Below are 56,274 nucleotides of genomic sequence, written 5' to 3' on the forward strand. Positions count from 1 at the left end.
GAAGATGCCGACGAGGAAGGCGATTCCGGCGAAGCCGAGCATCGCGTACTTCATGACGTCCAGGAAGGAGCCCATCGAGTCCTTGTTGGCGTCCGTGGCCTCCTGCTGGGTCTGGAGCTTGTACGCGGCCGAGCCGTCGAGGACGGTGGCGACGTTCTTCTTCAGCTGGGTGTCGCTGACGCCGTTCTCCGCGCTCACCAGGATCTGTGTGAAGACGTCGGGGGCGCCGAGCAGCTGCTTCTGGGCGGTGGCGGTGTCGAGGTAGACGACGGCCGCGCCCGGGTTGGTGACGGTGAAGGACGCGATGCCGCTGATCTTCGCGGTGATGTCGCCGGTGGCCGCGATGGTGCGCAGCTCGTCGCCGAGCTTGAGCTCGTGCTTCTTCGCGGTGTCGGCGTCGATCATCACCTCGGTGGGTCCGCGGGGTGCGTGCCCGGCGGTGATCTCCATCGAACGCAGGTCGTTCTCGGTCCAGTTGCCCGCGATGGTGGGGGCTCCGGTCTCGGAGCCCATGTTCTTGTTCTCGCTGTTGACGACGGTGACCGCCATCGAGAAGACGGCGCCCTCCGCCTTCTTCACGCCGTCGGCCTTCGCGACCTCCTGGACGGCGGAGGCGGGCAGCGAGGCGGGCTTGCCGTTGTCGGGCTGCTCGTCGTCCCCGCCGGACGTCTTCGGGCTGACGGTGACATCGGGCGAGGTCACCGCGAAAAGCTTGTCGAAGGTGGTGTTCATCGTGTCGGTGAAGACGAGCGTGCCGCTGACGAACGCCACGGACAGCAGGACCGCCACGGCGGAGAGGGCCATCCGGCCCTTGTGCGCGAGGAAGTTGCGCACCGAGGTCTTCCAGACGGTCATGACGTCCGCCCGCGGGCGTCGAAGTGCTTCATGCGGTCGAGGACCTGGTCGGCGGTGGGGTTGTACATCTCGTCGACGATGGAACCGTCGGCGAGGTACAGCACCCGGTCCGCGTAGGAGGCGGCGACGGGGTCGTGGGTGACCATGACGATGGTCTGGCCCAGCTCGTCGACCGACTTGCGGAGGAAGGACAGGACTTCGGCCCCGGCGCGGGAGTCCAGGTTCCCGGTGGGCTCGTCACCGAAGATGATCTCCGGCCGGGCGGCGAGCGCCCTGGCGACGGCGACACGCTGCTGCTGACCGCCCGAGAGCTGGGTGGGGCGGTGCTTGAGGCGCTCGGAGAGCCCGACCGTCTCCACGACCTGCTGGAGCCAGGCGGCGTCGGGCTTGCGGCCCGCGATGTCCATCGGCAGCGTGATGTTCTCGATCGCGTTGAGCGTCGGGAGGAGGTTGAACGCCTGGAAGATGAACCCGATCCGGTCGCGCCGGAGTTGGGTGAGCTTCTTGTCCTTGAGCTTGGTGATCTCGGTCTCGTCGAGGAAGATCTCGCCCGACGTGACCGTGTCCAGCCCGGCCAGGCAGTGCATCAGCGTCGACTTGCCGGAGCCGGACGGGCCCATGATCGCCGTGAACTGCCCGCGGGCGATGTCCACGTCGACAAGGTCGAGCGCGACGACCCGGGTCTCCCCGGTGCCGTAGGCCTTCACAACCTGCCGCGCTCGCGCCGCGACGGCCGTACGCCCTCCAGTGCCCCCGTGCCTGGGAATGGTCACAGCCGTTGTCACGGTATTTCTCCTATGTCGGTCGATGACTGGACGTCAGTGGGTACGGTCCGAGTCTGGGTTCTTGACGGTGTCCGGCGCGATGGTGCCCAGCGCAGTCTTCAGGTGGGGTTTTCCCCACCTGCCCCCCTGCGGCGGCCCGTAGCGGCGACGTAAGAAGAGGTTAAGGAAACGCCCCCCGCCGCCACGTCCTCCGCCGGGAGGAACGGGCCCTGGCCACTATGAGGGGGCGCCCCCTAGGGGAATCGCCCCCCAGGTGGAGGCGGGGTCAGGGACGGCGTTCACCCCGGCGGGACCGCGGTCGGGGCGGTCGCCGAACCGGAGCGGAGGGGTCCGCCGCCGACCGCGGCCCACCACGCCGCTTTCCCCCGCCGGACCCTCGGCCGTTTCCCTGGGCCCTGTCGTCACACGGCCGCCCGACCCCGCAGGGCCGCCGTTGGGGCGACGACGGCAGTGTGACGACAGGACCTCGCCCCTCCCCGCAGGGCGCTGCCGGATGAGACAGTGCCCCGGGGAGATACGTGCATAGGGAAGGAAACCCGGTGAGCGGCACGGACGACAGGAGCGGCGTGGGCGCGGACGGCACAGCGGCGGGGGCCGGCGGGGACCGGACGGGCGCGGAGCCCGGAGGCACCCCCGGCGCGGGCGCGGACTCCGCCGGTCACGTCGGAGGCGCGGACGCCGCACCAACCGCGGGCGCGAGCGCGGGCGCAGGCGTGGGCACCGCACCAACCCCCGGCGCGGACACGGGCTCCGGCGCGGAGGCGGGAGCGGGCTCCGGCGCGGACGGCGCGGGCGGGCCGTCCGCCCTCACCACCCCCCGGGGCCGCCGGCCCGTCGTGGCGGCGCTCATGCTCGGCATGGCGCTGGCGGCCATCGACGGCACCATCGTGTCCACCGCCGTCCCCCAGATCGTCGGGGACCTCGGCGGGTTCACCGTCTTCTCCTGGCTTTTCTCCGGCTACCTGCTGGCCGTGACCGTGACGCTCCCCCTGTACGGGAAGCTCTCCGACACCTTCGGCCGCAAGCCGGTCCTGGTCGCCGGGATCGTCCTGTTCCTGATCGGCTCGGTCCTCTGCGCGGCCGCCTGGAACATGGGCTCGCTCATCGCCTTCCGCATCGTCCAGGGCCTGGGCGGCGGCGCGCTCCAGGGCACGGTCCAGACCATCGCGGCCGACCTCTACCCGCTCAAGGAACGCCCGCGCATCCAGGCGAAACTGTCGACGGTCTGGGCCACCTCCGCGGTCGCCGGGCCGGTGGTCGGCGGGCTGCTCGCCGGGTACGCCGACTGGCGGTGGATCTTCCTCATCAACCTCCCGGTCGGGGCGATCGCCCTCTGGCTGGTGGTCCGCCACCTCCACGAACCCGCACGCCCCCGCCCCGCCGTCCGGCCCCGCGTCGACTGGGCGGGCGCGCTCGCCGTCTTCGCGACCGGAGCCCTGCTGCTCACCGCGCTCGTGCAGGGCGGGGTCGCCTGGCCCTGGCTCTCGGCGCCCTCCCTCGGCCTGTTCGGGGTCAGCGCGGTGCTGGCCGCGCTCACCGTCGTGATCGAGCGGCGGGCGGCGGAGCCGATCATCCCGGGCTGGGTGTGGCGCCGGCGCACCATCGCCTCGGTCAACCTGGCGCTCGGCGCGCTGGGCCTGCTGATGGTCGCGCCGACCGTCTTCCTGCCCACGTACGCCCAGTCGGTGCTGGGCCTCGGCCCGATAGCGGCCGGCTTCGTGCTCTCCGTGATGACGCTGAGCTGGCCCGTCACGGCGGCCCTGTCCGACCGGGTCTACAACCGCATCGGCTTCCGGCTCACCGCGATCATCGGCATCGGAGCCGCCCTGCTGATCCTGCTGGCCTTCCCCCTCCTCCCCTACCCCGGCGAGCCCTGGCACCCGGCCCTGCTCATGCTCCTGCTCGGCGCGGCCCTCGGCCTCTTCCAACTCCCGCTGATCGTGGGCGTCCAGTCCACGGTCGGCTGGGCGGAGCGCGGTACGACGACGGCGTCCGTCCTCTTCTGCCGCCAGGTGGGCCAGAGCGTCGGCGCGGCGGTCTTCGGGGCCGTCGCCAACGGCGTCCTCGCCGCCCGCCTCCTCGACGCCCCGGTGACCGGCCTCCCCGACGACCTGGACGCGGTGGCCCGCGCCCTGGAGGATCCGGGCGCCCTGTCGGCGGCGGCGACGGACTACCTGCGCCGGGCGGTCGACGCGGCGGTGGACCACGTCTACATCGGCGCGGCCGGCGCCGCGGCCCTCGCCCTGCTCGCCCTGGTCGTCCTCGCCCCGCGCCGCTTCCCGGTCATCACGGAGACGGCCGGCGCCCCCAGGGCCGCGGCGACGGCGGCGGACCGGCAGGACAGCCCCTCGTAGGACCTGTCTCGTCGGACCGCCGCCCGCCGGGCGTCCCCACGACGCTCACGGCGTCTTCCCGATCGTCAGCGCCCGCGCCCGCTCACCGCCGTTCTCCGGGCTGATCCGCTCGGCCAGGCAGCGCCGATGGCAGACGACGGTGTGGCTTCCGGGGCCGTCGTGGCTCCGCGAGTCCAGGACGAGGGCCTCCCCGCCGGGGCCCAGCGTGAGCGGCTCTCCGCAGAAGTCGCAGCGCCCGACCAGTGCTTCCAGGTCGTCGGGCCGCAAGCTGAGCCGCACCGATACCGGTGCGTGCCAGCGGGTTATCCACTCGATCACCGCGTCGACCCTCGAACCGACGGGGGGAAAGAGCGCGAGCAGCTCGTCATGGGTACGCGTGGACGAGGAGAACTGCGCGATCATGTCGATGGACGCCGACAGGCGCGCGTTCTCGTAGCCGTCGAGCGCGACGGTCACGCCCCACGGGTGATGGGCGAGGACCGTGGCACCGACCCGCTGGCCCGGCATCAGCGCCAGGCTCTCCGTCTCGAACCGTTCCATGAACCGCTCCCCTTCTCTTCCCGGCCGACAGGACGCCCGGCAGGAACGCCCGGCAGGTTGTCGTGACCACCTTGATAGGCAAGTCGTTACTTGCCTATGGTGGGGTCATGGCGGACGATGTCTTCAAGGCCCTGGCCGACCCCACCCGGCGGCGCATCCTCGACGAACTGGCCGACCGGAACGGCCAGACCCTGTTCGAGATATGCGCGCGGCTGACGACCCGACACGGCCTGGGCCTGTCCCGCCAGGCGGTCAGCCAGCACCTGGCCGTCCTGGAAGCGGCCGGCCTGGTCGTGTCGCGCCGCGAGGGCCGCTACAAGTTCCACGACCTGAGAACCGACCCGCTCAAGCACATCGTCAGCAGATGGCTCGGGCCGCAACCACCGGAGAGCACCCCATGAGGATCAACCTGACCAGTGTCTTCGTCGAGGACCAGGAGAAGGCCCTGCGGTTCTACACGGACGTCCTGGGCTTCGAGAAGAAGCACGACGTCCCGCTCGGCGGCGAGGACCGCTGGCTGACCGTGGTCTCCCCGGAGGACCCCGACGGCGTCGAGCTCCTCCTGGAGCCGAACAAGCACCCCGCCGTGATGCCGTACACGACGGCCCTCGTCGAGGACGGCATCCCGGCCACCGCCTTCGCCGTGGACGACGTACGGGCGGAGTTCGACCGGCTGAGCGAGCTCGGTGTGCGGTTCACCCAGGAGCCGACGGAGATGGGCTCCGTCACCACCGCGGTCCTGGACGACACCGTCGGCAACCTGATCCAGATCATGCACACCGGCTCCTGACACCGCGCCGGCGAGCTGCGAGGGCCGATATCGGATCGCGTGGCAGGGAACTTCGCCCGGCTCGGCCACCGACGCCTGGTCTACACGAACACCATGAGCGCGCTGCCGGAGACGACGGGCATGTTCGAGCGCGCCATGGGGGGCCGGAGTGGGGATCGCACGGGTCCTGCTCACCGCCTCCGACGCCACCACCCGCGAGCGACTCGAAGGACGGGAACTCGGGTCGGAGCTGGAGCAGGAGCTGGCAGCGAGTCTTCGCGAGGCGCGACTCCTCGACCTGCGGGCCCATGTGAACACCGTGCGCGTGGCCACGGACGGACGGCTCGTCACCGACATCGCGCGGGAGGTGATCGCCGCCACCGGCTGGACCGGGCTCCACCCCGCCGGCCGTGCGTGATCATCCGTGCTCCTCGCCCCCACCGTCAGGAAGGCCGGCGGCCACCTCCGCCCACACGATCTTCCCGATCGGGTTCCGGGGCTCCCACCCCCACTTCGTCGCCAGGCATTCCACCAGGAAGAGGCCACGCCCCGACTCCTCGTCCTCCGGGGCAAGCGTCGCCTGCTCGGGGGTCCGGCCGAGCACGGCGTCCGAGACCTCGATACGGAAGCGGCTCGCCGGGCCCTCGTAGTCCACCCGCACATGGAAGTTCCGCCCCCGCAACCGCCCGTGGCACACCGCGTTGGCGGCCAGCTCCGCCACCACCAGGGCCACCGAGCACGACGCGTCCGTCATCGGCCCGAACCCCCAGTACCCCAGCTGCCGCACCACCGTGCGACGGGCGAGCCGTGCTCCCCGGGGCGTCGAGGGGAACTGCCGCGACAGGCTCCCGTAGCCGTTGGCGGTCAGCCCGAAGCGGCGCGGGAGGGGCGGGGCCTCTTCCTGCCGGGCGGCCCCCGTCTCCGCAGGCGTCTTCTTGCCGGTCATGCCGACCATCCGTTCACTCGACTCCTCTCACGTCACCCACACGTGCGGGTTCCGTGACGTTCCGTACTCAAGAGTCGGCCGCGCGTCCTAGCCTCGGAAGGTGACAGCGCCTTACCCCGCGGGCCGTAAGAATCGGAAGTAGACCCATGGCCAGAGCAATCGACCCGCAGTCCTCCATGGCCGCCCTCTTCGGGTCGCGCCTGCGCAAGCTCCGCGTCGCGGCCGGACTCACCCAGGCCGAGGTGGGCTCGCTCGCGCACGTGGTCAGCAGCCGCATCGCCCAACTGGAGCGCGCGACCGGCGCGAAGCCCACACTGGAGCTGACCCGGGTCCTGGACAGGGAGCTGGTGGCGGACGAGTTACTGATCGACCTCTGGCCGTACGTGTACCGGGAGGCGTTCCCGGACTGGTCGCGCGCGTTCATCGCGTACTCCGCCCGCGCGGCGGTGATTCGCGAGTACGCCTCGCACGTTGTGCCCGGTCTGCTGCAAACCCCGGAATACGCACGGGCGTTGCTGAGCGTGGGCCACACGCTGCGGGACGCCGAACATCTGGAGGAACGTCTCGCGGCCCGGCTCGACCGCCAGGTGCGGCTGACCGGCTCGGACCGGCCGGATCTGTGGATCATCCTCGACGAGGCCGTGCTGCGCCGGCCGATCGGCGGATCCGCCGTGATGCGAGCCCAGTTGGAGAAGCTGCTCAGGATGTCTGAGGAGCCCGACATCACCATCCAGGTGCTGCCCTTCGACCAAGGTGCGCACGGCTCACTGGGCGGTTCGCTCACCGTGCTGGTGATGCCGGACGGCACCGAGGTCGCCTACACGGAAGGCGCGCACTACGGCCAGTTGACCGAGGAACCGGACGAGGTCGAACGGTTCGTTCTCACTTACGATCAGCTCAGGGCGATGGCACTGCCGCCGCTGATGTCACTCGCCATGATTCGATCCGTACTGGAGGCCGATCACCGTGCAGCGAGTGTCCCGTCCCGATCTGACCGCCGCCGCCTGGCGCAGCAGCAGCTACAGCAACCAGGAGGGCGGCAACTGCGTGCAGGTGGCGGACGGATTCCCCGGCGTCGTCCCGGTCCGTGACAGCAAGAACCCCACCGGCCCCGCCCTCGTCCTCCCCGCCGCAGCCTGGAGCGCGTTCATCGAAGCGGTCACCGCTCACTGAAGACGTGTCCGGAACCCGGAACCGGCAAGATGATGTGCGACGATGCGGAGCCGCGTACGGGCGACGGACCAGGGCCGGTGGACGGCACCGCACAGCGATGCACGAGGCGATCGAGAGGCGCGCGCCCTCCGCGTACGCCGTGCGGCACCCGCCGAGGCGGACCGGCCCGGCGGCGCGCGACCGTACGCGCCGCCCCGGTCCGGGTCCGCCACCATCCCACTGACTGGTGTCACCCCACATTTACCGGTGCCATTCCGGACGCATTGACGTCGAAACACCGACCGACGCGATCCGACGATACTTTCCAGATTGGCCGAAAAGGATTCCTCGAACTCCCCGGCATCACCGCTTCGCGGCTGAAGGGAAGTCGACCGACGCACCCGGCGCATATGCCCCGACCATTCTCCTGGGGCCCATTCCGTTCCGATGCCCGTCAGCGCGGTGCACATCCCAGCGCATACCACGACGGCCAGGCCCCGCTGGCCACTTCCCGACAAAATCACTCTGCCTACGGACTATGCCGCAGACCGGATCATCCGCCGCACAAGCATGTCTACGATGTGGTCAACCCCTGACAGGAAAGATCGCTTCCGCTTTTCTCCGATGCACCAAGGTGATCTGCACCTTCTCGGAGCGGCCGCATACCTTCTGCCCGGTAGAACCGAGGGACCGCATTCATGCCGAAACCCGCACCAGCCAGTCAGCATCGGCCGAGGAAAACGCCGAGGGCCGCGATAGCCCCGCTCGTGGCCGTGTTGTCGGCGAGTGCCGTCGCCGGAGCCGTGGCAGCGACTCTGGCTCCCTCGGAGGCCCGCGGCTGGGTTGTGGCGGTGGTGCTCACCGCCTGGGTGGCCCTGGCCGTCACGCTCATCACCGCCCACGGCGTCACCCGGCGGGCCCGGCGCGCGGCCTCGGACCGGGCCGCCGAGGTCGAACGGCTCCAGGCCTCGCTGGCCGCCCTCGAAACGGACACGGCGCACACCGCGGACGTGGCGCTGCCCGCGTTGATCCAGCTCGTACGCGGCGGAGTGGAGGCCTCCGACGCCCTCGGCCGGATCCCCCTGCCGCGCAGCCCGCGTCAGCGCAAGCTGCTGCACGTCCTCGCGACCACCGTCGAAGGGCTGACGCAGCAGACCGCCTCGCTGCGGACGGAGAGCACCCGGGTCCACGACGAGCTGGGGGCGGAGAACGCCCGGCTCCGGGACGAGTTGCGCGCGCTGACCTCCGAGGTGGACCGGTTCACGCGGGAGACGCTGCCGGGCGTGGTCACCAGGCTCCGTGAGGGCGAGTCCGGGTCCGCGGTGCAGTCCGAGGTGTACCTGCCGGAACAGCCGCTGCTGCGCGCGTCGATCGAGGCGGTGCTCCGGGAGCTCGCGCTCAGCGAGCGCCGTGCCCTCGCGGCGACGACCGCGTCGGCCAAGGCCCTCAGCCGGGTCCAGGCGAAGTCCGTCAGCATGCTCGCCGACCTGCGCGGCATGCAGGAACGTCACGGCGAAGAGGTGTTCGGGGATCTGCTGCGGCTGGACCACAGCACCTCGCAGCTCGGTCTGATGACGGACCGGCTGGCGCTGCTCATGGGCGGCCGGCCGAGCCGCGCCTGGAACAGGCCGATCGTCATGGAGAGCATCCTGCGCGGCGCGGTCGGCCGCATCGCCGCCTACCAGCGCGTGCGGCTGCACTGCTCGTCCGGCGTCTCCATCTCCGGCTTCGCCGCCGAAGGCGTCATGCACCTGCTCGCCGAACTGATGGACAACGCCGCCAACTTCTCGCCGCCCATCGACGAGGTGCACGTCTACGTCGAGGAACGCGGCACCGGCATCGTCGTCACCATCGAGGACAGCGGCCTGAAGATGGCCGACGCGGCGATGCGGCGGGCGGCGGACTCCGTCGCCGGCCGGATGACCGACCTCGCGGCCCTCCAGGGCACCCGGCTCGGCCTCGCGGTCGTGGGACGGCTCGCGCTCAAGCACCGGATCAGCGTCAACTACCGCCCGTCCTCGCGCGGCGGCACGGGCGTGGTCGTCCTGCTGCCCCGGCATCTGATCGCGCAGGAGCCCCGGGAGAACCACCACGCGCCGGCCCAGCGCGCGGTCGCCGCACCCGCCTACCCGGCACCGGCGCCCGCGTCGACCGCACCCGCGCCGACGCCGCCCGCGCCCGCCTACCCGGCACCGGCCGCACCGGCCTCCCCGGAGCCGTTGCCCGCACCCGTACCGCCGGCGCCGTCCGCCACGCCGCCGCCCGTCGCCGCCGCGCCCCTGCCGCCCGCCGTGCCGGAAGCGGTCGCGCCGGCCCCCGTGACGCCTCCGGCGCCCTCGACGGCGGACAACCGCTTCGTGGTCCGCCCGCGCGAGCACGGGCGGGGGACCGCAGGCCCGGCGGTGAACTCCACCCCCGGCGGCCTGCCCGTACGCACGCCCGGCCGCACCATGGCGGAGGCGGACCGGGAGCGCGGTCGCCACCGCGGCTCGCCCGCGCCCGCCTCCCCGCGGGACCCGCGCGGCAACACTCCAAGGACCTCCCCGCCACGCAGCGCGGGACAGCAGTTCGGCGCCTTCCGGCGCGGCACGAAGCCCGGCGGCAACCCCGGCGGCAATCCCGGTGACACCCTCGGCGGTGGTCCCGGACATCCCGAAGGCCGAGCCGGAGACCCCGACGGCAGAGCCGAAGGGCCCGACGGCGGGACCGTACCGCCGACCACCGCTCCGTAACCGGAACGCCCATCCGTTCGGTGTCCGGTCCACCGGACGCGCTCGCTCGAACACCCGAGATTGGAGGTACGGGCCCTCGCCGCTCCCCCGGCGCCACGGTCCCGTTCACTCATCATGCAGACCACAGACAACAGCCTCACCTGGCTCCTGCAGAGGCTCCTCGAGCAGACCCCCGGCACCCGGCACGCCCTGGCCCTGTCACGCGACGGGCTCAAGCTCTGCTGGACCGAGCACCTCACCCTCGACCAGGCCGACCAACTGGCGGCCATCTGCTCGGGCATGCAGGCCCTCGCCCAGGGCGCTTCCATCGAGTTCGGCGACAGCACCGGCGGCGTCCGGCACTCGATGACCGAGTTCCACGGCGGGCTGCTGTTCATCGTCGAGGCCGGTGAGGGCGCGCACCTGGCCGTCGTCGCCACGGAGGAGGCCGACCCCAGCGTGGTGGGCCACCAGATGACGGAGATGGTCGAGCAGATCGGCGAGCACCTGCGCGCCGCACCACGCGGCGAGGTGCCGAGGAGCACGTCATGACCCTTCGCCCCGTCGACACCGGCGCTCCCGACCGGCTCTACACGGTCACCGGCGGACGGAGCCGCTCCGCCGACTCCTTCGACCTGGTGACCCTCGTGGTCAGCGAGTGCCGGCCCACCGCCGGAATGCAGTCGGAGCACGCGTGGATCCTCGACCTGTGCCGCCACCCGACCGCCGTCGTCGAGATCGCCGCCGAACTCTCGCTGCCCGTCACCGTGGTGCGCATCCTGCTCGACGACCTCCACGACATGGGCCGCATCACCGCCCGCCACCCGCGTACGGCCGCCTCACCCAGCGCGCTGCCCGACTCCGACCTGCTGAAGGAGGTGCTCCATGGACTCCGGAAGCTATGAGCTCCCGGACCGGCGCACGCCGCTGGCCGACGCCGCGGAAACCGGCCTGAAGATAGTCGTCGTCGGAGGCTTCGGCGTCGGCAAGACCACGCTCGTCCACTCCGTGAGCGAGATCCGGCCGCTGAACACCGAAGAGGTCATGACGCAGGCGGGCGTCGGCGTCGACGAGACGGAAGGCGTCGACGCGAAGACGACCACCACGGTCGCCTTCGACTTCGGACGCATCAGCCTCAACGAGCGCATCGTGCTCTACCTGTTCGGCGCCCCGGGCCAGGAACGCTTCTGGTTCCTGTGGGACCGCCTGTTCTCCGGCACGCTGGGCGCCGTGGTCCTCGTGGACACCCGTCGGATGGACGACTCCTGGTACGCGATCGACCGGCTGGAACACCACGGCACACCGTTCGTGGTGGCGGTCAACCGCTTCGACGACGACCTCGCCCACTCCCTCGACGAGATCCGTCAGGCCCTGGCCCTGCCCGAGCACATCCCGATGATCGACTGCGACGCCCGGGTCCGGCGGTCCAGCAAGAACGTCCTGATCACGCTCGTCGACCATCTGCGCACGATGGCCATCGCCCGGGAGACGACACCATGAGCACCTCCAGCCCCTCCTTCGGTCCCCAGGCCCCCGCGAGCTGCCCGGTCGGCGCCGGCGCCGGTGCGGTGCGGCTGTCCGGAGCCTCCTACCAGCAGACGCCCACGCAGCTCTACCGTTCGCTGCGACGGGACCACGGGGCGGTGGCGCCGGTGCTGCTGGACGGTGACGTGCCGGCCTGGCTGGTACTCGGCTACGCCGAACTGTCCTACGTCCTCACGCACGACGAGCTGTTCGCGCGGGACTCGCGCCGCTGGAACCAGTGGGAGACCATCCCCCCGGACTGGCCGCTGATGCCGTTCGTCGGCTACCAGCCGTCGGTGCTGTTCACCGAGGGCGACGAGCACCGGCGCAGGGCCGGCGTCATCACCGAAGCCCTCGAAGGCATCGACCAGTTCGAGCTGGCCCGTGACTGCCGGCGCATCGCCGACCGCCTCATCGCGGACTTCGCCGGCAGCGGCCGTACGGAGCTGATGAGCAGTTACGTCCACGCCCTGCCGATGCGGGCCGTGGTCGAGATGTGCGGCATGCCGGTGTCGGGCTCCGACACCCAGCAGCTGGTGGACGACCTGCGCATCTCGCTCGACGCCGGCGAGGGCGACGACCCGGTGGCGGCCTACGGGCGCGTCGGCGACCGGCTGCGCCAACTGGTCGAGGACAAGCGGGCGGCACCCGGCGCCGACATCACCTCCCGCATGGTGACGCACGGGGCCGGTCTCACGGACGAGGAGATCGTCCAGGACCTGATCTCGGTGATCGCCGCCGCCCAGCAGCCCACCGCGAACTGGATCTGCAACACGCTGCGGCTCCTCCTGACGGACGAACGCTTCGCGCTGAACGTCTCCGGCGGCCGGCTCAGCGTCGGGGAGGCGCTCAACGAGGTGCTGTGGCTCGACACCCCGACGCAGAACTTCATCGGCCGCTGGGCCGTACGGGACACCCAGCTCGGCGGCCGGCACATCCGGGCGGGCGACTGCCTGGTCCTCGGACTCGCCGCGGCCAACACTGACCCGGAGATCTGGCCGGAGAGCTACGTCGGCGCCGAGAACTCCGCGCACCTGTCGTTCAGCGGCGGCGAACACCGCTGCCCCTACCCCGCCCCGCTGCTCGCCGACGTGATGGCCCGTACGGCGGTGGAGACGCTGCTGGAACAGCTGCCGGACCTGATGCTGGCGGTCGATCCGACGGAGCTCTCCTGGCGCCCGTCGATCTGGATGCGCGGACTGTCGACGCTGCCGGTCCAGTTCAGCCCGATGGCGCAGTAGCGGCCCGCGGCGAGGCCCGGCAGCGGCCTGCGCTGCGGCGCACGGTCGGAACGGCGCCTCGGCGGTACGCGGTCGGAGCAGCGCCTCGGCGGTGCGAGCGGCGTTCTCGGGGTGCGAGCGGCCGGATTCGTGATGGATCCGGCCGCTCGGCCCGACGTGGACGTCCCGGTCAGCCGGACACCGGCGTGAAGCGGACCGGAAGGCTCTGCGGTCCTCGGGTGAAGACACCGCGCTCGACCGGGTCGAAGCCGTCCGCCAGCCGCAGGTCCGGCATCGCGTCCAGCAACTGCCCCACCCCGATCTCCACCTCGGCCTTCGCCAGCAGAGCACCGACGCAGAAGTGCCGGCCGAGGGCGAAGGCGAGATGGTCGGCCGCCGCCGAGAAGGCGTTGGTGGCGGTCAGGTCCTCACGGAAGATGTCGAAGGAGTCCGGGTTCCGGTAGCGGTCCTCGTCACGGTTGGCCGCACCGATCAGGCAGGTGACCGTGACCCCCGCCGGTACGGTCCCGCCGCTGAGCTCCACCTCCGTCGCCGACTTGCGCATGATCATGTGCACCGGCGGTGTGTAGCGCAGCGTCTCGGCGAAGGCGCGGGGTATCAGACCGCGGTCGGCGCGGACCGCCTCCAGCTGCTCCGGATGGCGCAGCAGATTGGTGAAGATGCCGGCGATGGCCTTGTCGGTGGTCTCGCCCCCGGCGGCCAGCAGCAGACTGCAGAACGCCTTGATGTCCTCGTCGCCCATGCGGACGCCGTCGACCTCCGCGGTGCACAGCGTCGACAACAGGTCGTCGCCCGGCGCCTCCCGCCGCTTCCGGATGATCGGCAGCATGTACTCGGCGAACTCGACGCGCGTACGCTCACCCGCCCGCGCCACCTCCGCGTCACCGGAGAGATTGCCGAGGAACGCGATGACGGCCGTGTACCAGCCGTGGAATCGCTCGTAGTCGGACTTGTCGAGTCCGAGCATGTCGGCAATGACGTTGACGGGAAAGCGGGTGGCGTAGTCGGCGACCAGATCGGCGGAACCCGCGTCACGGAACCCGTCGATCAATTCGCGCGAATTGCGCTCGATGACCGGTAAAAACTTCTCCCGCAGATCGCTGCCCCGGAAGGCGGGGGCGACCAGGGCCCGCCGCACGGCGTGCTCACGCCCGCTGAGCTGGAGAATCGTCCGCCCGTGCACGGGTTCGATCTGCCAGTCGTAGTTCTCGGTGGTGAATTCGCCTTCTTTGTCCTTGAAGACGCGCTCGACGTCCTCGTAACGCGAGACGATGTAGCTGCCGGTGGCCTCGTGCCACATCAGGGGCGTGTCCTGACGCATCAGGCGATAAGCCCGATACGGATCTCTCTCGAACTCCGGTGACAAAATGTCCGGCGCTGGGACCGACATGAACACTCCCTGCTGAACGGGGAACGGAAACGTGTGAACTGAACGCTTCCATCACCTCCCGAGAACACGCGTTCGTCAAGAGTTGCCACCCGTTGCGACCTGCCGGGACCGCCGGAACCGCGGGGACCCGCTCAGTCCTCCGCCGCCACCCGCCCCGTCAGCGCCGCCAGCGAGCTGCGCACGTGCGCCATGTGCGCCTGGACCTCCTCGCGGCCCTCCTCGTGCTCCCGCAGGATCCGGTCCGTCTCCCGGACCACCCGCTCCTCCCGGACCCGGGCCTCGGCCAGCAGCTCCGCCGCCCGCGCCTCCGCGTCCTCCTGGCCGTGCCGGGCCGCCTCCTGCGTGGCGGCGAGGTCCCGGCCGGCCTCCGAGAGCAGCGCCTCGGCCCGCTCGGTCAGCCCCGCGAACCGGGCCTCCGAAGCCGCCTCCCGGTCGGCCAGTTCGGCCTCGGCCGCCTTGAGGCGCTCCGCGTGCTCCTGCTCCTGGTGGGCCAGCACGCTCGCCGTACGGTCACGGGTCGCCGCCATCGCGGAAGCCGCCGCCGACCGCACCTCCTCGGCGTCCTGCCGGGCCGCGGCGAGGAGGCCCTCCGCCTCCCGGACCGCCGCGGCCACCCGCTCGTCGGCCGCCCGGTCCGCCGCCGCACGCACCTCGCCGGCCGCCCCGCGCGCCGCGTCGCCGGCCGCCCGGCCCGCCGCCTCGGCCGCGTCCCGCAGCTCCTGGCCCGCCGCCACCGCCCCGGCGTCCAGCGCCTCCGCCTCGCTCACGGCCAGCGCCAGGATCCGCTGCGCCCGCTCCCCCAGCTCCGCGTAGTCCTGCGCGGGCAGCGTCGCCACGGTCTCGGCCAGTCGGGCGGACTCGGCGAGCAGCTCCTCCACCCGGCCCGTCAGCCGCCCGAGCTCGTCGAGCGCGGCGTCCCGCTCGGCGATCAGGGCGGCCGTCGCCCGGTCCACCTGATCCGGACGGTAGCCACGCCCCCGCACCCCGACCACGTCGTACGCGGACACCGGTCCAGCACTCATCCCTGAAACCTCTCTCCGACCAGCCGACACGCTCTGCCACGCTCCGACACCCGTGATAGGTCAAGGATGCGGCAATTGATGCCGGAAGTCGGAATCGATCAGCGGCATTCAGGCCGGAAGCGACCGGCATCACAGACCCGGGCGAACCGGTGATCATCGTCCGGGCGTCCCGGCACACGGCGAGGCGCCCGGACCCGTCCGGGTCCGGGCGCCTCGTACCCGCTCGCCGCTCAGCTCCGCGTACGGCTCAGATCAGGCCGTCCCACATCTGCTCCAGCAGCACCGACCACCAGCTCTCCGGCGACGCCAGCGCCGCCGGGTCCAGCGCCACCAGCTGTGCCTGGAAATCGACGGTCCAGCGGCCCGCCTGCTCCGGGTTCAGCCCGTACCGCAGCCGCCACATCCGGCCCAGCAACGCCATCGACCGCACGAACTCCGGCAGCCCGGTGTTGACGAACTGCGGCGGCACCGACTGCCCGCCGGGGCCCGCCTCCACCGGCACGGCCACGATGTTCGCCGTCCCGTACTGCACACAGATCGCCCGGCCGAAGTCCGTACCCATCACCAGGTACGACCCCGCGTCCGGCGCGGCCTGCACCTGACGCTGCGCCGCCAGCTCGCCCAGCGTCGGCACCACCGGCTGCCCCGGCTGCGCCCAGAAGAACGGCCCGAAATCGGCGGGCAGACCCGCCCACACCAGGGTGCGCGCGACGATCTCCGGCACCCCCTGGCGGGACACCGCCCGCTGGTCGAACCGCAGGATGCCCTGCGGACCGAACGCCTGGGCCAGCTCCTCGGCCACCGCCTCCGGCGGCAGCGCGGGCGCGGGCGGCATCTGCGGCAGCGGCGCCCGCACCGGGGCCGGCCGCGCGGGGCCGTCCGCGACCTGGTGCAGCTCACCCTGGTGCGTCAGCAGATGCTGCATGCCCTGCTGACGGCTGGCGTGGTCCGTGCCGTACGGGGCGACGCTGGTGATCCGCACCTGCGGCCAGGTCTCCCGGATCATCCGGGCGCAGTACCCGCCCGGCAGCTCGCAGGACTCCAGCTCGGTGTGCAGCTCGATGACCTGCTGCGGCGGCACGTTCATCGCCCGCAGCTCGTGCAGCATCTGCCACTCGGGGTGCGGGGTGCCCGGCGCCGAACGGCGGATCAGCTGCTGCTCGCTGCCGTCCGGGGCCCGGAACCGCAGCACGGCCTGGTAGCCGGGGCCCACGGTCGGCTGGCCGGTGGGCTGCTGCGGATAGCCGTACGCCGGGGGCTGCGGGGTGGGCCCACCGGGCGGCGGACCGGGCGGGCCCGGAGGCTGCGGTACGGGGCCGGGGGCACCGGCCGGCGAAGCCCCGGGGGGACCGGGAGGACCCGGAGGGCCGGGAGGACCGACCTGCCCCGGCCCCGCGAACATCGTCTCCGCGTGGTGCACCCCGCCACCGGGAGGCGGCGTGGCACCGGGCGGCGGGCCGGGCGGACCGGGCGGGCCGGGAGGCTGCGAAGCACCGGGCGGGCCGGGCGGCTGCGGAGCACCCGGAGCACCGGGCGGGCCGGGCGGGCCGGGCGGACCCGGCGGCCTGGGCGCACCCGCGACGCCCGCGCCGATGCTGCTCCCGTCGGCGAACATCGTCGCTGCATGGTGCATCCCCCCGCCCGGCGGCGGGGTGGCCCCGGGCGGACCAGGAGGACCAGGAGGACCGGGCGGCGGGGTGGCGCCCGGCGGCGGCCCCGGAGGCGGGGTGGCGCCGGGCGGGCCGAGCTGGGACACGAGCTGCGTCGGGACGTACCCGCCCGCCGGAGCACCGGGAGCACCCGGCCCGGACGGCGGCGGCGTCGCACCGGGCGGCGTCCCGGGAACCCCCGGGGCGCCGGGCGGCGGCGGGGTCGACGAACCGCCCCCGCGAGCCCCGCGCGGCGGCACGACCGCCTTGCTGGTGGCCGCGTCCGCGATGTCACCGGCCCCGCCCGGGGGGCCCTGGTCGGGCCGGAGCGCCTGCGCCACCTGCGTACGCGGCAGCCGGCTGCCCCCGGACATCAGGGCCGTGGGCGCCTCCGCGGGAACGACCGGCGGCGGGGTCCCCTCGTCGTCCGTGCCCGACAGCGGCGGCGCGAACACCGTCGCGGGCAGCGGAACGGCCCCGTCGTCGGAGTCCGAGTTGGTGTCCGTACCCGCCCACGGGGTCGCCCCGGCGGGCACTCCGTCGGAGGCCGTGGGCTCGTGGTCGTCGCCACCGCCCGCGGCGGGCCACACCGCGGCGGAACCCCCGGCGGAAGCGGGAGAGGAAGGCGGCGGCGCGTCCGCGCCGGCCGAGGACCCGGAGCCGGGGCCGGAAACGGGGGCGGGCACGGAATCGGCCACCGGAACGGGAGCGGCAGGCGCACCGCCCTCGGCACCGGCACCGCTCTCGGCCTCGGCCGCCTCCCGGCGCTCCGCCCGGTGATCGGGGATCCCCAGCTTGTCCGCCGCCTCCTGGAGCCACTCCGGAGGCGTCAACAGGAACGACGTCTGGTTCAGGTCCACCCGCTGCGGCGGCTCCGGAGCAGCGACCGGCGCACCCGCCGGAGTCCCGTACTCCTCCTCGTACCGCCGGATCACCTCACCCACCGGCAGCCCCGGCCACAGCGTCGCCTCACCGCTGTCCCGCGCGATCACCAGACGCTGACGGCCCCCGTCCGAGACGGGGCCCTCCGCCCGGTCCTCGGCCCACACCACGAATCCCCGTTCGAACTCACGGACCCGCACCTCACGGTGCTGGTACGCGGGCACGTCACCGTTGACCCACTCGTCCGCCCGCTCCTGCGCCTGCGCGAAAGTCACCACCGCGCTCACCCCTCCACCGGGACGGCACGCGCGAAGCCGCCGTCCACCATCAGGTTCGCCACGGTCTCCAACTCGGGCGGATTGCCCGCCAGCCGCTGGAGGAAGGCGTCGAAGTCCGCACCGCAGGGCAGCAGCAGCCGCTCCACACGCTCCTGGACACTCCAGCCGTCCTGGTCCCGGGCATCGTCGTACGGGCAGAACCACACCGAACCGGGGTCCTGGCCACGCACCTTGACGGCGACGATCCCGCCCTGGACGAACGCGACACCCAGGAAGTCCTTGGTGAAGTGGTCCCGCAGGCACTTGTTCACGTACACCAGGTCATTCATCGCGGCCTCGTCACGCACCGTGAAGAACGGCTGGTCCACCAGCAGCCCCAGCTCCGCGTCCAACGCCGCGCCCACCGGGGCCGAACCGCCCGCGGCCTTCAGGAACGAGCGGTACGCGCCGGGCAGTCGGTAGCCGAGGTCCTCCTCGACGCCCTGCACCTGCTGCTCGCTCACCGCGCTCGCGCCCCTGGGCAGCCGGAAGTGCGCCGGACGGGTCTCCTGCAACGGGCGGGTGCCACGCCGGTTCTGGTCCACGTCCGTGCCCGCCAGGCCGCCGTGATGACGCAGCAGCGCCTTCACCTCGACCGGCACCAGCTCCATCCGCCGGCCGCCCGGCACGTGGTGCCAGGTCCAGCCGTGCGGGGTCGCCACCGCGGGAATCGTGTCCCACAGGTCGTGACCGCTCGCCGCCAACGCCGCGTTCGCCGACACGTAGTCGGTGAGGCGCAGCTCATCGATGCCGAAGCCCGGAGGCGGATCGGCGATCTCGGCCGCTGCACGCGCGTACGGCGAGAGAACCGGGTGACCGCTCCCGTCCATCCGCACCCCTCTGGGGTGACGGGACGCCCGGACCGGGTCCGGGAAGTTCACGACCTGCCCGGCGTAGGCGGCGTTCGGTGGCGCGGCTTGCTGCCCGAGCCGACCTGTCGTCATGGCTGTTGCCCCCTGCTGCGTCCGGTGTTCCGCACAGCCTAAGCGGTGGGGCCTCAGGGGATCCCGCCCCGCCGGATCCATCACGAACGGTCACATCCGCGTGACGGTGAGGCGACGGAGTCGCACCTTCGGGCGACACGCGGACACGTTTCCCCGCCCCAGCTTCCCCACCACCTGGCACATTTGGCAGGCTGTCCCCGCAACTCGGGGGATTGCAGGGAGGGACGTCAACACGATGCATTCCACACAAACCGTTACATCAGGGGATCCGCGCCTCAGCTGGAGCAGCACCGAGACCAGCCGTACGCCCCGACTCATCCACCGCCGCGACGGGATTCTCCCCGCCGTGGCCGCGGCCCTGTCCGTACGGGGCGAGACGCTGACCTGCACCGCGGGCAAAGGGGACCAGCCGCCGGTGCTGCACCCGCTCGTCCAGGACTTCCTCGACACCCTCACCAGCGGCCAGCGCGAACGCTTCACCGGCCGCTGCCCGGAAGCCATACTGATCTCCCGCCAGCTCACCGCCGCCGAGAGCTCGCGCTCCAAGCGCGCCCAGCGAAAACCCCTCACCAACGGAGAGGCACGCCGCGCGCTCAAGCACTCCCGGCTCACCGCCCGCCGCATCCGCGAGGACGGCGACCCCCTCCACGGCAGCTACGCACCGCCCTGCCGGTCCTGCTCCGCGCTCCTGTCCCACTTCGGCGTACGCCCCGTCGACCTGACCTCCACCGGCGCCGCGACCACCGCCGAGAAGGGCTGACCGCCCACCCATGCACGACCGCCAGCACTCCTCCACCCGTTTCCCCGTCGCCGTCGACGCCGCCCTGCGCGAAGCGGGCTGGCAGCCCGGGCGCTGGGACATCCGCCAGGCCGAGGAATGGGCCGACGCCCTGCGCTCCCACGCCTCCCCGGCCGGCCACCAGCACGCGGTCTTCCCGGCCGCGGTCGAGGCCTGGGCGGAGTTCGGCGGCCTCCGCATCACCGCGTCCGCACCCGGCCGGCAGATCGCCCCCGCCGCGGTGCGCATCGACCCGCTGAGCGGCCTCCACCTGGCACGGACGCTCGGGGACCTCGGCCGCGCCCTGGAGACGGAGGTCAGCCCGCTCGGCGCGGAGGGCGAGGAGCAGGCGGTCCTGGCGATCGACACGGAGGGCCGGGTCTACAGCATCGACCACACGGGTGACTGGTTCCTGGGCCAGGACATCGACGAGGCCCTGGCCACGCTGGTCACCGGCGCGCAGCCGGCCCGCCTGACGTCGTCCTAGCCCCCTCCTCCAGCCCGTCCGGCGCGTGAGGGCGGCCCCTTCCGGCCCGTCCGGCGTCTGAGGACAAAACCGTCGCTCGGGACGAACCGGCACCATCGCTTCCCGGCCGGGAAAAGTGCCGCTACCCCACCACCAGGCTTCCGTCCGCAAACGCCGGACGGGCTGATAGGGGGCTGAACGGGCCGGTCCTCAAGCGCCGGACAGGCCGGGATGGGTGGCAGGGAGCACCGCCGAGACCCGGAAGCCCCCCGCGTCCGTGGGACCGGAGACGAACACGCCCCCCAGCCCCAGCACCCGCTCCCGCATCCCCACCAGCCCGTTCCCCCCGCTCGGCAGCCCCGCGTCCGCCGCCGCCGAGTCCGAAGGACCGTTCTCCACCTGCATCGCGACCTCGGCGTCCCGATGCGCGAGCCGCACCCACGTCTTCGCGCCCGCCGCGTGCTTGTGCACGTTCGTCAGCGCCTCCTGGACCACCCGGAACGCCGTCTGCTCGACCTCCGGCGGATACGGCCGCGCCTCACCGTCCACCGACAGCTCCACGGTCATCCCCGCCTGCCGCGACTGCGCCACCAACGCCTCCAGTTCGTGCAGCCGGGGCCCGTCCTCGGACGCGGCGGTGGCGGCTGCCGCGACGGCCGCCCTCCGCACCGACGCCAGCGGGACCGCCCCCGCGCCGGCCGCCGCGGGGGCGGTCAGCGCGTCCCCGGTACGCAGCACCCCGAGCATCTCGCGCAGCTCCGTCAACGCCTGCCGGCCCATGTCCCCGACCAGCGCCGCGTTGCGCACGGCCTTCGCCGGGTCCTTCGGCGCGACGGCCTGGAGGGCCGCGGCGTGCACCACCATCAGGCTCACCCGGTGGGCGACCACGTCGTGCATCTCCCGGGCGATCCGGGTCCGCTCCTCCGTACGCGCCCACTCGGCCCGCTCCTCGGCCCGGTCCGCGAGCAGCGACAGCTCCCGCTCCAGCGAATCGGCCCGCTCCCGCAGGCTCTCCATCAGACGACGCCTGGCCCCTATGTAGAGGCCGAACAGCACGGACGGGGCCGTGAGCCCCACGGCCATGAAGACGGACATCAGCGGGACGTACCAGTCCCCCGGCCCGAAGTCGGCCTGCTCCGCCACGCTCTGCCGCAGCCGCACCCAGGTGACGATGAACGTCCCCACCAGCGCCATCCCCGCCAGCACGACGGTGATCCGGCGCGGCACCTCGGACGCGGCCAGCGTGTAGAGGCCCACCAGGGCCATCAGGAAGCCCATCTCGGCGGGCGTCATCGCGATCGTCACGAGCACCACGGCGATCGGCCACCGCCGGCGCACCAGCAGCACCGAACCCGCGAGAAGCCCGAACACCACACCCACCGGCACCGGAATCCCGGTGTTCCGGGCGAACTCCACCCCCTCCAGGCCACACTCCAGCGCCGATACCAGCGCCAGTCCCACGTCCAGGGCGACACTGCGTCGCCGCTCCCACCACCAGTAGCCGCGGGTGGTCGATCCCGCCGCTTCCCGGTCTGCCCCCGTTGCGGTCATGGCATCCAGCCTACGGGCGGACGCATCCCATTTTCGGATGACCGGCAACAGCGCGTTCCGCATGCGAACAAGCACGAAACACCTGCCGATCGCCTGAAATGGCGAATCGGCCGCGCTTTCGACCCGGACGTTCGCATTCCGGACAGCGGTCCCCGTATGACGGAAACCACAGGCGAGTGCCGGCGCACCCCGCAGCGACTTCACGAAGGCGACACCCAAGAGGCGCACCCCGAAGACCAACCGCGAGAACAGGGGCGAGACATACCGCGGCTGCCTGGTCATCCGCGTGACCAAGAGCGCCGAGCTCGATCGTCGCGGAGAAGGCGCCTTGTACGGCATAGTGTTGGGTGCCGACCCGGCAGACCGACTCAATGTCCGGTTCAGTCGGGATTAATCCCCCATGGTGTAATCAGGCAGCACTGCGGTTTTTGGTACCGTCTGTTCAGGTTCAAATCCTGATGGGGGAGCTCCGGCACACGGGCCCCGACCACACCGGTCGGGGCCCGCCCCCGTTTCCAGCGGAAACACCCCCGGTATCCTGCGGATGACCACCACCCGAAGCCGAAGGGCACATCCGTGAGCGCAACCAGCCCGGCAGCCGTCGTCGTCCTCGCAGCGGGTGAGGGCACCCGCATGAAGTCGAAGACACCCAAGGTCCTGCACGAGATCTCCGGGCGCTCGCTCGTCGGACATGTCGTCGCCGCAGCCCGCGAGCTGGACCCCCAGCACCTCGTCGTGGTCGTCGGCCATGCCCGCGAGCAGGTCACCGCGCACCTGGACGCCGGCGACGCCCCCGTGCGCACCGCGTTCCAGGCCGAGCAGAACGGGACCGGGCACGCCGTGCGCATGGGCCTCGAGGAGCTCGGCGGGGCCGTCGAGGGCACCGTGATCGTCGTCTGCGGCGACACCCCGCTGCTGTCCGGCACGACGCTCGGCGCACTCGCCGCCACCCACGCCGCCGACGCCAACGCGGTCACCGTCCTGAGCGCCGAGGTCCCCGACTCCACCGGCTACGGGCGCATCGTGCGCGACCCCGCCACCGGAGCGGTCACCGAGATCGTCGAGCACAAGGACGCCACCGACGAGCAGCGGGCGATCCGGGAGATCAACTCCGGGGTGTTCGCTTTCGACGGGCGGCTGTTGGGCGACGCCCTGGGCAAGGTGCGCACCGACAACAGCCAGGGCGAGGAGTACCTCACCGACGTGCTGTCGATCCTGCGCGAGGCCGGGCACCGGGTCGGGGCCTGCGTGGCGGGCGACCACCGGGAGATCCTCGGCATCAACAACCGGCTCCAGCTCGCCGAGGCGCGCCGGCTGCTGAACGAGCGGCTGCTGGAGCGGGCGATGCTCGCCGGCGTGACCGTGGTGGACCCGGCGTCCACGCTGATCGACGCGACGGTGACGTACGAGCGGGACGCGGTCGTGCACCCGGGGACCCAGCTGCTGGGGACCACGCACCTCGCGGAGGACAGCGAGGTGGGGCCGAACGCGCGGATCGAGAACACCGCCGTCGGGGCCGGCGCCCGGGTGGACAACTCGGTGACGCTCTCGGCGGAGATCGGGGCGGGGGCGCTCGTCGGCCCGTACGCCTATCTGCGGCCGGGCACCCGGCTGGGGACGAAGGCCAAGGCCGGTACGTACGTGGAGATGAAGAACGCGACGATCGGGGAGGGGACCAAGGTCCCGCACCTGAGTTACGTCGGTGACGCGACGATCGGCGATCACACCAACATCGGTGCGGCGAGCGTCTTCGTGAACTACGACGGCGTCGCCAAGCACCACACGACGATCGGCTCCCACTGCCGGACCGGTTCGGACAATATGTTTGTGGCACCCGTCACGGTCGGGGACGGGGTCTACACCGCCGCCGGGTCGGTCATCACCAAGGACGTGCCCGCCGGCTCGCTGGCCGTGGCGCGGGGCCAGCAGCGGAATATCGAGGGTTGGGTGGCCCGGAAGCGGCCGGGCAGCGCCGCCGCGCAGGCCGCTCAGGCGTCGTCGCAGGAGACCGACGGGCAAAGCTGACCGGAAACAGGTGCGCCGGTGACGGCGTACCGTGATAGATGCTCACCCCATTTCGGCTGGCTCGTTGCACATCGGGACCTATGCGTGCAGCGCCAGATACACGTCTGAGGAGACTGTGCTGTGACCGGGATCAAGACGACCGGCGAGAAGAAACTGATGCTCTTCTCCGGCCGCGCCCACCCCGAGCTTGCCGAGGAGGTCGCCCACCAGCTGGGAGTCGGTCTCGTGCCGACGAAGGCCTTCGATTTCGCCAACGGTGAGATCTACGTGCGGTTCCAGGAGTCGGCCCGTGGCGCGGACTGCTTCCTGATCCAGAGCCACACGGCTCCGATCAACAAGTGGATCATGGAGCAGCTGATCATGCTGGACGCGCTGAAGCGCGCCTCGGCCCGCTCCATCACGGTGATCGTGCCGTTCTACGGCTACGCCCGCCAGGACAAGAAGCACCGCGGCCGTGAGCCGATCTCGGCGCGCATGGTGGCGGACCTGATGAAGACGGCGGGTGCGGACCGGATCCTCACCGTCGATCTGCACACGGACCAGATCCAGGGCTTCTTCGACGGTCCGGTGGACCACCTGTTCGCGCTGCCGATCCTGGCGGACTACGTGGGCGCGAAGGTCGACCGTTCCAAGCTGACGATCGTGTCGCCGGACGCGGGCCGGGTGCGGGTCGCGGACCGCTGGTGCGACCGGCTGGACGCGCCGCTGGCGATCGTGCACAAGCGTCGCGACAAGGACGTGCCGAACCAGGTCTCCGTCCACGAGGTCGTGGGCAACGTCGAGGGCCGGGTCTGTGTGCTGGTCGACGACATGATCGACACCGGTGGCACGATCTGCGCCGCCGCGGACGCCCTGTTCGCGCACGGTGCGGAGGACGTCATCGTGACGGCGACGCACGGGGTGCTGTCGGGTCCGGCCGCGGACCGGCTGAAGAACTCGAAGGTGAGCGAGTTCGTGTTCACCGACACGCTGCCGACCCCGGGCGAGCTGGAGCTGGACAAGATCACGGTGCTCTCGATCGCGCCGACGATCGCGCGTGCGGTGCGTGAGGTGTTCGAGGACGGTTCGGTGACGAGCCTCTTCGAGGAGCAGGGCTGACGCAGTGACGATCATCCTCGGGTGATCCACTTTGGGGTGCGGCCTCCCCGCCGGGTAGACTCAGCGAGTTGCTCGGCGAGGGAGGCCGTACCCGTGTGTACGGCGGTCCGTTATCGACGCGCTCTTCGTAGCAGGCCTGTCGTGGGCCGGGTGACCGTTCGTGTTCCGTCTCCCGACGGCTCACCCACCTGACGAGGAGTGCAACCATGGCTGAGATCAAGCTCGCCACCGAGGTCCGTACCGAGTTCGGCAAGGGCGCCGCCCGCCGCGTGCGTCGCGCCGACCGTGTTCCCGCGGTCGTCTACGGCCACGGCGCCGAGCCGGTCCACGTCACGCTGCCGGGCCACGAGCTGCTGCTCGCCCTGCGTACGGCCAACGTGCTCATCGGCCTGGAGCTCGACGGCAAGGACGCGCTGGTCATCCCGAAGGCCGTGCAGCGTCACCCCCTCAAGGGCACCATCGAGCACGTCGACCTGCTGACCGTGAAGCGCGGCGAGAAGGTCCAGGTCGAGATCGCGGTGCACGCCGAGGGCGACCTGGCGCCGGGCGCCAACCTGCTGGAGTTCGTCCAGAACACGCTGCTGGTCGAGGCCGAGGCCACCCACATCCCCGAGTCCGTGACGGTCTCCGTCGCGGGCCTGGACGCCGGCGACTCGATCGTCGCCAAGGACATCGCGCTGCCCAAGGGCTCCGTGCTGGCCGGTGACGAGGACGCCATCGTGATCCAGGTCGTCGCGGCGCAGGCCGAGGAGCCGGCCGCGGGCGAGGCCGACGAGGCCGCCGCCGAGGCCTGAGCCCCACGGCTCACCGTTCCACCTGCTTGACCGACGGGGTGGCGGCTCCCTCCCGGGGAGCCGCCACCCCGTCTGCCTGCCATCCCCCTGCGTGCGAGGAGACCGAGCGCTGATGTCCGACGCCACCGACCCCTGGCTCATCGTGGGCCTGGGCAATCCCGGCCCCGACTACGCGGCGAACCGGCACAACGTCGGGTTCATGGTCGCCGATCTGCTGGCGACGCGGATCGGCGGGAAGTTCAAGCGGGCGCAGAAGGCGCAGGCGCAGGTCGTCGAGGGGCGGATGGGTCCACCGGGTCCGGGGAGCCGCCGGGTGGTGCTGGTGAAGCCGATGTCGTACATGAACCTGTCGGGCGGACCGGTGACGGCGCTGCGGGACTTCTACAAGGTGCCGACGGATCACGTCGTGGCGGTCCACGACGAGCTGGACGTCGACTACGGGATGCTGCGGCTGAAGCTGGGCGGCGGCGACAACGGGCACAACGGGCTGAAGTCGATGACGAAGGCGATGGGTCCGGACTACCACCGGGTGCGGTTCGGGATCGGTCGGCCGCCGGGGCGGATGCAGGTCGCGGACTTCGTGCTGAAGGACTTCTCGTCGACCGAGCGCAAGGAGCTGGCCTTCCTGGTGGACCGGTCGGCGGACGCGGTGGAGTGCCTGCTGGCGGAGGGGCTGGAGCGGGCGCAGAGCGCGTACAACTCCTGAGGGCCCGGGATCCGGCCCGGTCGCCGTGTCGCGCGCCGGGCACAACTCCTGACATTCCCGGTGCTGATGGGATGTTTTTCGGCCACAGGTTGACCGCACGTGCGGGTCTGGCCAAGGATCGGCCCCCATGAAACGGAGCTCTTCCCAGCGTGCGGCGCTCGCGGGCCGACGGGCGGCCATGGGGCTGGTCGTCCTGGTGCTGCTGGTCGCGGGTGCGTGGTCGTCGTGGAACACCGCGCACCACATCGTTCTGGCCAAGGGGCGTGACCACGGCACGGTGACGGTGACGGGGTGCGGCGAGGAGACGTGCACCGCTTCGTACGAGCCGGACGCGGTGTCGCGGGAGCGTCCGCGAGTGAGCCTGGACGCGTCCGTCGCGGCGCGGGAGGGTGATCGGTTCCCTGTCGTGGTGAAGCCCGGCACCGATGCGGTGGTCCGCACGGGGTTGCCGGGCTTTCTGCATGCGTGGGTGCCGTTGGGCGGGGCGATGGTGCTGGCCGCGTTCGTGGTCGGCGGCGGGCTGCGGATGGCGCGGACGGCGTGGGGTGTGGGAACGGCGGGGGCGGCCCTGCTGGTGGCGACGTTCGTCGCGCTGTAGCGGGGCCGCCCCTTTCCGGCGTGCGTGTGGTCGGCCGGTGTGCCGTGCGTGCGGTCAGCCGGTGTTGCGGAGTCCCGCCGCGACGCCGTTGACGGTGAGCAGGAGGGCGCGGGCGAGCAGCGGGTCGGGCTCCTCGCCGCGCTCGGCGGCCTGGCGCTGGCGGGCCAGCAGGGAGACCTGGAGGTAGGAGATCGGGTCCAGGTAGGCGTCGCGGATTCCGAAGGTCTGCTGGAGCACCGGGCTGGTGCCGAGCAGTTCGGTGGAACCGGTGACCTTGAGGACTTCCCGTACGGTCAGCGCGTGTTCGGCCTCGATGGCGTCGAAGACGTGCTTCAGCTCGTCGGGGACGAGCGTGTCGACGTAGTGGCGGGCGATGCGCAGGTCGGTCTTGGCGAGCGTCATCTCCACGTTGGAGAGGAAGTTCCGGAAGAAGTGCCAGTGCTCGTGCATCTCGTCGAGGACGGTGTCGAGTCCGGCCTCGCGCAGGGCCTTGAGGCCGGAGCCGACGCCGTACCAGCCGGGGACGATCTGGCGGGACTGGGTCCAGCCGAAGACCCACGGGATGGCGCGCAGGCCGTCGAGCGAGACGCCGGAGCCGGGGCGGCGGGAGGGCCGTGAGCCCAGGTGCAGGTCGGCGAGCTGGTCCACCGGGGTGGAGGCGAGGAAGTACGCGGGCAGGTCGGGGTCCTCGACGAGCTTGCGGTAGGCGCTGTGGGCCGCGTCGGAGACGGTGTCCATGGCCGCGTCCCAGCGGGCGAGGGCCTCGTCGGACTGGCGGGGGGCCGTGTGCAGGGCGGAGGCCTGGAGGGTGGCCGCGACGGTCAGTTCCAGGTTCTCGCGGGCGAGGGCGGGGATGAGGTACTTGTCGGAGATGACCTCGCCCTGCTCGGTCACCTTGATCTCGCCCTCCAGGGTGCCCCAGGGCTGGGCGAGGATGGCGTCGTGGGAGGGGCCGCCGCCGCGGCCGACGGTGCCGCCGCGGCCGTGGAAGAGGCGCAGGCGCACGCCGTAGCGGTGGGCGACGTCGCGGAGGCGGCGCTGGGCGCGGTGGATCTCCCACTGGGAGGTCGTGATGCCGCCGAACTTGGACGAGTCGCTGTAGCCGAGCATGACCTCCTGGACGTCGCCGCGCAGGGAGACGAGGCGGCGGTAGGAGGGGTCGGCGAGCATCTCGTCGAGGATGACGTCGGCGGCCTTGAGCTCGTCGGTGGTCTCCAGGAGCGGGACGATGCCGATCTTGGCCCAGCCGGCGTGCAGGTCGACGAGTCCGGCCTCGCGGGCGAGGACTGCGGCGGCGAAGACGTCGTCGGCGCCCTGGCACATCGAGATGATGTAGGACTCGATGACTTCGGGTCCGAAGCGTTCGAAGGCCTGCTTGATGGTGTGGAAGACGCCGAGGGTCTTCTCGCCGGCCGCGTCGAGCGGGGCCGGGGTGGGGGCGAGCGGCCGGCGGGAGCGCAGCTCCTTGGCGAGGAGCTTCTGCCGGTAGTCGCGGGGCATGTCGGCGTAGCGCCAGGACTCCTCGCCGAGCCGGTCGAAGAGCTGGCCGAGGGCGTGGTGGTGGGCGTCGGCGTGTTCGCGTACGTCCATGGTGGCGAGCTGGAGGCCGAACGCGCCGAGCGTGCGGATGGTGCGGTCCATCCGGCCGTCGGCGAAGAGGCCGCCCTTGTGCGCGCGCAGGGAGGTCTGGATGAGTTCCAGGTCGGCGATGAGCTCGGCGGTGCCGAGGTAGTCGCAGCCGGGGCGGTGCGGGGTGCCTTCGGCGAGGCGCTCGCGGGTGTTGACGAGCTTCTGCCGGATGCAGGTGGCCTTGAGGCGGTAGGGCTCCTCGGCGTTCAGCCGCTTGTAGCGGGGGCTGATGCCGGGGAGGCGTTCCAGATCGGCCTGGAGGGAGGTGAGGAGTTCCTCGGTGGCTCCGGCGTAGCGGATGGAGTTGGAGAGGAGGCCGCGGAGGTGGTCGATCATCTCCAGGGCGTCGGTGATGCCGTGCTCGTGCTGGAGGATCAGGACGTCCCAGGTGACGGCGGGCGTCACGTTGGGGTTGCCGTCGCGGTCGCCGCCGATCCAGGTGCCGAAGGTGAGGGGGCGGGTGCCGGCGGGCAGTTCGACGCCGACGCGTTCCAGCTCGGCGGCGAGGTCCTCCAGGACGTCCCCGACGGCGCCCGTGTGGAGTTCGTCGAGGTAGTAGATGGCGTTGCGGGCCTCGTCGGCGGGCTCCGGGCGGACGACGCGGAGTTCGTCGGTCTGCCAGATGAGGTCGATGTTCTCGGCGAGGCGGAGGTCCAGGCGGCGGCGGTCGGCCTCGATGGCCGGGGTCTCCAGGAGGGCCGCGATGCGCCGGAGCTTGTTGAGGACCGAGCGGCGGGCCGCCTCGGTGGGGTGGGCGGTGAAGACGGGGCGGACGTTGAGGTTCTTGACCGTCTCGCGGAGGTGCTCGGGGTCGGCGTCCTTGAGCCGGTCCGCGGTGCGGGCCAGCAGGCCGCCCTCGGCCGCGCGGCGGTCGCGCATCTCGTGGGCGCGGTGGACCTGCTCGGTGACGTTGGCGAGGTGGAAGTAGGTGGAGAAGGCGCGCACGAGCCGGGCGGCGGTCTCCAGGTCCGTGTCGCCGAGGAGTTCGGCGGCGGCTTCGCCGTCGGTGCGGGTCAGGGCGCGGACCCGCTCGACGAGGTCGAGGAGCTCCTGGCCCTCCTGGCGTACGAGGGTTTCGCCGAGGAGGTCGCCGAGGCGGCGGATGTCGGCGCGCAGCGCGGGGCTGGCGGCAGGGGTCTGGTCGGCACTGCTCACAGTGTGCGGCTCCTTGCAGTGAATGAGGAGGTGCGTTCGCTTCGCCGTCCCCCCGTTGCGTGGCGGTGGGGCGGGTGGCGGGGTCCGGGGCCCTGCGGCTGGCAGCGGTGCTGTCGCCACGCCCCGACGAGCGGGTGCGGACCGCGCTGTCCGACGCTCCCAGGATAGGTGTCGTCGCAGGCGGCGTGTCGGTTGCCCCGACGGGGGCCGCCGGTCGCCGCCCGGGACACCCGGGCCTCTACCCCCCTACCCAGTGGGCGCGCGGGGTACCGCGCGGGACGGGCCCGAGCGGCCTCTCGTGTTGTGGGGCCCGTCACTGCCATACTTACCAAGCCGTAGGTTACGGAACCGTAGCCACGGCCGTCCGTGCCTTCTCCCTCACCCTCAGAGGTATCCCCCCATGCCGAGCACTCCTCCTGTGATCGACGAGACCGAGCCTCCCGGAGCGGCCGGGGCGGCGCTGCCCCCGGGCACGCTGGGCGGCGACAGCAAGCGGTCGATCGAACAGTTCGCGCTGCTGGCGTTCATCGTGGTGCCGTTCGTGGCGCTGGTCGCGGCGGTGCCGCTGGCGTGGGGGTGGGGGGTGAGCTGGCTCGACGTCGGTCTGCTGGTGGCGATGTACTTCATCGGCTGCCACGGGATCACGATCGGTTTCCACCGGTATTTCACCCACGGTTCGTTCAAGGCGAAGCGGCCGTTGCGGATCGCGCTGGCCGTGATGGGTTCGCTGGCGGTGGAGGGCCCCCTGGTGCGGTGGGTGGCCGATCACCGCAAGCACCACCGGTTCTCGGACGCGGAGGGTGACCCGCATTCGCCGTGGCGGTTCGGGGAGAGCCTGCCGGCCCTGATGAAGGGGCTGTGGTGGGCGCACATCGCGTGGATGTTCGACGAGGAGCAGACGCCGCAGCAGAAGTACGCCCCCGATCTGATCAAGGACCCGGCGCTCCGGGGCATCTCGCGCCACTTCCTCACCTTCACGATCGTCTCGCTGGCGATTCCGCCGCTGGTCGGCGGCCTGGTGACGATGTCGTGGTGGGGGGCGGCGACGGCGTTCTTCTGGGGTTCGCTGGTGCGGGTGGCCCTGCTCCACCACGTGACCTGGTCGATCAACTCGATCTGTCACGCGGTGGGCAAGCGGCCCTTCAAGTCCCGTGACCGGTCGGGGAACGTGTGGTGGCTGGCGGTGCTGTCGTGCGGCGAGTCGTGGCACAACCTGCACCACGCGGACCCGACGAGCGCGCGGCACGGGGTGATGAAGGGGCAGATCGACTCCAGCGCGCGGCTGATCCGCTGGTTCGAGCAGGTGGGCTGGGCCACGGATGTGCGGTGGCCGGACGCCGGACGTATCGAGTCCCGGCGCGCGTCCGTCCCGGCCGACGCGGCATGATTGACGACGTGGCGACCGACTCCAGCACGAGCAGCGAGAAAAGCAGGCCTTCCCCCTCCCGCCGGCCCCGGCGGGTCCGGATGACGGGCAAGGAGCGCCGCGAGCAGCTGCTGGACATCGGGCGCGCCCTCTTCGCCGACAAGGGCTTCGAGGGCACGTCGGTGGAGGAGATCGCGGCGCGCGCCGGGGTGTCCAAGCCGGTGGTGTACGAGCACTTCGGCGGCAAGGAGGGCCTGTACGCGGTGGTGGTCGACCGCGAGATGCGCCGGCTGCTGGACATGGTGCAGGGGGCGCTCACGGCGGGCCATCCGCGCGAGCTGCTGGAGCAGGCGGCGTTCGCGCTGCTGGACTACATCGAGTCGTACACGGACGGGTTCCGGATCCTGGTGCGGGATTCGCCGGTGGCGCAGTCGACGGGCACGTTCGCGTCGCTGATCAGTGACATCGCCACGCAGGTGGAGGACATCCTGGGCCTGGAGTTCAAGGCCCGCGGCTTCGACCCGAAGCTGGCCCCGCTGTACGCGCAGGCACTGGTGGGCATGGTGGCGCTGACGGGCCAGTGGTGGCTGGACGTGCGCAGGCCGAAGAAGGCCGAGGTGGCCGCCCACCTGGTGAACCTGTGCTGGCACGGGCTGGAGAACCTGGAGTCGAAGCCGCGGCTGATAGGGCACCGGAAGAGCTGATCACGGCTGATCACGTAACCCTTCCGCACACCGTCACCCGTTGTGATGACGCATGCGGATCTCCCGCCGTAGTGTGGTCGGGAGGGCAGAGGATCCGTCCATGGGAGGAACCATGACCGCCGAGCCGACCACCGCGCACAGTTCCCGCTGGCCGGTGCCCCCGCAGGATGGATACACCGTGGACGATCTGTTCACGCTGCCCGATCTCCCGCCGCACACCGAGCTGATCGACGGGAGCCTGGTTTTCGTGAGTCCGCAGCGAGACTTTCACAGCACGATGATCGATCTGCTGATGACAGGACTGCGCAGTACGGCGCCCCCGGAGGTGAGGGTGCGCCGGGAGATGACCGTAGTGCTGGATCGGCGGAACGCTCCGGAGCCGGACGTCTCCGTCGTGCGGACCGAGGCGATCACAGGACTCGACGTGACGCGGTACCAGGCCGCCGACGTCCTCCTCGCCGTCGAGGTCGTCTCCCCCGACTCCGAGGCCCGCGACCGTGAGGCCAAGCCGCACAAGTACGCGACCGCCGGAATCCCGCACTTCTGGCTGGTGGAGATGACCGGCACCGACCAGCACCCCGTCGTGCGGGTCTACGAGCTGGACCCGGTGACGAAGGCGTACGCGCTGACCGGGATCCACCACGACCGGCTGAAGACGGGTGTGCCGTTTCCGGTGGACGTCGACATCTCGGCGGAGGCGCTCGCAGCGCTGTAGAGCCGCCCGGTCACGCCTCCGGCTCCAGGAACTCCAGCCGGTTGCCGGCCGGGTCGTGGGCGGAGAAACGGCGGTGTTCATGGCTTCTCCTTGCGGGCGACCGCGAAGATGCGGCGGAACGGGAAGACCGTGCCGTACGGTCCCGGCGGGTAGGCCTCGCGGAGCAGGTCGCGGTAGGCGGTGAGGAAGGCGTCGCGGGCGGCCGGGTCGTCGGCCAGGGCGGTGAGGACGGGGCGCAGGGCGGTGCCCTTGACCCAGTCGAGGACCGCGTCGTCGCCGTGGAGGGTCTGGAGGTAGGTGGTCTCCCAGACGTCGGCCGTGCAGCCGAGGCCGCGGAGGCGGGTGAGGTAGTCGACGGGGTCCAGGACGGAGGCGGTGCGGTCGCCGACGCCGTGGAGCAGGGGGCGCCAGCGGTCGGACTCGCGGAGGCGGGCCAGGAGGGTGTGGCTGGGGGCGGTGAAGTTGCCGGGGACCTGGAAGGCGAGGGTGCCGCCGGGGGCGAGGGCGTCGAGCCAGCGGGGGAAGTGTTCGGCGTGGCCGGGGATCCACTGGAGTGCGGAGGTGGAGACGATGAGGCCGTACGTCTCGGTGGGCGTCCAGGTGGCGGCGTCCGCCTCGGCGAAGTCGAGCAGGGGCGGGCGGGCGTGGGCGGCGGCTTCGGCGAGCATCGCGCGTGAGGTGTCGTAGCCGGTGATCCGGGCGTCCGGCCAGCGGTCCGCGAGGAGGGCGGTGACGTTGCCCGCACCGCAGCCGAGGTCGGCGATGCGGGGCGCGGGGTGGCCGGGGAGGTCGCCGACGTGGGCGAGGAGGTCGTGGAAGGGGCGGGTGCGGTGGTCGGCGTGGCGGAGGTACTGCTGCGGGTCCCAGGAGGGCTGGTGGGGTGCGGTCATGGGCAACAGGATCACGCCGCGAATATCTTGATGTCAAGACACTTGAATTCAAGAGACTTCATATCGAGGGACCCTTTACACTGATCGTCATGGAGGACGAGGTCGACCGACTGGTCGCTGCATGGCGCCGTGAGCGCCCCGACCTCGACGTGGAACCGCTCGAGGTGCTGAGCCGCGTCTCCCGCCTGGCGCGCCACCTCGACCGGGCCCGCCGCATAGCCTTCTCCGAGCACAACCTGGAGCCGTGGGAGTTCGACGTGCTGACGTCGCTGCGCCGGGCCGGCGCACCGTACCAGCTCTCCCCCGGGCAGCTGCTCACCCAGACCCTGGTCACCTCGGGCACGATGACCAACCGCATCGACCGGCTGACCAAGAAGAACCTCGTCGAGCGGCTGCCCGACCCGAGCGACCGCCGCGGGGTCCTCGTCCGGCTGACGGCCGAGGGGCGCGACAAGGCCGACCAGTCGCTGGCCGGGCTGCTCGACCAGGAGCGCGCCATCCTCGGCGAGCTCTCCCGCCACCAGCGCGCCGAACTGGCCGGACTACTGCGCCAGTTGACCGCCCCGTTCGACAACATCCCCACCTAGCGGCGGTTCCGCGGGGCCGACCCCCGCCCGGCGCGCCAGCGCCACCGCGGCCAGCGTCGAGTGCACCCCGAGCTTGCCCAGCACGTTCTGCATATGGGTGCGCACCGTGTGCGGGGAGAGGAACAGCCGCTCGGCGACCGCCTTGCGGCCCAGCCCCGCCACCATGCAGCGCAGCACCTCGCGCTCCCGGGGCGTCAGCGACTCCACCAGCAGCTCGCTCTCGGTACGGTGCTTGCGGGCGGCGGTCAGCTCCCGCAGGACGCCGGTGAGCAGTGCGGGCGGCAGATGCGTCTCGTCGCGCAGGACGCCCCGTATCACCGCCAGCAGCCGTTGCAGTGAGCAGTCCTTGGCCACCCAGCCCGAGGCGCCCGCCTGGAGCGCCCGGGCGGCGGCCCGCGGGTCGTCCTTCTCGGCGAGCACCACCGACCGCACGGCGGGCCGGCCCGAACTGACCCCGGCGACCAGGGAGATGCCGTCGACGAGGCCCGCCTCCTCCTGCCGGGGCACGGGGACGGTGAGCGCGCCGCCGGCCGTCAGGGCGCCCAGCTCGGCGTCCACCAGCAGCACGTCGTAGCCCCGGCCCTCGGCGGCGGCGCGCTCCAGGGCGCGCAGCGCCGCAGGGCCGCTGCCCGCCGCGGACACGTCCACGTCGGGCTCGGCCGCGAGCGCCGCCGCGAGCGACTCGGCGAAGATGCGGTGGTCGTCGACCACCAGAACCCGGATACGCGCCACAGAACCCCCATCGGTGAGGGCGGACAGCTGCGGGTACGGCACCCGGAGGGGTCGGTGCGGCCCGCCGTGCTCCGGCCGCCGCCTTCGCACCGCCTGCCGCTCCGCCCCCGGGCGCCGTACCCGGCTCTCTCGCTCCCCTGAATCGGCACCGGCCCCCACCGGTGCTGAGCATCAGCGTACGGGTGGGGGGCACGGGGGGAAGGCGATTCGCCGAACTGGTTGCCCCGGGTGTTTAGGGTGTGCTTCATGTTCCGTCTTGAGACAGAAGTAGACAAAGAACGTCGCATTCTGCTGAGCGGGCGTCTGCACGAGGACAACATCGCGGCCGCGGCCGCCCTGCGTGCGCTGCTCTCCACCCCCGCCGAACACGAAGTCCCGCTGGAAGTGTGGGCGTTGGACGAGCAGGGGGAGCTGGCCGGTGGGCTGACCGGGCGGACCTGGGCGTACTGGCTGCATGTCGATCTGCTCTGGGTCGACGCCCCGCACCGGGGCTCCGGCCTCGGCGCGCGCCTGCTCGCCGAGGCCGAACGGACCGCCCGCACCGAGCGCGCGTGCACCCGGTCGAGGCTGGAGACCTGGGACTTCCAGGCCCCCGGCTTCTACCGCGGACAGGGGTACGAGGAGATCGGCCGGGTCGCGGACTACCCGCCGGGCGTCACCGAGTTCATCCTGGTCAAGGAGTTGTGAACGCGGGGCGCCGGGGCGGGCTCAGCGCAGCCGGCGCGCCCCGGCCGAGGGGATGGCGTCGAAGATCCCCGGGGCGGTGTGCCCGGCCGCCGCGAACGCCTCGCTGACGGCCTCGGCCACGGTGCCGGCCGCCGCCTCCTCCACCAGGACGACCGCGGAGCCGCCGAAGCCGCCGCCGGTCATCCGCGCACCGAGCGCACCGGCCGCGTTCGCCGCCCCGACCACCAGGTCCAACTCGGGGCAGGAGACCCGCAGATCGTCGCGGAGCGAGGCGTGGCCCTCGTTCAGGACGGGGCCGGCCGCGCGGACGTCGCCCGCGTCGAGCAGCGCGATGACCTGCTCGACCCGGCGGTTGTCGCCGACGACATGGCGTACGTAGCGGATGACGGACTCGTCCGCCCCGGCGTCGGCGAGGGTGGCGAGGGCCGCGCCGAGACCGGCGTACGGCAGATCGCGGAGCGTCGGTATGCCGAGCAGCCGGGCGCCCTCCTCGCAGCCGGCCCGGCGCTCCGCGTACGCCCCGTCGCCGAGCGCGTGCTTGACCCGGGTGTCGACGACCAGGAGCGTCAGGCCCTGGGAGGCCAGGTCGAAGGGGACCTGGCGCAGCGAGAGGTCGCGGGTGTCCAGGTGGAGGGCGTGGCCCTCGGTGCAGCAGGCCGAGGCCATCTGGTCCATGATCCCGCAGGGCACGCCGACGAAGTCGTTCTCGGCGCGGCGGCCGATCACGGCGAGTCCGGCGGCGCTCAGGCCGAGGGCGAAGAGGTCGTTCAGCGCGAGCACGGTGACGACTTCGAGGGCGGCGGACGAGGAGAGCCCGGCGCCGGTGGGCACGGTGGAGGTCAGCGCGATGTCCGCCCCGGTGACCGGGTGCCCGGCCTCGCGCAGCGCCCAGAGCACCCCGGCGGGGTAGGCGGCCCAGCCGTGGCCGGAGTGCGGGGCGAGTTCGTCGACGCGGAGCGAGACGACGCCGCCGGGGACGTCGGTGGAGTAGAGGCGCAGGACGCCGTCGTCGCGGCGGGAGACGGCGGCGACGGCGGTGTGCGGGAGGGCGAGCGGCATGACGAAGCCGTCGTTGAAGTCGGTGTACTCGCCGATCAGGTTCACCCGTCCGGGTGCGGCCCAGATGCCGTCGGGCTCGCCCCCGTACAGCTCGGCGAAGACGGCGGCGGGGTCGGTCCGGTGCCCCTCGGCGGTGGTCGCGGTCGGTTCGGCGTGCTGGGTCATGGGGTGGTGGTGTCCTCTCGGCGGGCGAACTGCCAGGCGTCGGCGATGATTCCGGCCAGGTCGGCGCGGGAGGGCTGCCAGCCGAGGCGCTCGGTGGCGGTGGCGGCGGAGGCGACGAGGACGGCCGGGTCGCCGCCGCGACGGGGGGCGGCGGTCTCGGGGACCGGGTGGCCGGTGACCTTGCGGACGGTCTCGATGACCTCGCGGACCGAGAAGCCGTTGCCGTTGCCGAGGTTGCAGATCAGGTGCTCGCCGGGGGCGGCGGCGGTGAGGGCCAGCAGGTGGGCCTCGGCGAGGTCGGCGACGTGGATGTAGTCGCGGACGCAGGTGCCGTCGGGGGTGGGGTAGTCGTCGCCGTAGACGTTGATCGACTCGCGCTTGCCGAGGGCGACGTGGAGGACCAGCGGGATGAGGTGGGACTCGGGGTCGTGCCGCTCGCCGCAACTGCCGTACGCACCGGCCACGTTGAAGTAGCGCAGCGAGACGGCGGCCAGTCCGTGGGCGGTGGCCTCGCCGCTGATCATGTGGTCGACGGCGAGCTTGGAGGCGCCGTAGGGGCTGGTGGGGGCGGTGGGGTCGGTCTCGGTGATGGGGCTGGAGACCGGTTCGCCGTAGGTGGCGGCGGTGGAGGAGAAGACGAGGGTGCGGACGCCGTGTTCGCGCATGGCGGCGAGCAGGGCGGTGGTGCCGCCGACGTTGTTGACCCAGTACTTCTCGGGGTTCACGACGGACTCGCCGACCTGGGAGAACGCGGCGAAGTGCAGGACGCCGTCGTAGGAGGGGTCCAGATGGCGGGCGGCGTCCTGGATGCGGCCCTCGATGAACGCGGCTCCGGCGGGGACGCCCGCGCGGAAGCCGGTGGAGAGGTCGTCCAGGACGGTCACCGTGTGACCGGCCTCCAGCAGATGCTGGGCGACGACGCTGCCGACATAGCCGGCGCCGCCGGTGACCAGGTACTTCTTCGGGGTGGTGCCGGCCTTCGGGGAATCGCTCATGTGCTCGCTACCTCTCGCAGTCGCTCGGCCGCGGCCTCCGGCGGCACGTCGTTGATGAACACGCTCATGCCGGACTCGGACCCCGCGAGGAACTTCAGCTTGCCGGAGGTCCGGCGAATGGTGAAAAGCTCCAGGTGCAGGGCGAAGTCCTCCCGTCCGGGGACCCCGAACGGCGCCTGGTGCCAGGCGGAGATGTACGGGGTCGGCGGCTCGCCGGGTCCGAAGATCCGGTCGAAGCGCCTCAAGAGTTCCAGATAGACCTGTGGGAACTCTGTCCGCGCCCGGTCGTCCAGCTCCCGCAGGTCGGGGACGCGGCGGCGGGGGTGGAGGTGGACCTCGTAGGGCCAGTGCGCCGCGTAGGGGACGAAGGCGGTCCAGTGCTCGGTGGCGAGGACGACGCGTGAGCCGTCCTCCTCCTCGCGGGCGACCACGTCGTCGAAGAGGTTGCGGCCGGTCTCCTCGCGGTGGCGGGCGGCCGAGCGGAGCATCAGCTCGGTGCGCGGGGTGACGAAGGGGTAGCCGTAGATCTGGCCGTGCGGGTGGCCGAGGGTGACGCCGATCTCGGCGCCCCGGTTCTCGAAGCAGAAGACCTGGGTGACCTGGTCGAGCGCGGCGAGTTCGGCGGTGCGGTCGGTCCAGGCGGCGAGGACGAGGGCGGCCTGTTCCTCGGTGAGGTCCTTGAACGACGCGTCGTGGTCGGAGGTGAAGCAGACGACCTCGCAGCGGCCGGAGTCGCCGGCCAGGGAGGGGAAGCGGTTCTCGAAGACGGCGACGTCGTAGTGGTCGTCGGGGATCTCGCTCTGCCGTCCCTCCCGGGTCGGGCAGAGCGGGCAGGCGTCGGCCGGCGGGTGGTAGGTGCGCGCCTGGCGGTGCGAGGCGATGGCGACCGCGTCGCCGAGCAGCGGGTCGCGGCGGATCTCGGACGAGGTCGAGACGGGGTCCAGCGGGCGACGGTCGACGGCGTCGCGGACGGCGTCGGCCGCGGAGTCGTAGTAGATCAGCTCACGGCCGTCGGCGAGGGTCGTAACCGTCTTCTTCACCAGGGTCCTCCACCAGATCCTCCCAACATAATCGCACATAACAAACCACAAGCGAACACCTCAGTCAATGCCCACAGAGCCGGGGGGAACTCGGGCCGCAACCGGGACATTCAAGCGCACTCGATCACGATCGAACAAAGAATCCCAACGCAAGTGTTCATTTCTCGAACACAGAGGCGTAAGTTCCGACGGGTTCATTTCGCGCAACGAAGCGAGTTCCCCCCATGCAGACACTTGCCGAAGGGCTCCGGCTCCCCACGAACGGGCTCGACTACGCCATCCTGGCCATCTACTTCGTCGTCGTGCTCGGCATCGGCTTCGCCGCCCGTGCCAGCGTGAGGACGAGCCTCGACTTCTTCCTCTCCGGACGGTCACTGCCCGCCTGGGTGACCGGGCTCGCCTTCGTCGCGGCGAACCTCGGCGCCACCGAGATCCTCGGCATGGCGGCCACCGGCGCCCAGTACGGCGTCGCGGTGGTGCACTGGTACTGGATCGGCGCCATCCCCGCCATGGTCTTCCTCGGCCTGGTGATGATGCCGTTCTACTACCGCTCCAAGGTGCGCTCGGTGCCGGAGTTCCTGCTCCAGCGGTTCGACAGGTCCGCGCACCTGCTCAGCTCCGCGCTCTTCGCGTTCGCGGCGATCCTCATCGCGGGCGTCAACCTCTACGCCCTGTCGATCGTCGTCGAGGCGCTGCTCGGCTGGCCGCAGTGGGTCGCGATCGTCGTCGCGGGCCTGTTCGTGCTGGTCTACATCACGATCGGCGGGCTCTCCTCGGCGATCTACAACGAGGTGCTCCAGTTCTTCGTCATCCTCGCCGCGCTGATCCCCCTCACCGTCCTCGGCCTGAAGCGGGTCGGCGGCTGGGACGCCATGAGCGACTCGCTGACGAAACAGCACGGCGGGGACTTCATGACCGCCTGGGGCGGGACCGGCATCGGCGACCCCAACCCGCTGGGCGCCAACTGGCTGACCATCATCCTCGGACTCGGCTTCGTGCTGTCCTTCGGCTACTGGACGACGAACTTCGCCGAGGTGCAGCGCGCCCTGTCCGCGAAGAACCTCTCCGCCGCCAAGCGCACCCCGCTGATCGCCGCCTTCCCGAAGATCTTCATCGTCTTCGCGGTGATGATCCCGGGCCTGGTCGCCGCGGTCATCGTGCCGAAGATCGGCACCCCGGACTCCGACCTCACCTACAACGACGCGATACCCCTGCTGATGCAGGAACTGCTGCCCAACGGGGTGCTCGGTATCGCGGTGACCGGTCTGCTCGCCGCGTTCATGGCGGGCATGGCGGCCAACGTGTCCTCGTTCAACACGGTGTTCACCACCGACATCTGGCAGCGGTACGTGGTGAAGGACAAGCCGGACACGTACTACCTGAAGTTCGGGCGGCTGATCACCGCGATCGGTGTGCTGGCCTCGATCGGCACGGCGTTCATCGCCGCCAGCTTCTCGAACATCATGAGCTACCTCCAGACGCTGTTCTCGTTCTTCAACGTCCCGATGTTCGTCGTCTTCATCATCGGCATGTTCTGGAAGCGGGCCTCGATGAAGTCCGGCGTCTGGGGGCTGGTCGCGGGCACCGGGGCCGCGATGGTCAACTACTTCTGGATCTACAAGGGCGGGATCATCGACATCCCCTCCGACCAGGGCGCCAACTTCGTCTCCGCGATCGTCGGATTCGTCGCCGGAGCCGTCGTCATGGTCGTCGTGACCCTCTTCACCGCGCCGAAGCCCGAGGCGGAACTGGCCGGTCTGGTGTACGGGACCGAGTCGCCGGACCCGGACGAGGCACTCGACGAGGCCGACAGCGCCTGGTACCGCAAGCCCGCACTGCTCGGCTGGGGCGCGATCGTGCTCGCCGCCGCGTGCTACATCCCCTACTCGCTCTGATCGGAGGCACTCACCATGTCCGAACCGCACACGTCCGAACCGCACCGTTCCGACCTGCACAAGGAAGTCTCCGAGCTGGAGCGCAAGTCCGCCACCGCCGCCCGTCTCTTCGACATCCGGCGGATCATCGGCGGCCTGTTCGTGGTCTACGGAGTGATCGTCACCATCGCCGGCATCAGCCCCTCCGACGCCGACCTGGAGAAGGCCGAGGGCGTCCACATCAACCTGTGGACCGGCCTCGCCATGCTGGCGCTGGGCCTGTTCTTCCTGGTCTGGATGAAGCTGCGCCCGGCCGAGGCGCCGGAGACGGCCCCGGACCCGAAGCCGGGGCCCGACGGGGGCTGACCCGCCCCGCCGCCCGCCCGCAGGGGCCGTGACTCACCCGCGCTGTCCGGGGATGTACGGCCCCTGCGGCGTGACCCCGGTGGCCGCGGCCCTCTCCAGCAGTCCCGTACGGGCCGCGAGGGCCGCCGCCTCCAGACGGGAGCCGACCCCGAGCTTCATCAGGACCCGCTGGACGTGGGTACGGGCGGTGCTCGGGGCGATGTCCATGCCGGCCGCGATGAGCCGGGTGCCCTCGCCCTCGGCGACCCGCACCAGCACCTCCGCCTCCCGCGGGGTGAGCATCCGCAGCAGCCGCCGCCCCTCGTCGTCGGGCTGGACCGCCGGGTTGAGCAGTTCGGCGAAGGCCCCCCGCAGCAGCTGCGGGGCGATGGCGCTCTCCCCCGCCCGCGCCTTGAGCATGGCCCGCTCGACGCCCTCGATGCGCTCGTCGTGCCGGACGTATCCCGCGGCCCCGGCGGCGAACGCCGCGGCGATCCCGCGCGGACTGGGCACCGGTCCGAGCACCACCACCGCCACCTGCGGGCGCTCCCGGCCGATGCGCGTGATCGGGTCGAAGACCCCGGGGGCGGCCGGCGAGGCCGTACCGAACAGACAGACCTCGGGGGCCCTGCTGACGACCAGTTCCGCTGCCCCGGACGTCGGCGCCGCCGCCGCGAGCACCCGGTGCCCGCGCAGTTTCAGCGCCGAGGCGAGTGCCTCGGCGAGCAGCCGGTGATCGTCGACCACCATGAGCCGCACACCCACGGTCCGCACCCCCAAAGCCCCTGTCCGCCCGGCCCCCCGGACTCCTGCCCCGGCAAGTTACACGCTTGTTCGACGCCGCGCGGCCCTTCTGTGGGAGAAGCCCCCCGGAATGCCGAACTCTGCGCCGTTCGGGGCCCCGAGCCTTTGATCCGGTTTCTGTCGCCCCCTGTTCATGACCCGTTGGCCGCCGCTTCGCGATCACTTCAGGGACGGAAGACGATCGGCCCCGCCGGTGAGGTGATCGACCGGCGGGGCCTGGCACTGCGGGGCGCTCCCGGGGGAGCGCGGTGATCAGTCGGTGCGGTAGGCGACGACGAGGTAGCGCTTCTCGTCGGGGTTGACGGTGCTGGGCTTGTGGACCGCCCTGCTCGCCATGTAGAAGCGGCCTTCGCTGTAGAGGAGTTCGGCGGAGCCGACGTTGAACCGCTTCTCCGCCTCCCGGACGGTCTCGTCGCTCGGGTTCTCCATCAGCAGGGTCTGCTTCAGGGTCTCGCCGTCGATGGAGACGACCTGGCCGCCCTTGTCGTACGGGCCCTCCTTGTAGGCGATGACGCTGGTGCCGTCCATCCGCAGCGGGGTCAGGGTGTGGCGGTCGCCCGCGTCCGCCCGGCCGCCGAGGAGCTTGCCGGTGGTCAGGTCGAAGGCGACGATCTCGTTCGTGTCGCCGTACTCGCTGGTCCCGTCGTGCCGTTCGGTGGGCAGGTAGAGCCGGTTGTTGCCGACGGCCATGTGCTTGCACTGCTCGACGTCGGTGGAGCCGCACTCCGCCGCGTACTTGTCCGCGTCGGCGGGGATGCGGACGATCAGCTTGCCGGTGGCGGCGTCGATCGAGAAGAAGTCGGAGATGCTGCTGCCGTCGCCGGCGGTGTCGCCGACGTCGGCCGCGACCACCAGCGGCTTGGTGGAGACGATGCTCGCGTAGTCGACGCCCGCGGGCATCTGGAACGAGGAGAGCGGCGCGCCGGTCGTCGGGTTGAGCGCCTGCACGGTGAGCTGCGGGCTGTCGGTCGTGCCGCACCTGCGGATCACGGCGAGGGCTTCGCCGCCCGCGTAGCCGCGGTCGTAGCAGCCGTCCGCGCCGACCTTCGGCTTCCAGAGGGCGGCGCCGTCGGCCAGGTTGAAGGCCGCGCCGCCGGAGGTTCCGCCCGCGGCGACGGTGGACCCGCTGATCGTGACCTCGACGAAGGCGATCGGCCGGTCACCGCCGGTGGCGGAGGTGACGCTCTTGCTCCACAGGAGCTTGCCGGCGTTCAGGTCGATCGCGCCGACCTGGTTGCACGACGGGTACTTGTTCTCCTTGGTCGGCTTCGTCTCCTGGAAGAGGATGGCCGCCTTGTCGTCCTTGCTCGTGTGGCGGGACACGCCGCAGATCTCGCCGGCCAGCGGGAAGGACCAGAGCTTGGTGCCCTTGTCCCGGTCGTAGCCGGTGACCTCGGCGATGCCGGACTTGACGTACGCCTTGTCGGTGACCCAGGAGCCCGCGACCGTGGTGATGTCGGTGACCACGGGCTCGGGGAACTGGAAGGCGACCTTGGACTTGGTGTTGGCGGGCGCCTTCTCCTTGCCGCCGGCCAGGCCGCCCTCGCCTCCCTTGGCCTCGCCGCCGGTGGCGCCGGACGAGGAGGCCTCGTCCGAGCCGCCCTGGTCGCCGCCGGTGGAGGAGTAGATGATCCCGCCGCCGATGATCAGCACCACCGCGACGGCCGCGGCGACGATGATCTGCATCTGGGTGGAGAACTTCTTGCCGCCGCCGGGCGGCTGCGGGGCCCCGTACTGCGGCTGCATCGGCTGGGTCGGGTAGCCGTAACCCTGGGGCGCCCCGGGCTGTCCGGCGGGCCCCTGCGGGTAGCCGTACCCCTGCTGCGGGGCGTGGGGGTAGCCGTATCCGTTGGGCTGCGGCGCGGGCGGGGTGGGGTAGCCGCCGGCCGGCGGCGGGGTGCCGTAGCCCCCGGCGGGCGCGTCCTGCGGGGCGGCGGGCTGCTGCGGCGGCTGCTTGCCGAAGGGGTCCGCGGGCGGCGGGGTCGGCCCGCCGAACCCTCCCGGCGGGGGGTCCTGCGGCGCGCCGAACCCGCCGGAGGGCGGACCGGCGGACGGTGCCGGGGGCGTGTTCGGCGGCTCGTTGGGCGGCTGCTGCGGCGGCTGGGGCGGCTGGGTCATGGCGTGCGTACCTCGGGGGACGAGTGGGTGTGGGGGCGCGCGGGGCCGGGAGGGGCCGGCCGCGGTCGGATGCCGTGGCGGACCGTCACTTCGTGAACACCAGCATCGTCGTCTGCTCCAGTTCTTCCTTGTCGTTGCCCGCGCTCACGCGCTTGCTGAAGACGTAGGAGCGGCCGTCCCGGTAGAGGACCTTGGACGAGAAGAAGCCGTTCTCGATCCGGCCCGCGGACGCCGGGTGCTGGAGCAGCGTCTTGGGGGTGCCGCCGGTCGGCGGGAGCGTCACGAGCGCACCGGCGGTGTCGTACTTCGGCCGCATGTAGAGCAGCACGTCGCCGCCCTCCATGCCCAGCGGCTTCAGCACGCGTTCGGCCGGGGCGGGCGCCTCCCACTTGGGCTTGCCGGTGTTCAGGTCGAAGGCGATGACCTTGTTCGTCCGGGCGGTCCCGGTGCTGTCGTCCTCGGTCGCCATGTAGAAGGTGTTGGCGTCGGCGGCGACGCCGCTGCACCCTTCGAGCTTCTCGCCGAAGACCGCGAAGCTGCCCCCGCAGTCGACGGTGAGCTTGTCGCCCTGCGCGGGTGCGAGCTGCGAGCGGAGCTTGCCGCTCTCGGTGAGCGAGGCGATGGCGTACTGCTTCTTCGCCTCGTTGTCGAACCGGACGACGAGCGGGGTGACCGAGTAGACCTTGCTGACCTCCCAGCCGCGCTTCGGCTGGTACGTCCACTTGGCCTTGCCGGTGACCGGGTCCAGCTCCTGGACCTGGTGCTGCGGGTTGCCGGCGTCGTCGGTGCGGCAGCTGGTGGCGGCGATCAGCTTCGCGCCGCCGGCGAAGGCGAAGGGCTTGCAGTTGCCGTCCGGGTTGGCGAACAGCTCCTTGCCGTCGCTGACCCGGTAGGCGTTGGAGTTGCCGGTGCGCCCCACCGTGACGGTGTCTCCGCTGATCGCGAGACCGATGTCCGACAGGAAGTCCCAGGTGCCGTTCTTCTTGATCGACTTCTTCCAGCCGGCCTTGCCGGTGTTGAGGTCGATCATCTGGAGGACGGAGCACTTGGCCCGGTCGGTGGTGCTGTCCTTCACGCCGATGACGAGCTTGCCGTCGGCGGTCGCGCTGTTGGGCGCGGCGCACACGTCGGCGGGGAGCGCCAGGGTCCACTTCTGCTTGCCGTCGGCGACCGAGTAGCCGGAGACGCCCCGGTACATGGCCTTGGCCACCACGTCGCCGGTGAACCAGGGGCCTTCGACGGACGCGCCGTTGCGCGGCAGGTCGACGTCGTTCTTCTGGAGCCAGGCGACCTTGGCCTCGCCCGGCTTGCGCCCGGCGTTGAGGTCGTCGTTGCCCCCGCGGCCGTCGCCGCTGCCGTCGCCCTCGTCGACCGTCGGCGACTCGCTGGGGGGCTTGGGGTCGTTGCTCGTGCCGGCGACGGGCTTCTTGGGGTCGTCCCCGCTGTCGCTGACCAGGAACCAGGTGCCCGCCCCGGCGACCAGGACCACGGCGAGGGCCGCCGCGACCACGATGCCGGTCTTGTTCTTGAGGAACCCGCCGGGACCGGAGCCCGGTCCGCCGGGGGCGGGGGCGCCGGGGTGCGCTTGCGTCGGGTAGCCGTAACCGGGCTGGGTCTGCTGACCGTACGGGCCCGGGGTCTGCTGACCGTAGGGGCCGGGGGCCTGTTGACCGTAGGGGCCGGGCTGCTGACCGTAAGGGCCGGGGGCCTGCTGACCGTAGGGGCCGGGCTGCTGGCCGTACGGTCCGGGGGCCTGCTGACCGTACGGTCCGGGGGCCTGGCCGGGCTGCTGCGGATAGCCGTAGCCGGGCCCGGCGGGGGGCTGCGGATAGCCGTACGCCGGGGTGCCCGGCGGGGGCGTCTGCGGCGGGCCGGACGGGGGCGCGGGCGGCTGCGCGGGGGGCGGCCCCTGGGGCTGCTCACCGGGCGGCGTCTGCGCCGGGTCCGGCCGTCCCTCGGGCTGCTGAGGAGCTCCGTTCGCCGGCTCCTGCGGAGCCCCGAAGCCTCCCTGCGGCGGTTGCTGGCTGGGCGGCTGGCTCATATCAGCACGTCCCCCTTCGTGCGGCCCGGTGCGCGAATCGGTCTCCCCCGCATTCCCAAGAGGGTCAATCCCCCTCGGAAAGGAGCGAATCGGGCATGGCTTCCGCGGTGTTACGACAGTCGGGCGGGGCTTCTTTCTACCACCCGTCCGACGCCGGGCACCGGTTCGGGCCAACCCCTGTTCCCAAGGGAGAACCGGCTTGTGATGCCTCCGTTACGCCCCGCGGAAGGTGATGGTCAGTCACCGAAGGCGATCATCGCCGGCAGCTCCCGCTCCTCCTCGTCGGTGGCCCCGGAGACGTGCGGGAGCATCAGCAGCGAGCGGCCTCCGGCATAGCGGACGAGCGGATCGGTGAAGGTGCGCTCGGTCACCGCGGCCGACGCCGGGTGGCGCAGGACCTGCCGCGGTGCGCCGCCGTCCGGCCCGAGCGCCACGATGCCGCCGCCGACGCCCTCGGCGCCGGACTTCGCCCCCGGTGGGCTGAGGTAGACCAGCGCCTCGCCGCCTTCGACGCGCAGCGGCATCAGGGTCTGGCCGGCGGGCGCGGGGACCTTCCACTTCTTCGCGCCGGTGCTCATGTCGAAGGCGATGACGTCGTTGGTCAGCACCCCGTCCGCGAACCGGTGCTTCGTGGCGGTGTAGAGCGTGTCGGCGTCGGCGGCCACGCCGAGGCAGGTGTCGAGGTTCGCGCCCACGTCCCGTCGCATGCCGGTGCACCGGGCCTCGGGGACGTCGTCGCCCGCGATGGGCCGGGAGCGGAGGGTCCCGTCGGCGTTCAGGACGGCGATCGCCCACTCGCCCTCCACCGCCCCGCCCCTGCGGAGCGAGATCACCGGCGGGTCGACGGAGTGGAACGCGTCGATCAGCCAGCCCTTGCCGGGCCGGTACGTCCACAGGGTGCGCCCGGTGGACGGGTCGACGCGCCGCACTTCCTCGATGACGTCGTCGGCCCGGGCCTCGGACTCGCCGGCCGGCTGGTCGCGGCAGCCGACGGCGGCGAGCAGGACGGCCCCGCCGGCCAGGCCGTACGACGGGCAGGGGCCGGGCAGTTCGTCCCAGAGGTGCTTGCCGTCGCTGACCCGGTAGGCGTCGGTGCGGCCGACGCGTCCGATCGTCAGGACGTCGCCGCTGACCGCCATGACGATGTTGGCGAGCCCGTCCTGCGTCGGCGCGCGGTCGAAGGTGGCGGACCAGCCCGCCTCACCGGTGGCCAGGTCGATCATCTGGAGTCTGTCGCAGGCCGAGTCCTCCGGGGAGGTGTCGGTCAGGAGCCCGACGACGATCTTCCCGTCGGCGGTCGGCCGGGTGGGCGCGGCGCAGACGTCGGAGGGCAGCCGCAGGCTCCACTTCGGCGTGCCGTCGTCGAGGGAGTAGCCGGAGGCCGTGCGGTACATGGCCTTGGCCACGACATCGCCGACGACCCAGGGGCCGAGGGCGGAGGCGCCGCCCCCCGGCAGGTCCACGCCGTTCCGCTGGACCCAGCGGACCTTCGCCTCGCCCTTCACCCGGCCCTCGTTGATCTCCGCGGCTCCCGGGGCGGGCGTCCGCCCCGGGCCCGGATCGGCGCCGGGCGGCTTCGGGGCGGCGCTCTCCCGTGCGACGGGCTTCCCGTCGTCGGCGCCGTCGTCGCCCACCGCGAACCAGACGCCCGTCCCGATGACGAGGACCCCGGCGAGCACGGCGGCGACGAGACCCGCGACCCGGCTGCGCGAGCGCCCTCCGGAGGGCGAGGGGCCGGGCCCCGGGTGGCCGCCGTACGGCGGGGCGGGCGGCCGGCCGTACGGGCCGGGCTGCGGCGGGTACGGGGGCGGCACGGGTCCGTACGCGTCCGGCCGCGGTTCGTACGGGGCGCCGAAGCCCTCCGGCTCCCCCGGCCCGCCCTGCGACGGCGGCTGCGGCGGCTGCGACATCGGTGTGGTCCCCCTCGAACGTCCGGTCCCTGCCGTCCCGTTCTACCACCCGGCGCGGCGCCGCCCGTCAGGCGTCCTCGGCCAGCTCCAGCCAGCGCATCTCCAACTCGTCGCGCTCGGTGACGAGTTCACGCAGTTCGGCGTCGAGACCCGCGACCTTCTCGAAGTCGGTGGCGTTGTCGGCGATCTGCTTGTGCAGCGCGGTCTCCCGGGTGGAGAGCTTGTCGAGCTGCCGCTCCACCTTCTGGAGCTCCTTCTTCGCGGCGCGGGCCTCCTGCGCCGAGACGGCCGGGGCCGCGGCGGGTGCGGTGGCCGTACGGGGCGCGGCGGCGGAGGGGGTGGACTCCTCCTCCATCCGCTGCCGGCGCTCCAGGTACTCGTCGATCCCGCGCGGCAGCATGCGCAGGGTGCGGTCGCCGAGGAGGGCCATGACCCGGTCGGTGGTCCGCTCGATGAAGAACCGGTCGTGGGAGATCACGATCATCGACCCGGGCCAGCCGTCGAGGAGGTCCTCCAGCTGCGTCAGGGTCTCGATGTCGAGGTCGTTGGTGGGCTCGTCGAGGAAGAGGACGTTGGGCTCGTCCATCAGCAGCCGCAGGATCTGGAGCCGGCGGCGCTCACCGCCGGAGAGGTCGCCGACGGGCGTCCACTGCTTCTCCTTGGTGAAGCCGAACTGCTCGCAGAGCTGACCTGCGGTCATCTCGCGGCCCTTGCCGAGGTCGACCCGGTCGCGCACCTGCTGGACGGCCTCCAGGACCCGGAGGTTCGGGTTCAGCTCGGAGACCTCCTGGGAGAGGTAGGCGAGCTTGACGGTCTTGCCGACGACGATCTTCCCGGCGGCGGGCTGCTCGTCGCCCTGGGTGCGGGCGGCCTCGGCGAGCGCGCGCAGCAGCGAGGTCTTGCCCGCGCCGTTGACGCCGACCAGGCCGATGCGGTCGCCGGGGCCGAGCTGCCAGGTGAGGTGGGTGAGGAGCGTCTTGGGTCCGGCCTGGACGGTCACGTCCTCCAGGTCGAAGACGGTCTTGCCGAGCCGGGCGTTGGCGAACTTCATCAGCTCGCTGGTGTCGCGCGGCGGCGGCACGTCGGCGATGAGCTCGTTGGCGGCCTCGATGCGGTAGCGCGGCTTGGAGGTGCGGGCGGGGGCGCCGCGGCGCAGCCAGGCCAGCTCCTTGCGCATGAGGTTCTGCCGCTTGGACTCCTCGGTGGCGGCGATCCGTTCCCGCTCGGCACGGGCGAACACGTAGTCGCTGTAGCCGCCCTCGTACTCGTGGACGGTGCCGCGCTGGACGTCCCACATGCGGGTGCAGACCTGGTCGAGGAACCATCGGTCGTGGGTGACGCAGACGAGCGCCGAGCGCCGGGCCCGCAGGTGGCCGGCGAGCCAGGAGATGCCCTCGACGTCGAGGTGGTTGGTGGGCTCGTCGAGGACGATCAGGTCCTGCTCGTCGATGAGGAGCTTCGCCAGCGCGATGCGGCGGCGCTCACCGCCGGAGAGCGGGGCGATGACGGTGTCGAGCCCGTGCTCGAAGCCGGGGAGCGCGAGGCCGCCGAAGAGACCGGTCAGCACGTCGCGGATCTTGGCGCTGCCCGCCCACTCGTGGTCGGCGAGATCGCCGATGACCTCCTGGCGGATGGTCTTCTTCGGGTCCAGGGAGTCGTGCTGGGTGAGGACGCCGAGACGCAGCCCGCCGTTGTGGGTGACGCGGCCGGTGTCCGCCTCCTCCAGCTTGGCGAGCATCCGGATGAGGGTGGTCTTGCCGTCGCCGTTGCGGCCCACGACTCCGATCCGGTCGCCCTCGGAGACCCCGAGGGATACGCCGTCGAGCAGGGCACGGGTGCCGTACACCTTGCTGACCTGCTCGACATTGACCAGATTGACGGCCATTTCACTCCTGTCCCGGGGGTCCCTGCGGCGAGGACCGCTCGACGTACCAGAGTAGTCGCCGCGCGGGGTGCGATAGCGTGCCGCGATCGATCATGGGGAAGACCCCCAGGTCGCAGGGGTGCGGACGACATCACGGGTGGGGACTTCACGATGACGAGGCGTGGCAGGGTGCGGGGCCGGGTTCCGGCGGCGGCAGTGGCGGCGCTGGCTCTGGCCGGCTGTTCGTCGTCCGCCGGAACGGGGGCCGTGGGCGAAGGCCCGGCCGGACCGCCGAGCAGCAGCGGCGCGCCCGCGAAGGCGGCGGAGAGGACCGGGTCGGACACGGCCGGCGCCGGGGGCGTGGAGGTGGCCGCGAAGGGCGGGCGGCTCGGCGGCGCGGGTTCGGCGTGCGAGCTGCCGGTGACCTTCGACCTCGCCGCCCGCTGGAAGCCGAAGGCGGTCGCGTTCGAGCCGGACTCCGATCCGGACCCCGTACTGGACGCGCTGGCCGAGCTGGCCGAGCAGGGCACCGTGCAGATGGTCTGCGAGATCGACGCCAAGCCGGCGGGGAACATCGGCTTCCTGCGGGTGTGGCGGGGCGCGGCGTCCGAAGACGACCCGCAGGCGGTGCTGCGGGCCTTCGTGGCGGACGACCCGCAAGCCGGGAAGGCCGCCTACACGCAGGTGAGGGCCGGTGCGCTCGCTGCCGCCGAGGTCGCCTACACGGGGCACAGCGAGTTGCTGGACGAGCCGAAGAAGCAGCGCGCCTTCGCCGTGAAGACGCCCGACGGCCCGGTGGTGGTGCACCTGGGCGGGCTGGACACCGAGGAGCACACCGCGATGCTTCCCGCGTACGAGCTGGCGAAGAGGAGTCTGACGCTCGGCTGACCGCCCGGGCCGCACCCGGGCCCGCCGCGGGTCGGCCGCGGGACACGCGATAGCGTGCTCCGACTGATCGACGGCCGGGGGGCGACGTGGTGGCAGCGGCATGGGGACGGTTCACCGGGCACCGGTGGCTGCCGAAAGCGGCGGTGGTCGTGCTGGCCGCGGCTCTGGTGGCCGGGTTCCTGCTCGTACGGTCCGAGCGGCGCGACGCCCACAACGCCGAGGTCCTGGACACGGCGTGCGGCGGTGCCCTGCCGGAGGAGACGGTGCGCGGCCTGCTGCCCGGGGACGAGACCTGGGAGCTCCACGGTGACCTGGACCTGACCGGGCCGTCCGGGCCGGGGCCGCGCATCCTGCTGCGGTGCTCGCTGGACTGGGGCGCGTCCGGGGGCCTGGAACTCGCGGCGGTGCCGGTGCTGGACGTTCCGCTGTCCGGCGTACGGCCGACGGACCTCCTGTCCGCGGGCGCCGCGAAGGAACCGGACTGGGCGACCGCGTACCGCACCGCCACCACCCAGGTCACCGCCGGCTGCCCGGCCGGCCTGCCCGGCTACCCGCACCGGGTGACCCGCTTCCGGGTCCACGCCTCGCTGGACGACGCCGACGGGTCGGAGGTTCCCGGGGCGGCGAGGGAGCTGGGGGCCGTGGTGACGGCCGCCGCCAACCACGTACGGGACCGGGGCGGTTGCGGAGGCCCGGCGGTCGAGCCCGCGGACGTACGGCCGCCGGGTCCCGTCGAGGATCCGGAGGAGGAGTCGGGCGAGGTCCCGCCGTCCTGCCGCTGGTTCCGGCCGGCGATGCTCGACGGCAGGGCCGGGGGGCGCGGCGACGGGAGACCCGGCGGCGTCACGGGCGACGACGCGGACGTCTGCTCCCTGCGGGTGCCGCGCGCGAAGCCGGCGAACCGCCGGGACCATGTCGCCCAGGTGGTGTCGGTGAGCTGGCGCGGGCCCCTGCTGCCCGAGGCGCGCACGGCGTACGGGGCCGAGCTGGCCGCCCTGTCCCGGGCCCCGGAACCGGAGCGCGGCGAGGAGGCGTACACGCTGGCCGTCTGGGCCGAGTCCTCGTGCTCGGGGGCCCGGACGCTGAGCCGGGTGACGGTGGGGACGGCCTCGTCCGCTCTCGCGGCCGACCGGGCCGACCGGATCCTCGACGCGTATCTGGCCTCCTCCGACTGCCGTGCGGTGAAGGTCCTCGGAAAGGTGTGGAAGTGAGCGACGACGTCCGTTTCCCGCGCAGCCGACGGGTACGCCGCGCGGCGGCCTGGACCGTGACCGCGGCGGTGCTGGCGGGAGCGCTGTTCTGGGTCTCCGGCGGCTACGACTCCTGGCGCGACGACCGGGCCCTGGATTCGGCCTGCGACGGCGATCTGGCGGCCGGGGCGGTGCGGGAGCTGTTCGACGGCGTCTCCTTGACCTCCTCGGCCCACTGGGGCGACCGGCGGCACTGCACGGTCGGCGCGTCCGACGACGACACGGACGCCGGTCTGGTGCTGTGGGCCCGGGACACGGAGGGCCTCGGGGAACTCGCGGACGTCGGGGGCTTCGACGCGCCCCTGGGACACGGCTGGACCGGATCCTTCCGGTTCGACCCGGACGGCGAGGACCCGGACGAGGCGCGGGCGACCCTGCTGCTGAGCTGCGGCAAGGGGTCCGGGAACGGACGGGTGATAACGGCCGACGCCGACCTCGGCCGGGGCGGGTTCGACGATCCGGTCGCGCGGGAGCGGCTCGTCGCGGTGCTCACGGAGACGGCGACCGCGTACACCCGGCGGACCGGTTGCGCGGCTCCGGTCGGCGAGCGGGTGAGGAACGTCGGCGTCACGACGACCCTCCGGGACCACAAGCCCGTCGCCGATGCCACCGGGAGCTGCGCGGGCCTGCTGGACGGGGGGACCGCCGCCCGGTGGGGCGTGCGCACGGTGCGGGAGATCCCCACGGCCCCGGCGCCCGTGGAGGACTGCGCCCTGGGCGGTCTGCGCGGCACGTTCCTGTACGGGTTCACCGCGCGCTACGGACCGGCCGCCGCGTGGGAGCAGACCCGGCTGGACCACCGGCGGGACGCCGAAGCCCGCACGGGCGCCGACGCCCCGAACGCCCGCTACGTGCTGACGGCCCGGTGCCCCGGCGTGGGCGGCACCGCCCTCTTCCAGGTGGGCGCCCTCCACGACGTGGACGCCCCGGAGCTCGCGGCGCCGGCCGTGGACCACGAGGAACTGCGGGCGGCCCTCCGGCGCTTCGCCGAGCGCTCGGCGAAGAACCACAGCTGCGAGGAGCCGCGGGCGGTATAGGCGACCGCGGCGGCCGGCTTCCTTCTGCCGCCACCCGCCCGAGAGCCGCACACGTGTCAACGCGCTGCTCCAGGACACCAGGTGGTCGGCGACGCGGTCCGCGTCGCCGCCTGCCGTTACCCCTGCGGCCTACCGCGCTCCGCGCCCCGCCCGCTCGACGAGCAGCCAGCCGCCCAGGGTCATCGCGACGGCGGCCGGGGCGCTGACCGGGATCGCGATCAGCAGGGCCGTGCGGCCGTCCAGCAGGCCGCCGAAGCCGACCATGGACAGGCCCAGCACGCCGAGCAGGCAGAGCGTCGCACCGAGCGCCGCGAGCGGGCCGCCCCCTGAGGCCCCGGAGGCTCCCGGGGCTCCGGGGGCCGTGGGGGCGGCCGGGCGTTCGAAGGTGCGGAAGGCGGCGACCAGGGCTGCGGTCAGGGCCGCCGCGAGCGCGATCCGCAGCGGGACCTGGGCCCACCAGGCGGCCGAGGCGGGCGCGGGCAGCTCGACGTCCAGGGCGAGGAGCGCCCCGTACACCCCGAACATCGCCGTGAGGTGCCAGAGGAACGCGGTCATCGCCACCCCGTTGGCCGCCACCACCGTGCGCCAGACGCGGGGCCGCTCCAGCAGGCGGGCGGCCGGGGCGCGGAGCAGTTCGACCGCGCCGACCAGCCAGAGGCCGTGGGCCAGCAGGGCGAGGGTGGGCGGGGCCATGTTGCTGACCTTCTCGCCGGGCATCCCGACCATGGACAGCGGGTACGGGCCCAGCGCCACCAGCGCGGTGGCGGTGACGAGGCCGCCGCCGGCGAGCAGGGCGGCGCGGCGCGGGTCGACGCGGCCGTCGGCGCGCAGGAAGCCGAGCTGGTGGACGGCCAGCCAGACGAACGCGAAGTTGAGGAACTCGACGTAGGGCACTCCGGCGGCGAACCGCAGGACGTCGACGGCGACCGCCGCGCCCGCGAGACCGGCGAACGCCCCCCAGCCGTACCGCTCGTGCAGCCTCAGCAGCGGCGGGGTGAACGCCACCATCGCCAGGTAGATCCCGATGAACCACAGCGGCTGGGTCACCATGCGCAGGGTGACGCCGGTCAGCCCGCCGCCCCCGCCGAGGAGTTGGACCAGCAGCGCCGCCGCGCCCCAGACCAGGACGAAGACCGTGGTGGGGCGCAGCAGCCGCTGGAGGCGGGCGCGCAGGAAGGCGGAGTAGACGGAGTCCTCGGACCCTTCGGGGCGCTTGCGGAGCAGGGAGCGGTAGGACAGCGCGTGGGAGAAGCCGCCGACGAAGAAGAACACCGGCATGACCTGGAGCAGCCAGGTCAGCGGCTGGAGCGCCGGGACGACGGCGAGGAGGTTGCCGACCCCGTCCGGGGTGACAGCGGCCATCAGCCAGTGGCCGAGGACGACCGCGCCGAGCGAGGCGACCCGCAGGAGGTCGACGTAACGGTCCCGGGTGGCGGGCGTCGCCCCGGCCAGTTCACGAACACTTGATCCCATGACCGTACGGTCGCGCGGGCCGGGTGGGGTGCGGCAGCGTCCTCGTACTCACGTGGGCGGTGAGTACGAGGACGCCTGTACGGGTCAGATCACGTGCGCGCCCGGCGCGGGCGAGGCCGCCACGCGCGCGTTGCGGCAGGTCCCGGAGGTCAGCAGCGCCGCCGCCACCTTCTCGGCCGTCTCCGCGTCCGGGACGAGGAACGCCGTCGTCGGCCCGGAACCGGAGACCAGCGCCGCCGGCGCCCCGGCCTCCGTGCCCGCCGCCAGCGTCTCCGCGAGGGACGGGCGCAGGGAGAGCGCGGCGGGCTGGAGGTCGTTGCTCAGGGCTCCCGCGAGTGCGCCGGGGTCGCCGGAGCGCAGGGCGGCCAGGAGGGCGGGGGACGCGGTCGGTTCGGGGACCTCGGTGCCGGCGGTGAGGCGGTCGAACTCTCCGTAGACGGCGGGCGTGGAGAGGCCCCCGTCCGCCACCGCGAAGACCCAGTGGAACGTGCCGCCGACCTCGATCGGGGTCAGCTTCTCGCCGCGTCCCGTACCGAGCGCGGCCCCGCCCACCAGGCTGAACGGCACGTCGCTGCCCAGTTCGGCGCAGATGGCCAACAGCTCGTCGCGGCTCGCGCCGGTCCCCCACAGGGCGTCGCAGGCGACCAGGGCGGCGGCCCCGTCGGCGCTGCCGCCCGCCATGCCGCCCGCGACCGGGATGTCCTTGGCGATGTGGAGGTGGACGGCGGGGTCGATGCCGTACCGCTCGGCCAGCGCGAGGGCGGCGCGGGCGGCGAGATTCGTACGGTCCAGAGGCACCTGGCCGGCGTCCGGGCCCGAGCAGGTGACGCGCAGCTCGTCGGCGGGGGCCGCGGTGACCTCGTCGTACAGGCCGACGGCGAGGAAGACGTTGGCCAGGTCGTGGAAGCCGTCGGGGCGGGCGGCGCCCACGGCGAGCTGGACGTTGACCTTGGCGGGGACGCGGACGGTGACGCCCGTACGGACGGTGCTCACAGGGACGACACCTCCGGCTTGTGCTCCGCGATCGCCGCGAACTCCTCCACCGTCAGCGCCTCGCCGCGCGCCTGCGGGGAGATCCCGGCGGCGACGAGCGCGGCCTCGGCGGCGGGTGCGGAACCGGCCCAGCCGGACAGGGCGGCGCGCAGCGTCTTGCGGCGCTGGGCGAACGCGGCGTCCACCACCGCGAAGACCTCGGCGCGGGACGCCGTGGTGGCGATCGGCTCGGTGCGCCGGACCAGCGAGACGAGCCCGGAGTCGACGTTCGGGGCGGGCCAGAAGACGTTGCGGCCGATCGCCCCGGCGCGCTTCACGTCCGCGTACCAGTTGGCCTTCACCGACGGCACGCCGTAGACCTTGTTGCCGGGGCGGGCGGCGAGCCGGTCGGCGACCTCGGACTGGACCATGACCAGGGTCCGCTCGATGCTGGGGAAGCGCTCCAGCATGGTGAGCAGGACGGGCACGGCCACGTTGTACGGGAGGTTGGCGACGAGCGCGGTCGGCGCGGGGCCCGGCAGTTCGGTGACCAGCATCGCGTCGGAGTGGACGAGGGCGAAGCGGTCGGCGCGCTCCGGCATCCGGGCCTGGACCGTGGCGGGCAGCGCGGCGGCGAGCACGTCGTCGATCTCGACCGCGACGACGCGGTCGGCCGCCTCCAGCAGCGCCAGGGTCAGCGAGCCGAGCCCGGGGCCGACCTCGACGACCGTGTCGTCCGGGCGGACCTCGGCCGTGCGCACGATGCGGCGGACGGTGTTGGCGTCGATGACGAAGTTCTGACCGCGCTGCTTCGTGGGGCGTACGCCCAGCGTCGCGGCCAGGTCGCGGATGTCTGCGGGCCCCAGGAGGGCGTCGG

At 72.3% G+C, this 56,274-nt stretch carries 50 protein-coding genes, 1 tRNA gene and 1 pseudogene (1 of these 52 only partly in view); 29 read left to right on the forward strand and 23 right to left on the reverse strand.

All coding sequences use genetic code 11. The features are described 5' to 3' along the window. A partial coding sequence (locus DTB53_RS33660; RefSeq protein WP_146777741.1) for an ABC transporter permease occupies nt 1-855 on the reverse strand: 855 nt, incomplete at its 3' end. Further along, the gene (locus tag DTB53_RS33665; RefSeq protein WP_012380580.1) at nt 852-1,640 is read right to left on the reverse strand and encodes an ABC transporter ATP-binding protein; all 789 of its coding nucleotides are present in this window, start codon (nt 1,638-1,640) and stop codon (nt 852-854) included. The genes DTB53_RS33665 and DTB53_RS33660, both read right to left, overlap by 4 nt. Before the next feature lie 539 nt (nt 1,641-2,179). On the opposite strand from DTB53_RS33665, the gene DTB53_RS33670 reads away from it, so the two are divergent. After that, the gene (locus DTB53_RS33670; protein WP_172595322.1) at nt 2,180-3,994 is read left to right on the forward strand and encodes an MFS transporter; all 1,815 of its coding nucleotides are present in this window, start codon (nt 2,180-2,182) and stop codon (nt 3,992-3,994) included. 45 nt (nt 3,995-4,039) lie between these two features. Here DTB53_RS33670 and DTB53_RS33675 read toward each other — a convergent pair whose 3' ends face one another. Then, nucleotides 4,040-4,534: a hypothetical protein gene (locus tag DTB53_RS33675; RefSeq protein WP_012380578.1), complete on the reverse strand. Its 495-nt coding sequence runs from the start codon at nt 4,532-4,534 to the stop codon at nt 4,040-4,042. 107 nt (nt 4,535-4,641) lie between these two features. Here DTB53_RS33675 and DTB53_RS33680 point away from each other — a divergent pair, with 107 nt between their 5' ends. The 3 genes and pseudogenes from DTB53_RS33680 to DTB53_RS33690 form a co-directional block, all read left to right on the forward strand. Next, nucleotides 4,642-4,935, forward strand: coding sequence for an ArsR/SmtB family transcription factor (locus DTB53_RS33680; RefSeq protein ID WP_003968613.1), 294 nt, complete (start codon nt 4,642-4,644; stop codon nt 4,933-4,935). Next, nucleotides 4,932-5,324, forward strand: coding sequence for a VOC family protein (locus tag DTB53_RS33685; RefSeq protein ID WP_003968612.1), 393 nt, complete (start codon nt 4,932-4,934; stop codon nt 5,322-5,324). Before DTB53_RS33680 ends, DTB53_RS33685 begins: the two co-directional genes overlap by 4 nt. Nucleotides 5,325-5,363: 39 nt before the next feature. Continuing rightward, a pseudogene (locus DTB53_RS33690) lies at nt 5,364-5,721 on the forward strand (hypothetical protein); the annotation flags it as partial. Here the strand turns inward: DTB53_RS33690 and DTB53_RS33695 are convergent. After that, complete coding sequence (locus DTB53_RS33695) at nt 5,722-6,258, reverse strand: ATP-binding protein (protein ID WP_012380576.1); 537 nt, start codon at nt 6,256-6,258, stop codon at nt 5,722-5,724. A gap of 167 nt (nt 6,259-6,425) precedes the next feature. On the opposite strand from DTB53_RS33695, the gene DTB53_RS33700 reads away from it, so the two are divergent. The 7 genes from DTB53_RS33700 (at nt 6,426) to DTB53_RS33730 (ending at nt 12,877) form a co-directional block, all read left to right on the forward strand. Next, the gene (locus tag DTB53_RS33700; protein ID WP_042496985.1) at nt 6,426-7,340 is read left to right on the forward strand and encodes a helix-turn-helix domain-containing protein; all 915 of its coding nucleotides are present in this window, start codon (nt 6,426-6,428) and stop codon (nt 7,338-7,340) included. Further along, entirely contained in the window at nt 7,303-7,422 is a 120-nt protein-coding gene (locus tag DTB53_RS37765) for a DUF397 domain-containing protein (protein ID WP_236586337.1), read from the forward strand. The genes DTB53_RS33700 and DTB53_RS37765 overlap by 38 nt, the downstream gene beginning before the upstream one ends. Nucleotides 7,423-8,099: 677 nt before the next feature. Beyond that, nucleotides 8,100-10,133: a sensor histidine kinase gene (locus tag DTB53_RS33710; RefSeq protein WP_052295629.1), complete on the forward strand. Its 2,034-nt coding sequence runs from the start codon at nt 8,100-8,102 to the stop codon at nt 10,131-10,133. Between the two features lie 114 nt (nt 10,134-10,247). Next, entirely contained in the window at nt 10,248-10,664 is a 417-nt protein-coding gene (locus DTB53_RS33715) for a roadblock/LC7 domain-containing protein (protein WP_003968605.1), read from the forward strand. Next, nucleotides 10,661-11,017, forward strand: coding sequence for a DUF742 domain-containing protein (locus DTB53_RS33720; RefSeq protein WP_012380572.1), 357 nt, complete (start codon nt 10,661-10,663; stop codon nt 11,015-11,017). The genes DTB53_RS33715 and DTB53_RS33720 overlap by 4 nt, the downstream gene beginning before the upstream one ends. After that, nucleotides 10,998-11,612, forward strand: coding sequence for a GTP-binding protein (locus DTB53_RS33725; protein ID WP_003968603.1), 615 nt, complete (start codon nt 10,998-11,000; stop codon nt 11,610-11,612). Before DTB53_RS33720 ends, DTB53_RS33725 begins: the two co-directional genes overlap by 20 nt. Continuing rightward, complete coding sequence (locus DTB53_RS33730; RefSeq protein WP_003968602.1) at nt 11,609-12,877, forward strand: cytochrome P450; 1,269 nt, start codon at nt 11,609-11,611, stop codon at nt 12,875-12,877. Before DTB53_RS33725 ends, DTB53_RS33730 begins: the two co-directional genes overlap by 4 nt. A gap of 169 nt (nt 12,878-13,046) precedes the next feature. Here DTB53_RS33730 and DTB53_RS33735 read toward each other — a convergent pair whose 3' ends face one another. The 4 genes from DTB53_RS33735 to DTB53_RS33750 form a co-directional block, all read right to left on the reverse strand. Next, complete coding sequence (locus DTB53_RS33735; protein ID WP_042496981.1) at nt 13,047-14,198, reverse strand: cytochrome P450; 1,152 nt, start codon at nt 14,196-14,198, stop codon at nt 13,047-13,049. A 200-nt stretch (nt 14,199-14,398) separates the two neighbouring features. Next, on the reverse strand, nt 14,399-15,289 hold the full coding sequence (locus DTB53_RS33740; RefSeq protein ID WP_012380570.1) for a coiled-coil domain-containing protein: 891 nt from the start codon (nt 15,287-15,289) through the stop codon (nt 14,399-14,401). A 247-nt stretch (nt 15,290-15,536) separates the two neighbouring features. Beyond that, entirely contained in the window at nt 15,537-18,098 is a 2,562-nt protein-coding gene (locus tag DTB53_RS33745) for an SUKH-4 family immunity protein (RefSeq protein ID WP_370454251.1), read from the reverse strand. 5 nt (nt 18,099-18,103) lie between these two features. Continuing rightward, nucleotides 18,104-19,081: an SMI1/KNR4 family protein gene (locus DTB53_RS33750; protein ID WP_003968598.1), complete on the reverse strand. Its 978-nt coding sequence runs from the start codon at nt 19,079-19,081 to the stop codon at nt 18,104-18,106. Nucleotides 19,082-19,316: 235 nt separating this feature from the next. Between DTB53_RS33750 and DTB53_RS33755 the strand changes: the two genes are divergently transcribed. Together DTB53_RS33755 and DTB53_RS33760 are read left to right on the forward strand one after the other, a co-directional pair. Then, complete coding sequence (locus tag DTB53_RS33755) at nt 19,317-19,841, forward strand: YwqJ-related putative deaminase (RefSeq protein ID WP_012380568.1); 525 nt, start codon at nt 19,317-19,319, stop codon at nt 19,839-19,841. A 10-nt stretch (nt 19,842-19,851) separates the two neighbouring features. Then, nucleotides 19,852-20,346 carry an SUKH-3 domain-containing protein gene (locus DTB53_RS33760; RefSeq protein ID WP_012380567.1) on the forward strand — a complete coding sequence of 165 codons (495 nt, stop codon included), beginning with the start codon at nt 19,852-19,854 and terminating at the stop codon, nt 20,344-20,346. 189 nt (nt 20,347-20,535) lie between these two features. On the opposite strand, the gene DTB53_RS33765 is transcribed toward DTB53_RS33760, so the two are convergent. Further along, nucleotides 20,536-21,876, reverse strand: a complete 1,341-nt coding sequence (locus tag DTB53_RS33765) for a sensor histidine kinase (protein WP_012380566.1) — start codon at nt 21,874-21,876, stop codon at nt 20,536-20,538. A gap of 394 nt (nt 21,877-22,270) precedes the next feature. Between DTB53_RS33765 and DTB53_RS37055 the strand changes: the two genes are divergently transcribed. From DTB53_RS37055 to DTB53_RS33795, 6 genes are all read left to right on the forward strand, one after another. Then, a tRNA-Gln gene (locus tag DTB53_RS37055) sits at nt 22,271-22,343 on the forward strand. A 109-nt stretch (nt 22,344-22,452) separates the two neighbouring features. Further along, nucleotides 22,453-23,901 carry a bifunctional UDP-N-acetylglucosamine diphosphorylase/glucosamine-1-phosphate N-acetyltransferase GlmU gene (gene glmU / locus DTB53_RS33775; RefSeq protein ID WP_012380565.1) on the forward strand — a complete coding sequence of 483 codons (1,449 nt, stop codon included), beginning with the start codon at nt 22,453-22,455 and terminating at the stop codon, nt 23,899-23,901. Between the two features lie 120 nt (nt 23,902-24,021). Next, entirely contained in the window at nt 24,022-24,999 is a 978-nt protein-coding gene (locus DTB53_RS33780) for a ribose-phosphate diphosphokinase (protein WP_003968592.1), read from the forward strand. Nucleotides 25,000-25,205: 206 nt separating this feature from the next. Further along, nucleotides 25,206-25,793: a 50S ribosomal protein L25/general stress protein Ctc gene (locus DTB53_RS33785; protein WP_003968590.1), complete on the forward strand. Its 588-nt coding sequence runs from the start codon at nt 25,206-25,208 to the stop codon at nt 25,791-25,793. Nucleotides 25,794-25,905: 112 nt separating this feature from the next. Beyond that, nucleotides 25,906-26,499: an aminoacyl-tRNA hydrolase gene (gene pth / locus DTB53_RS33790; protein WP_003968589.1), complete on the forward strand. Its 594-nt coding sequence runs from the start codon at nt 25,906-25,908 to the stop codon at nt 26,497-26,499. A gap of 127 nt (nt 26,500-26,626) precedes the next feature. After that, nucleotides 26,627-27,097: a hypothetical protein gene (locus DTB53_RS33795; RefSeq protein ID WP_012380563.1), complete on the forward strand. Its 471-nt coding sequence runs from the start codon at nt 26,627-26,629 to the stop codon at nt 27,095-27,097. A 54-nt stretch (nt 27,098-27,151) separates the two neighbouring features. Here the strand turns inward: DTB53_RS33795 and ppc are convergent, their stop codons facing one another. Further along, nucleotides 27,152-29,881 (reverse strand): phosphoenolpyruvate carboxylase, encoded by a 2,730-nt coding sequence (gene ppc / locus DTB53_RS33800; RefSeq protein ID WP_012380562.1) that lies wholly within the window; start codon nt 29,879-29,881, stop codon nt 27,152-27,154. A 400-nt stretch (nt 29,882-30,281) separates the two neighbouring features. On the opposite strand from ppc, the gene DTB53_RS33805 reads away from it, so the two are divergent. The 3 genes from DTB53_RS33805 to DTB53_RS33815 all read left to right on the forward strand — a co-directional run bounded on the left by DTB53_RS33805 (nt 30,282) and on the right by DTB53_RS33815 (nt 32,666). After that, nucleotides 30,282-31,268: an acyl-CoA desaturase gene (locus tag DTB53_RS33805; protein ID WP_012380561.1), complete on the forward strand. Its 987-nt coding sequence runs from the start codon at nt 30,282-30,284 to the stop codon at nt 31,266-31,268. Then, on the forward strand, nt 31,265-31,951 hold the full coding sequence (locus tag DTB53_RS33810) for a TetR/AcrR family transcriptional regulator (protein ID WP_003968583.1): 687 nt from the start codon (nt 31,265-31,267) through the stop codon (nt 31,949-31,951). The genes DTB53_RS33805 and DTB53_RS33810 overlap by 4 nt, the downstream gene beginning before the upstream one ends. Nucleotides 31,952-32,063: 112 nt before the next feature. Beyond that, nucleotides 32,064-32,666, forward strand: coding sequence for a Uma2 family endonuclease (locus tag DTB53_RS33815; protein ID WP_003968582.1), 603 nt, complete (start codon nt 32,064-32,066; stop codon nt 32,664-32,666). A gap of 77 nt (nt 32,667-32,743) precedes the next feature. Here DTB53_RS33815 and DTB53_RS33820 read toward each other — a convergent pair whose 3' ends face one another. Next, nucleotides 32,744-33,556 carry a trans-aconitate 2-methyltransferase gene (locus DTB53_RS33820; protein WP_003968581.1) on the reverse strand — a complete coding sequence of 271 codons (813 nt, stop codon included), beginning with the start codon at nt 33,554-33,556 and terminating at the stop codon, nt 32,744-32,746. An 89-nt stretch (nt 33,557-33,645) separates the two neighbouring features. Between DTB53_RS33820 and DTB53_RS33825 the strand changes: the two genes are divergently transcribed. Beyond that, nucleotides 33,646-34,143 carry a MarR family winged helix-turn-helix transcriptional regulator gene (locus tag DTB53_RS33825; RefSeq protein ID WP_003968580.1) on the forward strand — a complete coding sequence of 166 codons (498 nt, stop codon included), beginning with the start codon at nt 33,646-33,648 and terminating at the stop codon, nt 34,141-34,143. Here the strand turns inward: DTB53_RS33825 and DTB53_RS33830 are convergent. Then, complete coding sequence (locus DTB53_RS33830; protein WP_030705511.1) at nt 34,099-34,875, reverse strand: response regulator transcription factor; 777 nt, start codon at nt 34,873-34,875, stop codon at nt 34,099-34,101. The genes DTB53_RS33825 and DTB53_RS33830 overlap by 45 nt on opposite strands. A 246-nt stretch (nt 34,876-35,121) precedes the next feature. On the opposite strand from DTB53_RS33830, the gene DTB53_RS33835 reads away from it, so the two are divergent. Continuing rightward, entirely contained in the window at nt 35,122-35,562 is a 441-nt protein-coding gene (locus DTB53_RS33835; protein ID WP_003968578.1) for a GNAT family N-acetyltransferase, read from the forward strand. Nucleotides 35,563-35,583: 21 nt separating this feature from the next. Here DTB53_RS33835 and galK read toward each other — a convergent pair whose 3' ends face one another. Genes galK through galT form a run of 3 tightly spaced genes read right to left on the reverse strand, consistent with a single transcriptional unit; the run spans nt 35,584 to nt 38,821 of the window. Then, complete coding sequence (gene galK / locus DTB53_RS33840; protein ID WP_012380557.1) at nt 35,584-36,786, reverse strand: galactokinase; 1,203 nt, start codon at nt 36,784-36,786, stop codon at nt 35,584-35,586. Further along, nucleotides 36,783-37,781, reverse strand: coding sequence for a UDP-glucose 4-epimerase GalE (gene galE / locus DTB53_RS33845; RefSeq protein ID WP_012380556.1), 999 nt, complete (start codon nt 37,779-37,781; stop codon nt 36,783-36,785). The genes galK and galE overlap by 4 nt, the downstream gene beginning before the upstream one ends. Further along, complete coding sequence (gene galT / locus DTB53_RS33850) at nt 37,778-38,821, reverse strand: galactose-1-phosphate uridylyltransferase (protein ID WP_012380555.1); 1,044 nt, start codon at nt 38,819-38,821, stop codon at nt 37,778-37,780. The genes galE and galT overlap by 4 nt, the downstream gene beginning before the upstream one ends. Nucleotides 38,822-39,045: 224 nt before the next feature. Here galT and DTB53_RS33855 point away from each other — a divergent pair, with 224 nt between their 5' ends. Together DTB53_RS33855 and DTB53_RS33860 are read left to right on the forward strand one after the other, a co-directional pair. Beyond that, nucleotides 39,046-40,716, forward strand: coding sequence for a sodium:solute symporter family protein (locus tag DTB53_RS33855; RefSeq protein ID WP_003968573.1), 1,671 nt, complete (start codon nt 39,046-39,048; stop codon nt 40,714-40,716). 15 nt (nt 40,717-40,731) lie between these two features. Beyond that, nucleotides 40,732-41,061 carry a hypothetical protein gene (locus DTB53_RS33860; RefSeq protein WP_003968572.1) on the forward strand — a complete coding sequence of 110 codons (330 nt, stop codon included), beginning with the start codon at nt 40,732-40,734 and terminating at the stop codon, nt 41,059-41,061. A gap of 33 nt (nt 41,062-41,094) precedes the next feature. On the opposite strand, the gene DTB53_RS33865 is transcribed toward DTB53_RS33860, so the two are convergent. The 5 genes from DTB53_RS33865 to DTB53_RS33885 form a co-directional block, all read right to left on the reverse strand. Then, on the reverse strand, nt 41,095-41,805 hold the full coding sequence (locus DTB53_RS33865) for a response regulator transcription factor (RefSeq protein WP_012380554.1): 711 nt from the start codon (nt 41,803-41,805) through the stop codon (nt 41,095-41,097). Nucleotides 41,806-42,096: 291 nt separating this feature from the next. Next, nucleotides 42,097-43,962: an outer membrane protein assembly factor BamB family protein gene (locus tag DTB53_RS33870; protein WP_012380553.1), complete on the reverse strand. Its 1,866-nt coding sequence runs from the start codon at nt 43,960-43,962 to the stop codon at nt 42,097-42,099. Nucleotides 43,963-44,047: 85 nt separating this feature from the next. Continuing rightward, nucleotides 44,048-46,003, reverse strand: coding sequence for an outer membrane protein assembly factor BamB family protein (locus DTB53_RS33875; protein WP_012380552.1), 1,956 nt, complete (start codon nt 46,001-46,003; stop codon nt 44,048-44,050). Nucleotides 46,004-46,239: 236 nt separating this feature from the next. Beyond that, nucleotides 46,240-47,913: an outer membrane protein assembly factor BamB family protein gene (locus DTB53_RS33880; protein ID WP_012380551.1), complete on the reverse strand. Its 1,674-nt coding sequence runs from the start codon at nt 47,911-47,913 to the stop codon at nt 46,240-46,242. Between the two features lie 67 nt (nt 47,914-47,980). Beyond that, nucleotides 47,981-49,798 (reverse strand): ABC-F family ATP-binding cassette domain-containing protein, encoded by a 1,818-nt coding sequence (locus DTB53_RS33885; RefSeq protein ID WP_003968565.1) that lies wholly within the window; start codon nt 49,796-49,798, stop codon nt 47,981-47,983. Nucleotides 49,799-49,948: 150 nt separating this feature from the next. Here DTB53_RS33885 and DTB53_RS33890 point away from each other — a divergent pair, with 150 nt between their 5' ends. From DTB53_RS33890 to DTB53_RS33900, 3 genes are all read left to right on the forward strand, one after another. Further along, a complete protein-coding gene (locus DTB53_RS33890; RefSeq protein ID WP_042496977.1) occupies nt 49,949-50,665 on the forward strand; it encodes a lipoprotein in 717 nt (238 codons plus the stop codon). 89 nt (nt 50,666-50,754) lie between these two features. Then, the gene (locus DTB53_RS33895; protein WP_236586336.1) at nt 50,755-51,876 is read left to right on the forward strand and encodes a hypothetical protein; all 1,122 of its coding nucleotides are present in this window, start codon (nt 50,755-50,757) and stop codon (nt 51,874-51,876) included. Next, nucleotides 51,873-52,952, forward strand: coding sequence for a hypothetical protein (locus DTB53_RS33900; RefSeq protein ID WP_042496975.1), 1,080 nt, complete (start codon nt 51,873-51,875; stop codon nt 52,950-52,952). The genes DTB53_RS33895 and DTB53_RS33900 overlap by 4 nt, the downstream gene beginning before the upstream one ends. Nucleotides 52,953-53,081: 129 nt before the next feature. Here DTB53_RS33900 and DTB53_RS33905 read toward each other — a convergent pair whose 3' ends face one another. From DTB53_RS33905 to rsmA, 3 genes are all read right to left on the reverse strand, one after another. Then, a complete protein-coding gene (locus tag DTB53_RS33905; RefSeq protein ID WP_012380547.1) occupies nt 53,082-54,425 on the reverse strand; it encodes an acyltransferase family protein in 1,344 nt (447 codons plus the stop codon). An 84-nt stretch (nt 54,426-54,509) separates the two neighbouring features. After that, the gene (locus tag DTB53_RS33910; RefSeq protein WP_012380546.1) at nt 54,510-55,418 is read right to left on the reverse strand and encodes a 4-(cytidine 5'-diphospho)-2-C-methyl-D-erythritol kinase; all 909 of its coding nucleotides are present in this window, start codon (nt 55,416-55,418) and stop codon (nt 54,510-54,512) included. Further along, on the reverse strand, nt 55,415-56,274 hold the 3' portion of the coding sequence (gene rsmA, locus DTB53_RS33915) for a 16S rRNA (adenine(1518)-N(6)/adenine(1519)-N(6))-dimethyltransferase RsmA (RefSeq protein ID WP_003968558.1). 16 nt of this gene lie beyond the right edge of the window; the window shows 860 of its 876 coding nt (coding positions 17-876); its start codon lies beyond the right edge, outside the window — the gene reads right to left on this strand; it ends in the stop codon at nt 55,415-55,417. The genes DTB53_RS33910 and rsmA overlap by 4 nt, the downstream gene beginning before the upstream one ends.

Origin of the sequence: Streptomyces griseus (genome assembly GCF_900460065.1) — a bacterium.
Taxonomy (GTDB): Bacteria; Actinomycetota; Actinomycetes; order Streptomycetales; family Streptomycetaceae; genus Streptomyces; species Streptomyces griseus.

Bases quoted from the DNA above. Each gene is read 5' to 3' on its own strand.
- DTB53_RS33675 (WP_012380578.1), bottom strand. From the start codon at position 4,534: ATGGAACGGTTCGAGACGGAGAGCCTGGCGCTGATGCCGGGCCAGCGG.
- DTB53_RS33680 (WP_003968613.1), top strand. From the start codon at position 4,642: ATGGCGGACGATGTCTTCAAGGCCCTGGCCGACCCCACCCGGCGGCGC.
- DTB53_RS33685 (WP_003968612.1), top strand. From the start codon at position 4,932: ATGAGGATCAACCTGACCAGTGTCTTCGTCGAGGACCAGGAGAAGGCC.
- DTB53_RS33695 (WP_012380576.1), bottom strand. From the start codon at position 6,258: ATGGTCGGCATGACCGGCAAGAAGACGCCTGCGGAGACGGGGGCCGCC.
- DTB53_RS33700 (WP_042496985.1), top strand. From the start codon at position 6,426: ATGGCCGCCCTCTTCGGGTCGCGCCTGCGCAAGCTCCGCGTCGCGGCC.
- DTB53_RS33710 (WP_052295629.1), top strand. From the start codon at position 8,100: ATGCCGAAACCCGCACCAGCCAGTCAGCATCGGCCGAGGAAAACGCCG.
- DTB53_RS33715 (WP_003968605.1), top strand. From the start codon at position 10,248: ATGCAGACCACAGACAACAGCCTCACCTGGCTCCTGCAGAGGCTCCTC.
- DTB53_RS33720 (WP_012380572.1), top strand. From the start codon at position 10,661: ATGACCCTTCGCCCCGTCGACACCGGCGCTCCCGACCGGCTCTACACG.
- DTB53_RS33725 (WP_003968603.1), top strand. From the start codon at position 10,998: ATGGACTCCGGAAGCTATGAGCTCCCGGACCGGCGCACGCCGCTGGCC.
- DTB53_RS33730 (WP_003968602.1), top strand. From the start codon at position 11,609: ATGAGCACCTCCAGCCCCTCCTTCGGTCCCCAGGCCCCCGCGAGCTGC.
- DTB53_RS33735 (WP_042496981.1), bottom strand. From the start codon at position 14,198: ATGCGTCAGGACACGCCCCTGATGTGGCACGAGGCCACCGGCAGCTAC.
- DTB53_RS33740 (WP_012380570.1), bottom strand. From the start codon at position 15,289: ATGAGTGCTGGACCGGTGTCCGCGTACGACGTGGTCGGGGTGCGGGGG.
- DTB53_RS33750 (WP_003968598.1), bottom strand. From the start codon at position 19,081: ATGACGACAGGTCGGCTCGGGCAGCAAGCCGCGCCACCGAACGCCGCC.
- DTB53_RS33755 (WP_012380568.1), top strand. From the start codon at position 19,317: ATGCATTCCACACAAACCGTTACATCAGGGGATCCGCGCCTCAGCTGG.
- DTB53_RS33760 (WP_012380567.1), top strand. From the start codon at position 19,852: ATGCACGACCGCCAGCACTCCTCCACCCGTTTCCCCGTCGCCGTCGAC.
- DTB53_RS33765 (WP_012380566.1), bottom strand. From the start codon at position 21,876: ATGACCGCAACGGGGGCAGACCGGGAAGCGGCGGGATCGACCACCCGC.
- DTB53_RS33785 (WP_003968590.1), top strand. From the start codon at position 25,206: ATGGCTGAGATCAAGCTCGCCACCGAGGTCCGTACCGAGTTCGGCAAG.
- pth (WP_003968589.1), top strand. From the start codon at position 25,906: ATGTCCGACGCCACCGACCCCTGGCTCATCGTGGGCCTGGGCAATCCC.
- DTB53_RS33795 (WP_012380563.1), top strand. From the start codon at position 26,627: ATGAAACGGAGCTCTTCCCAGCGTGCGGCGCTCGCGGGCCGACGGGCG.
- DTB53_RS33805 (WP_012380561.1), top strand. From the start codon at position 30,282: ATGCCGAGCACTCCTCCTGTGATCGACGAGACCGAGCCTCCCGGAGCG.
- DTB53_RS33810 (WP_003968583.1), top strand. From the start codon at position 31,265: ATGATTGACGACGTGGCGACCGACTCCAGCACGAGCAGCGAGAAAAGC.
- DTB53_RS33815 (WP_003968582.1), top strand. From the start codon at position 32,064: ATGACCGCCGAGCCGACCACCGCGCACAGTTCCCGCTGGCCGGTGCCC.
- DTB53_RS33820 (WP_003968581.1), bottom strand. From the start codon at position 33,556: ATGACCGCACCCCACCAGCCCTCCTGGGACCCGCAGCAGTACCTCCGC.
- DTB53_RS33825 (WP_003968580.1), top strand. From the start codon at position 33,646: ATGGAGGACGAGGTCGACCGACTGGTCGCTGCATGGCGCCGTGAGCGC.
- DTB53_RS33835 (WP_003968578.1), top strand. From the start codon at position 35,122: ATGTTCCGTCTTGAGACAGAAGTAGACAAAGAACGTCGCATTCTGCTG.
- galK (WP_012380557.1), bottom strand. From the start codon at position 36,786: ATGACCCAGCACGCCGAACCGACCGCGACCACCGCCGAGGGGCACCGG.
- galE (WP_012380556.1), bottom strand. From the start codon at position 37,781: ATGAGCGATTCCCCGAAGGCCGGCACCACCCCGAAGAAGTACCTGGTC.
- DTB53_RS33855 (WP_003968573.1), top strand. From the start codon at position 39,046: ATGCAGACACTTGCCGAAGGGCTCCGGCTCCCCACGAACGGGCTCGAC.
- DTB53_RS33860 (WP_003968572.1), top strand. From the start codon at position 40,732: ATGTCCGAACCGCACACGTCCGAACCGCACCGTTCCGACCTGCACAAG.
- DTB53_RS33870 (WP_012380553.1), bottom strand. From the start codon at position 43,962: ATGACCCAGCCGCCCCAGCCGCCGCAGCAGCCGCCCAACGAGCCGCCG.
- DTB53_RS33875 (WP_012380552.1), bottom strand. From the start codon at position 46,003: ATGAGCCAGCCGCCCAGCCAGCAACCGCCGCAGGGAGGCTTCGGGGCT.
- DTB53_RS33880 (WP_012380551.1), bottom strand. From the start codon at position 47,913: ATGTCGCAGCCGCCGCAGCCGCCGTCGCAGGGCGGGCCGGGGGAGCCG.
- DTB53_RS33885 (WP_003968565.1), bottom strand. From the start codon at position 49,798: ATGGCCGTCAATCTGGTCAATGTCGAGCAGGTCAGCAAGGTGTACGGC.
- DTB53_RS33890 (WP_042496977.1), top strand. From the start codon at position 49,949: ATGACGAGGCGTGGCAGGGTGCGGGGCCGGGTTCCGGCGGCGGCAGTG.
- DTB53_RS33905 (WP_012380547.1), bottom strand. From the start codon at position 54,425: ATGGGATCAAGTGTTCGTGAACTGGCCGGGGCGACGCCCGCCACCCGG.